Source organism: Clostridium sp. MB05 (assembly GCF_046581255.1).
Lineage (GTDB): Bacteria > Bacillota > Clostridia > Clostridiales > Clostridiaceae > Clostridium.
Genome location: NZ_CP174370.1, coordinates 3649088 through 3706758, shown reverse-complemented (window position 1 = coordinate 3706758; position 57671 = coordinate 3649088). Strand labels below are relative to the sequence as shown.

Annotated in this window: 57 protein-coding genes (2 of these 57 running past the window's edge); 52 read left to right on the top strand and 5 right to left on the bottom strand. The window is 28.2% G+C overall.

Annotated features, from left to right (window positions below):
• Window positions 1-55, bottom strand: partial view of a nicotinate phosphoribosyltransferase gene (locus tag ACH36K_RS17395; protein ID WP_411168852.1) — the start only. The gene continues 1412 nt to the left of window position 1, outside the view; 55 of the gene's 1467 nt are visible here — the first part of the coding sequence; it begins with the start codon at window positions 53-55; its stop codon lies off the left edge, out of view.
• A gap of 160 nt (window positions 56-215) precedes the next feature.
• On the opposite strand from ACH36K_RS17395, the gene ACH36K_RS17390 reads away from it, so the two are divergent.
• The 6 genes from ACH36K_RS17390 to ACH36K_RS17365 all read left to right on the top strand — a co-directional run bounded on the left by ACH36K_RS17390 (window position 216) and on the right by ACH36K_RS17365 (window position 8417).
• Window positions 216-2207: an ATP-dependent helicase gene (locus ACH36K_RS17390; RefSeq protein WP_411168851.1), complete on the top strand. Its 1992-nt coding sequence runs from the start codon at window positions 216-218 to the stop codon at window positions 2205-2207.
• A 63-nt stretch (window positions 2208-2270) separates the two neighbouring features.
• Window positions 2271-2429, top strand: a complete 159-nt coding sequence (locus tag ACH36K_RS17385) for a hypothetical protein (protein ID WP_411168850.1) — start codon at window positions 2271-2273, stop codon at window positions 2427-2429.
• Window positions 2430-2467: 38 nt separating this feature from the next.
• On the top strand, window positions 2468-4492 hold the full coding sequence (locus ACH36K_RS17380; protein WP_411168849.1) for a cell division protein FtsA: 2025 nt from the start codon (window positions 2468-2470) through the stop codon (window positions 4490-4492).
• 66 nt (window positions 4493-4558) lie between these two features.
• Window positions 4559-5749 carry a M20 metallopeptidase family protein gene (locus tag ACH36K_RS17375; RefSeq protein ID WP_411168848.1) on the top strand — a complete coding sequence of 397 codons (1191 nt, stop codon included), beginning with the start codon at window positions 4559-4561 and terminating at the stop codon, window positions 5747-5749.
• Between the two features lie 66 nt (window positions 5750-5815).
• Window positions 5816-6787, top strand: coding sequence for an RluA family pseudouridine synthase (locus ACH36K_RS17370; RefSeq protein ID WP_411168847.1), 972 nt, complete (start codon window positions 5816-5818; stop codon window positions 6785-6787).
• Window positions 6788-6800: 13 nt separating this feature from the next.
• Entirely contained in the window at window positions 6801-8417 is a 1617-nt protein-coding gene (locus tag ACH36K_RS17365; protein WP_411168846.1) for a polysaccharide biosynthesis C-terminal domain-containing protein, read from the top strand.
• A 114-nt stretch (window positions 8418-8531) separates the two neighbouring features.
• Here ACH36K_RS17365 and spoVB read toward each other — a convergent pair whose 3' ends face one another.
• A complete protein-coding gene (gene spoVB, locus ACH36K_RS17360) occupies window positions 8532-10031 on the bottom strand; it encodes a stage V sporulation protein B (RefSeq protein ID WP_411168845.1) in 1500 nt (499 codons plus the stop codon).
• Window positions 10032-10205: 174 nt separating this feature from the next.
• Here spoVB and ACH36K_RS17355 point away from each other — a divergent pair, with 174 nt between their 5' ends.
• From ACH36K_RS17355 to ACH36K_RS17245, 23 genes are all read left to right on the top strand, one after another.
• Window positions 10206-11498 (top strand): hypothetical protein, encoded by a 1293-nt coding sequence (locus ACH36K_RS17355; RefSeq protein WP_411168844.1) that lies wholly within the window; start codon window positions 10206-10208, stop codon window positions 11496-11498.
• Window positions 11499-11647: 149 nt separating this feature from the next.
• Window positions 11648-12142, top strand: a complete 495-nt coding sequence (locus ACH36K_RS17350) for a hypothetical protein (protein ID WP_411168843.1) — start codon at window positions 11648-11650, stop codon at window positions 12140-12142.
• 22 nt (window positions 12143-12164) lie between these two features.
• A complete protein-coding gene (locus tag ACH36K_RS17345; RefSeq protein ID WP_411168842.1) occupies window positions 12165-13835 on the top strand; it encodes a B12-binding domain-containing radical SAM protein in 1671 nt (556 codons plus the stop codon).
• 207 nt (window positions 13836-14042) lie between these two features.
• On the top strand, window positions 14043-14369 hold the full coding sequence (locus ACH36K_RS17340) for an ATPase (protein WP_411168841.1): 327 nt from the start codon (window positions 14043-14045) through the stop codon (window positions 14367-14369).
• The gene (locus ACH36K_RS17335; protein ID WP_411168840.1) at window positions 14356-16311 is read left to right on the top strand and encodes a V-type ATP synthase subunit I; all 1956 of its coding nucleotides are present in this window, start codon (window positions 14356-14358) and stop codon (window positions 16309-16311) included. The genes ACH36K_RS17340 and ACH36K_RS17335 overlap by 14 nt, the downstream gene beginning before the upstream one ends.
• A gap of 13 nt (window positions 16312-16324) precedes the next feature.
• Window positions 16325-16810, top strand: coding sequence for a V-type ATP synthase subunit K (locus ACH36K_RS17330; RefSeq protein ID WP_411168839.1), 486 nt, complete (start codon window positions 16325-16327; stop codon window positions 16808-16810).
• A gap of 18 nt (window positions 16811-16828) precedes the next feature.
• A complete protein-coding gene (locus ACH36K_RS17325) occupies window positions 16829-17419 on the top strand; it encodes a V-type ATP synthase subunit E (RefSeq protein ID WP_411168838.1) in 591 nt (196 codons plus the stop codon).
• Window positions 17420-17431: 12 nt separating this feature from the next.
• Entirely contained in the window at window positions 17432-18433 is a 1002-nt protein-coding gene (locus tag ACH36K_RS17320) for a V-type ATP synthase subunit C (RefSeq protein ID WP_411168837.1), read from the top strand.
• On the top strand, window positions 18426-18737 hold the full coding sequence (locus ACH36K_RS17315; protein ID WP_411168836.1) for a V-type ATP synthase subunit F: 312 nt from the start codon (window positions 18426-18428) through the stop codon (window positions 18735-18737). Before ACH36K_RS17320 ends, ACH36K_RS17315 begins: the two co-directional genes overlap by 8 nt.
• A 17-nt stretch (window positions 18738-18754) precedes the next feature.
• Window positions 18755-20533, top strand: coding sequence for a V-type ATP synthase subunit A (locus ACH36K_RS17310; RefSeq protein WP_411168835.1), 1779 nt, complete (start codon window positions 18755-18757; stop codon window positions 20531-20533).
• Window positions 20526-21908 carry a V-type ATP synthase subunit B gene (locus ACH36K_RS17305; RefSeq protein WP_411168834.1) on the top strand — a complete coding sequence of 461 codons (1383 nt, stop codon included), beginning with the start codon at window positions 20526-20528 and terminating at the stop codon, window positions 21906-21908. The genes ACH36K_RS17310 and ACH36K_RS17305 overlap by 8 nt, the downstream gene beginning before the upstream one ends.
• A gap of 2 nt (window positions 21909-21910) precedes the next feature.
• Entirely contained in the window at window positions 21911-22552 is a 642-nt protein-coding gene (locus ACH36K_RS17300; protein ID WP_411168833.1) for a V-type ATP synthase subunit D, read from the top strand.
• A 149-nt stretch (window positions 22553-22701) separates the two neighbouring features.
• The gene (locus tag ACH36K_RS17295; RefSeq protein ID WP_411168832.1) at window positions 22702-23655 is read left to right on the top strand and encodes an MraY family glycosyltransferase; all 954 of its coding nucleotides are present in this window, start codon (window positions 22702-22704) and stop codon (window positions 23653-23655) included.
• 180 nt (window positions 23656-23835) lie between these two features.
• A complete protein-coding gene (locus ACH36K_RS17290) occupies window positions 23836-24378 on the top strand; it encodes a GNAT family N-acetyltransferase (protein WP_411168831.1) in 543 nt (180 codons plus the stop codon).
• 252 nt (window positions 24379-24630) lie between these two features.
• Entirely contained in the window at window positions 24631-25107 is a 477-nt protein-coding gene (locus ACH36K_RS17285; RefSeq protein WP_411168830.1) for an NAD(P)H-dependent oxidoreductase subunit E, read from the top strand.
• Window position 25108: 1 nt separating this feature from the next.
• Window positions 25109-27013, top strand: a complete 1905-nt coding sequence (locus ACH36K_RS17280; RefSeq protein WP_411168829.1) for an NADH-ubiquinone oxidoreductase-F iron-sulfur binding region domain-containing protein — start codon at window positions 25109-25111, stop codon at window positions 27011-27013.
• Window positions 27009-28739 carry an NADH-dependent [FeFe] hydrogenase, group A6 gene (locus ACH36K_RS17275; protein WP_411170725.1) on the top strand — a complete coding sequence of 577 codons (1731 nt, stop codon included), beginning with the start codon at window positions 27009-27011 and terminating at the stop codon, window positions 28737-28739. The genes ACH36K_RS17280 and ACH36K_RS17275 overlap by 5 nt, the downstream gene beginning before the upstream one ends.
• A gap of 274 nt (window positions 28740-29013) precedes the next feature.
• On the top strand, window positions 29014-29574 hold the full coding sequence (locus ACH36K_RS17270) for a DUF5317 family protein (protein ID WP_411168828.1): 561 nt from the start codon (window positions 29014-29016) through the stop codon (window positions 29572-29574).
• 12 nt (window positions 29575-29586) lie between these two features.
• The gene (locus tag ACH36K_RS17265; RefSeq protein ID WP_411168827.1) at window positions 29587-30051 is read left to right on the top strand and encodes a hypothetical protein; all 465 of its coding nucleotides are present in this window, start codon (window positions 29587-29589) and stop codon (window positions 30049-30051) included.
• On the top strand, window positions 30048-30710 hold the full coding sequence (locus ACH36K_RS17260; RefSeq protein ID WP_411168826.1) for an accessory gene regulator ArgB-like protein: 663 nt from the start codon (window positions 30048-30050) through the stop codon (window positions 30708-30710). Before ACH36K_RS17265 ends, ACH36K_RS17260 begins: the two co-directional genes overlap by 4 nt.
• Complete coding sequence (locus ACH36K_RS17255; RefSeq protein WP_047000973.1) at window positions 30707-30841, top strand: cyclic lactone autoinducer peptide; 135 nt, start codon at window positions 30707-30709, stop codon at window positions 30839-30841. Before ACH36K_RS17260 ends, ACH36K_RS17255 begins: the two co-directional genes overlap by 4 nt.
• Window positions 30842-30897: 56 nt before the next feature.
• Window positions 30898-32595, top strand: coding sequence for a diguanylate cyclase (locus ACH36K_RS17250; protein ID WP_411168825.1), 1698 nt, complete (start codon window positions 30898-30900; stop codon window positions 32593-32595).
• A 132-nt stretch (window positions 32596-32727) separates the two neighbouring features.
• On the top strand, window positions 32728-33633 hold the full coding sequence (locus ACH36K_RS17245) for a Gfo/Idh/MocA family protein (protein WP_411168824.1): 906 nt from the start codon (window positions 32728-32730) through the stop codon (window positions 33631-33633).
• 27 nt (window positions 33634-33660) lie between these two features.
• Here the strand turns inward: ACH36K_RS17245 and ACH36K_RS17240 are convergent, their stop codons facing one another.
• The gene (locus tag ACH36K_RS17240) at window positions 33661-34800 is read right to left on the bottom strand and encodes an AI-2E family transporter (protein ID WP_411168823.1); all 1140 of its coding nucleotides are present in this window, start codon (window positions 34798-34800) and stop codon (window positions 33661-33663) included.
• A gap of 163 nt (window positions 34801-34963) precedes the next feature.
• Here ACH36K_RS17240 and ACH36K_RS17235 point away from each other — a divergent pair, with 163 nt between their 5' ends.
• The 17 genes from ACH36K_RS17235 (at window position 34964) to ACH36K_RS17155 (ending at window position 49640) form a co-directional block, all read left to right on the top strand.
• On the top strand, window positions 34964-35554 hold the full coding sequence (locus tag ACH36K_RS17235) for an NUDIX hydrolase (RefSeq protein WP_411168822.1): 591 nt from the start codon (window positions 34964-34966) through the stop codon (window positions 35552-35554).
• Between the two features lie 155 nt (window positions 35555-35709).
• Window positions 35710-36699: an alpha/beta fold hydrolase gene (locus ACH36K_RS17230; protein WP_411168821.1), complete on the top strand. Its 990-nt coding sequence runs from the start codon at window positions 35710-35712 to the stop codon at window positions 36697-36699.
• A gap of 137 nt (window positions 36700-36836) precedes the next feature.
• Entirely contained in the window at window positions 36837-37388 is a 552-nt protein-coding gene (locus tag ACH36K_RS17225; protein ID WP_411168820.1) for a GNAT family N-acetyltransferase, read from the top strand.
• 17 nt (window positions 37389-37405) lie between these two features.
• Window positions 37406-37843, top strand: coding sequence for a MarR family winged helix-turn-helix transcriptional regulator (locus ACH36K_RS17220; protein ID WP_411168819.1), 438 nt, complete (start codon window positions 37406-37408; stop codon window positions 37841-37843).
• A gap of 114 nt (window positions 37844-37957) precedes the next feature.
• Window positions 37958-38350, top strand: a complete 393-nt coding sequence (locus ACH36K_RS17215; RefSeq protein WP_411168818.1) for an HsmA family protein — start codon at window positions 37958-37960, stop codon at window positions 38348-38350.
• A 246-nt stretch (window positions 38351-38596) separates the two neighbouring features.
• A complete protein-coding gene (sufC, locus tag ACH36K_RS17210) occupies window positions 38597-39349 on the top strand; it encodes a Fe-S cluster assembly ATPase SufC (protein WP_411168817.1) in 753 nt (250 codons plus the stop codon).
• A 16-nt stretch (window positions 39350-39365) separates the two neighbouring features.
• On the top strand, window positions 39366-40775 hold the full coding sequence (gene sufB / locus ACH36K_RS17205) for a Fe-S cluster assembly protein SufB (RefSeq protein ID WP_411168816.1): 1410 nt from the start codon (window positions 39366-39368) through the stop codon (window positions 40773-40775).
• Window positions 40775-41881, top strand: a complete 1107-nt coding sequence (gene sufD / locus ACH36K_RS17200; RefSeq protein WP_411168815.1) for a Fe-S cluster assembly protein SufD — start codon at window positions 40775-40777, stop codon at window positions 41879-41881. Before sufB ends, sufD begins: the two co-directional genes overlap by 1 nt.
• Entirely contained in the window at window positions 41874-43103 is a 1230-nt protein-coding gene (locus ACH36K_RS17195; protein WP_411168814.1) for a cysteine desulfurase, read from the top strand. Before sufD ends, ACH36K_RS17195 begins: the two co-directional genes overlap by 8 nt.
• A 5-nt stretch (window positions 43104-43108) precedes the next feature.
• On the top strand, window positions 43109-43540 hold the full coding sequence (sufU, locus tag ACH36K_RS17190) for a Fe-S cluster assembly sulfur transfer protein SufU (RefSeq protein WP_411168813.1): 432 nt from the start codon (window positions 43109-43111) through the stop codon (window positions 43538-43540).
• Between the two features lie 219 nt (window positions 43541-43759).
• A complete protein-coding gene (locus tag ACH36K_RS17185; protein ID WP_411168812.1) occupies window positions 43760-45091 on the top strand; it encodes a hemolysin family protein in 1332 nt (443 codons plus the stop codon).
• A gap of 185 nt (window positions 45092-45276) precedes the next feature.
• A complete protein-coding gene (locus ACH36K_RS17180; RefSeq protein ID WP_322545524.1) occupies window positions 45277-45513 on the top strand; it encodes a DUF1292 domain-containing protein in 237 nt (78 codons plus the stop codon).
• 124 nt (window positions 45514-45637) lie between these two features.
• Window positions 45638-45868: a hypothetical protein gene (locus tag ACH36K_RS17175; protein ID WP_411168811.1), complete on the top strand. Its 231-nt coding sequence runs from the start codon at window positions 45638-45640 to the stop codon at window positions 45866-45868.
• Between the two features lie 91 nt (window positions 45869-45959).
• The gene (locus ACH36K_RS17170) at window positions 45960-46643 is read left to right on the top strand and encodes a hypothetical protein (RefSeq protein ID WP_411168810.1); all 684 of its coding nucleotides are present in this window, start codon (window positions 45960-45962) and stop codon (window positions 46641-46643) included.
• 113 nt (window positions 46644-46756) lie between these two features.
• Window positions 46757-47524 (top strand): TIGR02206 family membrane protein, encoded by a 768-nt coding sequence (locus ACH36K_RS17165; protein WP_411168809.1) that lies wholly within the window; start codon window positions 46757-46759, stop codon window positions 47522-47524.
• A gap of 58 nt (window positions 47525-47582) precedes the next feature.
• Entirely contained in the window at window positions 47583-48383 is an 801-nt protein-coding gene (gene zupT, locus ACH36K_RS17160; RefSeq protein ID WP_411168808.1) for a zinc transporter ZupT, read from the top strand.
• A 90-nt stretch (window positions 48384-48473) separates the two neighbouring features.
• Entirely contained in the window at window positions 48474-49640 is a 1167-nt protein-coding gene (locus tag ACH36K_RS17155; RefSeq protein ID WP_411168807.1) for an AI-2E family transporter, read from the top strand.
• Window positions 49641-49680: 40 nt separating this feature from the next.
• Here ACH36K_RS17155 and ACH36K_RS17150 read toward each other — a convergent pair whose 3' ends face one another.
• A complete protein-coding gene (locus ACH36K_RS17150; protein WP_411168806.1) occupies window positions 49681-50469 on the bottom strand; it encodes a TPM domain-containing protein in 789 nt (262 codons plus the stop codon).
• A 2-nt stretch (window positions 50470-50471) separates the two neighbouring features.
• Window positions 50472-51041, bottom strand: coding sequence for a LemA family protein (locus tag ACH36K_RS17145; RefSeq protein ID WP_411168805.1), 570 nt, complete (start codon window positions 51039-51041; stop codon window positions 50472-50474).
• A 243-nt stretch (window positions 51042-51284) separates the two neighbouring features.
• On the opposite strand from ACH36K_RS17145, the gene ACH36K_RS17140 reads away from it, so the two are divergent.
• The 6 genes from ACH36K_RS17140 to ACH36K_RS17115 all read left to right on the top strand — a co-directional run.
• On the top strand, window positions 51285-52334 hold the full coding sequence (locus tag ACH36K_RS17140; RefSeq protein WP_411168804.1) for a galactose ABC transporter substrate-binding protein: 1050 nt from the start codon (window positions 51285-51287) through the stop codon (window positions 52332-52334).
• A gap of 81 nt (window positions 52335-52415) precedes the next feature.
• A complete protein-coding gene (gene mglA / locus ACH36K_RS17135) occupies window positions 52416-53915 on the top strand; it encodes a galactose/methyl galactoside ABC transporter ATP-binding protein MglA (protein WP_411168803.1) in 1500 nt (499 codons plus the stop codon).
• 16 nt (window positions 53916-53931) lie between these two features.
• Window positions 53932-54954 carry a galactose/methyl galactoside ABC transporter permease MglC gene (gene mglC / locus ACH36K_RS17130; RefSeq protein ID WP_411168802.1) on the top strand — a complete coding sequence of 341 codons (1023 nt, stop codon included), beginning with the start codon at window positions 53932-53934 and terminating at the stop codon, window positions 54952-54954.
• Between the two features lie 21 nt (window positions 54955-54975).
• Complete coding sequence (locus tag ACH36K_RS17125; protein WP_411168801.1) at window positions 54976-55140, top strand: hypothetical protein; 165 nt, start codon at window positions 54976-54978, stop codon at window positions 55138-55140.
• A gap of 165 nt (window positions 55141-55305) precedes the next feature.
• Entirely contained in the window at window positions 55306-56892 is a 1587-nt protein-coding gene (locus tag ACH36K_RS17120) for a response regulator (RefSeq protein WP_411168800.1), read from the top strand.
• A gap of 10 nt (window positions 56893-56902) precedes the next feature.
• Window positions 56903-57671: the beginning of a sensor histidine kinase gene (locus ACH36K_RS17115; RefSeq protein WP_411168799.1), read on the top strand. 1022 nt of this gene lie beyond the right edge of the window; 769 of the gene's 1791 nt are visible here — the first part of the coding sequence; its start codon is at window positions 56903-56905; its stop codon lies beyond the right edge, outside the window.

The window sequence follows — 57671 nt, the reverse complement described above, 5'->3', positions numbered from 1 at the left end:
CTAACATAGTAAGATTACGTTCGTTAGTAACATCAAATCTAATTAAGTTTTCCATGTTTTTCTCCTCTTATAATAAATAACATTCAAAATAGTAAATTCATTAATTCATAGAGTACATTAATATATAAATATATTGTACATCTATACATAAATTATTACAATATAGTTATTTGTACTATAAAAAGGTTAATAATATAAGATAAAAAGGAGGCAGTATGAAGATTAGTTTAGATAAATATCAAGATGAAGCCGTATATATAAAAGATAAAAATGTATTAGTAGTTGCTGCACCAGGATCTGGAAAAACTACTGTTATAATTAACAGAGTAAATTATTTAGTAAATCAGTTAAGAGTAAAATTAGGAAATATAATAATAATAACTTTTACAAGAGCTGCAGCTGATAATATGAAAAATAGGTACAAGAACGTATTTAATAGAGAGATTGCACCTTTTTTTGGAACTTTTCATGGATTGTTCTATAAAATCCTTTTAAGGGAAGGTTTTAACATATCAATAGTTGAGGGAGGAGTTTCTCATAGAATAATTAAGTCTGTATTATCTAAGTATTCAGATGATGTAAGTGAAGATAAAATAAAAGAGGCTTTAAATAATATTTCATTTTTTAAAACATCATTAAAAAATATTGAAGACTTTACTCCAACTATGGCTAAAGATATTTTTATTGAATGTCTTAACAAGTATGAAGAATATAAGTCAAAGAATGGATTTTGGGATTTTGATGATTTATCTATAAAGGTTATAAATTTATTTGAAAATGATAATAGAGTACTAAATAAGTATATAAGCGTATTTAAATATATTTTAGTTGATGAATTTCAAGACTGTGATGAGTTACAAATGCGATTTTTAAAGCTTATAAACAAAGAAAACTCTCTATTTGCTGTTGGTGATGAGGATCAATGCATTTATAGTTTTAGAGGATCTAAACCTGAATATATGGTAAGCTTTGATAAAAATTTTCCAAGTGCTAAAAAAATATATTTATCTATTAATTATAGAAGTAATGAAAATATAGTTGAAGCTTCAAAGGAAATAATAAAGCATAATAAAAGTAGAAATAATAAGATTATACATTCGTATAAAAGCTCAATTGGAATAATAAAGTTTAATACTCCATATGATGAAAAAATGCAAGGGGAAGAGATAGGTAATATAATAGAGAAATCTATAGATGGTTTAAGTGAAAATGCAGTATTGTATAGAACTAATATGGAGGCTAGAAGCATGATAGATACATTTACTCGTAGAAAGATTCCATTTGTGCTTTTAGATAAAGGATATAATTTTTTTGATCACTTTATATGTAAAGATATGCTTTCATACTTAAAGCTTGCAATTAATATAAAAGATAAAGAAAATTTTTTAGCAGTAATAAATAAACCCTTTAGATATATTAGCAAATCAAATTTAGAATATATAAGAAGATCCTTTGAAGATAAATCACCATTTGATATTTTAATAGAAAAAAATGATACGCCGCCATATCAAGCCAAAAAACTTAACGAATTGAAGAGAGACATAAGTTATCTTAATAAGTTATCTTTATCTGGTGCAATACAGTATATTATTTCTGAATTAAATTATATAGATTACTTAAAAGATTATGGAGAAAGATATAAACAAAGTATAGAGGAATTAGAAGAAATATTAGAGGAATTTAAAAGTGCAGCAGATGGATTTAAAACAATAATGGAATTACTTGGACATGTAGAAAGAGTAAAAGAAAAAATAGAAGAAAGTAAGGAAGTAGAAGAAGGAGTAATTTTAAGTACAATTCATGGTGTTAAAGGTATGGAATTTAAAAATGTTTTTATAATTAATTCAAATGAAGAAACAATACCCCATAAATCATCTATGGAAGATAATATAGAAGAAGAAAGACGACTATTTTATGTTTCTGTAACCAGAGCTATAAATAATTTATATATATTCTCTCCTAAAACTCAAAGGGGAAGATTTAGAGATATATCTAGATTTGTTATTGAAGGTGGTTTTAAGGAGATAAATAAAAATGAGGATTATGGAATAAAGGTTAACGATATAATTCATCATAGAACTTACGGAGATGGTAAGGTTTTATCAATAGAAAAGGATGTAATTAAAATAGATTTTGGTGATTACTTAAGCAAAAGTTTCTCTTTAAAGGTGCTTATGGAAAATAATCTTATTATAATAATAAACTAAGTGTTCACTATTCTTTTTTTAGGATGTATAATCTTATTATGGTAATAAAAGGGGGATTTGTAAGTGGCTTATATTTTAATAGGAATATTATTATTTGTTGTACTTTATTTCGTTATAACATTTGCAGTAGAAAGTGGAGTTTATTATGCCCTACTTAAATTCGAGAAGGTTAGAAAAAAAGATGATATAGATAATTTTTTAAAAGATAATGATAACCTTTAATAGATAATATATGATAGTAAATTATGAGGTGATAGCAAATGAATAATGTAAGTTTAAAGGATATTAAATTTGCACTAGATGTAGGAACAAGATCTATTATTGGAAGTGTAGGAATAGTAGAAGAGAATAGATTTAATGTTATATGTGAAAAGTACTTAGAGCATGAAGAAAGAGCAATGGTAGATGGACAAATTCATGACATAGAATTAGTAGCTAAAGGTGTAAAAAAAATAGTAGATTATATAGAGGCAGAAATAGGAATCCAATTAGAAAATGTTTCTATTGCAGCAGCAGGTAGATTTTTAAAAACAATCAATTCTCAAGGAGAAATGGAATTGGATTCAGAAGAAGAAATAACAAAGGAAGATGTAAGAAAGTTAGAACTAATAGCTCTAAAGAAAGCTGAAAATGAAATAAATAAGACTACAGAAGGAAAGTTATATTGTGTTGGGTATTCTGTAAAAAACTATTATTTAAATGGATTTGTAATATCTAATTTAATTGGACATAAAGGTGAAAATGTTTCTGTAGAAGTAATAGCAACTTTTTTACCTAGATCAGTAGTTGATTCATTATATACAGTTATGAAAAAGGTTGGACTTAGAGTAAGTAATTTAACTTTAGAACCAATAGCTGCAATAGAAGCGGTTGTTCCTAAAAATTTAAGGCTATTAAATATAGCATTAGTTGATATAGGAGCTGGAACATCAGATATAGCTATAAGCTCTAAAGAAAGCATATCTTCTTATGGAATGGTTCCACAAGCTGGAGATGAAGTTACAGAAGCCATAGTTCAAGAGTACTTAGTTGATTTTAATACTGCTGAATACATAAAAAGAAGTTTAGAAAAAGAAGATGAAATAACATATATTGATATACTTGGTTTAGAAAATAAAATAAAATCAGAGGATATAAAGAAACTAATAAAGCCAACAGTTAGAAAAATTGCTGAGGGAATAGCTGCAAAGATAATAGAGTTAAATGTAAATAAATCACCAAGTGCTTTATTTTTAGTTGGTGGTGGAGCACATACTCCAGGAATAATTGATGAGCTTAGTGATAAATTAAATATGCCAATTCAAAGAATAGCTATAAAGGATAGAAAGTCTGTAGTTGAATGTATTAGTGATAATAATTTAGGCTCGGCAGGGGTTACAGTTTTAGGTATTGCATTAACAGCTTTAAAAAATGGTGAAAATGATTTTATAGATGTAATTCTAAATGGTAGTCCAGTAACTATGTTTAATTCACATAATCACACTATTATGGATGTTATAATTCAAGCAGGTATAAATCCAGTTATGCTTATAGGGAAAAATGGAAAGAATTTAAGATATAAGTTAAATGGTGTGAAAAGAATCGTATTTGGTGAAAAAGGAAGAAATCCAATTATAAAACTTAATGGCAAATTAGAAAGTATGGATAAGAGAGTTAAGGCTGGAGATGATATAGAAATATCTTATGCTATTACAGGAAAAGATGCAAAATCTAAAATAGTAGAACAAATAAAGGAGTTTAATAGTATAAGTATATATATAAATAATAATTTAGTTAGTCTAGAGCCTATAATATTTGCTAACGATAGTATAGTTAATTTAGATTACTTTATAAATGAGGATGATGATATTAAGATAATACTTCCAAAGTCAATTTCGGATATAAAAAACTATGTAATAAAAGAAGAGGTAGTTATAGAAAAGAATGGTATTAAATTATTAGAAGATTATGTTGTTAATGAAGGTGATAAGTTAACATTATATTATAATGATTCACTGAGTAATGAAGTTTCTGTTGAAGTAGATAAAACTTTAAGTACAAGTTATTCAAAAGAAAATGATAAAAAAACTAACGATGAAAATTATAATGAGATTAAAGTAACAGTTGATAATAAGTTAGTAACACTTAGTGGACAAAAAGATTATATATTTGTGGATATTTTTAACTATATAGATTTTGATTTAAAAGAAGCAAAGGGGATAATAAATTTATTCCTAAATGGAAATAAGGTTGGATATACAGAAAAGTTAAAATCAGGAGACCATATTGAAATATTATGGAGTTAGACTTTATTAAAAATCAAATATTATAGCTATAGGAGTGGTTGGGTGAAATAAATAGGGGGCAAAAACATGAATTTTAAAAATCAAGCAATAAGCCTAAAAGAGGAGCTAATAACCATAAGAAGAACACTTCACCAATACCCTGAATTAGGTATGGAGGAATTTGAAACATCTAAATTTATAAAAAACTTTTTGAAAAATGAAGGAATAGAATTTATAGAAGTTTCTAATACAGGTGTATGTGGGATAATAAATGGAACTAAAGAAAGTATTAAAATTCATAAAAAAACTATAGCTTTAAGAGGAGATATAGATGGATTACCAATTGCAGATAAAAAGCAGTGCAATTATTCATCAAAAATTATAGGAAAGATGCATGCATGTGGACATGATGCTCATACTACAATATTACTTGGAACAGCTAAAATATTAAATAAAAACAAACATTTATTTAGTGGAAATGTAAAATTATTATTTGAACCAGCAGAAGAAACTATAGGTGGAGCTAGGTTTATGATAGAAGAAGGTGTACTTGATAATCCTAAAGTTGATTGTATATGTGGGCTTCATGTTGAAGAAACATTAGAATGCGGAACAATAATGGTTAAACATGGAGTGGTTAATGCAGCATCTAATCCATTTACAATTAGGATAAAGGGCTCAGGTGGACATGGAGCTTATCCTCATACAACTGTTGATCCAATTGTTATAGCTAGTCATGTAGTATTAGGGATGCAAACAATAGTGAGTAGAGAAATTAATACAATGAATCCAACTGTTATAACAGTTGGTAGTATTCATGGTGGAACAGCAAAAAACATAATACCGGAGGAAGTAGAAATAAGTGGTATTATACGAACTATGAGTAAAGAAGATAGAGCTTTTGTTAAAAAGAGATTAGTTGAAATTGTTGAAGGAATATGTAAATCTTCAAGAGCGAGTGCAGAAATTCATATAGAAGAGTCATATCCAAATCTTTATAATAACGATAACATGGTCGACTTATTTAAGTTGGGAGCAGAGAAAATAATAGGAAAAGAAAATATATTACTTCAAAAAAATCCCAAAATGGGAGTAGAGAGTTTTGCTTATTTTGCAAATGAAATACCAGCAGTATTTTATTTTTTAGGTTCAGGAAACAAAAATAAAAATATAATTTATCCTGCACATAGTAGCTTATTTGATATAGATGAAGATTGCTTACCATTGGGGGTTGCAATGCAATGCCAAATAGTATTTGAATATTTGACAAGAAGCTAATTTAATATTAATCTATAACAATGGAGAAAATATAGTTAGAATACTAAAAAACTAGGAGTGATTAGTTTGAGAATAGAAATAGGCACAAATGAAGCAGGTCAAAGATTAGATAAATTTTTAAGAAAATTATTAAAGGATGTTCCTTTAAGCAAAATTTTTAAAGCTTTGAGAAAAGGCGATGTAAGGGTTAATGGTAAGAAGCAAAAAGAAAATTACTCTTTGCAAATAGATGATGTAGTAGAAATAAAATATATACAAAGTAATAAAGAAAAGCCGGAAGAAAAATTTATTAAAGTTAATGCTAGAGGAATGAAAATTACTTATGAAGATGCTAATATACTAATAGTTGAAAAGTGGCCTAATATTTTAGTTCATCCTGATGAAAAAGGAAAAGAACCAAGTTTAACTGATTATGTTTTATCGTATTTAAATGAAAAGGGAGATTACTTACCTGAAAATGAATTAACATTTACTCCTGCACCATGTAATAGATTAGATAGAAATACTTCAGGAATAGTTATATTCGGTAAAAACTTTGAAGCTTTAAGATCAATGAATGAAATGATAAGAGAAGGCAAAGTGGAAAAGTATTACAATACCTTAGTTAAAGGTAAAATAAAAGATGGATTATATAAAGGATATATTCATAAAAATGAAGAAGCTAATATATCAAAAATATATGATGAAAAAATATCAGATTCAAAAGAAATAGCAATGGAAGTTAAAACTATAAAAACAAATGGAGCATATTCATTTTTAGAAATAGATTTAATAACAGGAAGAAGTCATCAAATTAGAGCTCATTTATCACATTTAGGAACTCCTATAATTGGTGATAATAAATATGGAGATAGAAAATTAAATTCATTTTTTGCAAATAAGTTTGGACTTGATTGTCAATTCTTATACGCTTATAAATTGATTTTTAGAGATGCACCAGATAAATTAAGCTATTTAAACAACAAAACTATAATAGAAAGCTTACCACCAGTATTTAAGAAGATTAAAAATGATGTGTTTAAATTCACAATAAAATAAAAGGTGATTAGGTATGGAACAAAAATCAGCCGGACGTGGCTTTTTAATATTATCAATTGCAGGTATTGCTGGTAAATTATTATCAGCAATATACGTTCCTTTACTAACAGGTGTATTAGGAGGGACTGGTTACGGAATATACACAGGAGGATATGATATATTCGTTTTCTTAATTGCGATAACTAGTTTAGGAGCACAACCTGCAGTAACTAAAGTGGTTACTGAGCTTAGAACAATGGGAAATCATAAGGATGCACTAAGAGCACTCAAGTTAGCTAGAAGGTATTTGACTATTATTGGAGTAGTAATAGCAGGAATATTTGCGATTATAGCTTTTCCATTGGCACGAATAATAGAAAGAGAAGAATCAGGGCTAACGTTAGTATTTTTAGCTCCTGCAATAGTTTTCGCTGCAATTTTAGCTGCGTATAGAGGTTATATGCAGGGTATAGAAGAAATGGAATCATTAGCCATATCTCAAGTTTTAGAACAACTAGTTAACGTTGTCATAAGTCTTGTTTTTGCAGGTGCTTTAATTTATATTACTGGAAGTGAAAAATGGGGAAGTGCAGGTGGAACTGTAGGTACATCCATTGGAGCCATAGTGGCAATAACTTATATAATATACATATATAAAAAGAAGAACTATAGAGAAGAGGCTGAAAGAAATCATGATCCTAGTAGAAGGAGAGTTTCAGATAAAAGGATAGTAAAAAAGCTATTTATGTATGCAATTCCTATAAGCTTGGTGGCAGGAGTTCAAAACTTTGCTGGAGTTATAGATACTTTAACATTAGGAATAGGGTTAAAATCTGCGGGGCTAGGTGACCAAGTATATAGTTTATCAGCTACATTATCTTATTATAAAACTCTTGTGTATGTTCCATTAGCTATAGTTACAGCACTTGGAACATCAATATTTCCAAAGGTAATTCAAGCTTTTGTAAATAAGAATAAAAAAGAACTAAGACAACAAACAAGTTATGCATTTAGGATAACATATATAATAGTAATACCGGCAACCTTTGGACTAGCAATTTTAAGTAAAGAAATATATAAATTCCTATTTAATAACACTTCTACAGGATATACATTACTTATGTATGGATCATCTTTGCTTATATTTATGTCCATAACAACTATACAAAATGTTATTCTTCAAGGAATAAATAAATTGTACTTAATAATAGTATCTGCAAGTGTAGGATTAATAGCAAAAATAGCTATAAATCTTATATTAATTCCAATTCCAAGTATAAATATAATGGGAGCAGTAATAGCAACCTTTGTGTCATTTGTTATACCTGCATTAATAAATCACAGGAAGATAGAAATGTTTTTTAAGGTTAAGATACCAATAATAAAGCAAGCAATTGTACCAACAATTTGTTCTATATTAATGGCTATTGTAATATTCTTAGTAAAATTCCCAATTATTAAAGTTGCAGATATGATTGGTGGAGGAAAGGTAGCAATAGCTATAGCAACATTAATTTTAATAGGTATAGGTGGCATAGTTTATTTATATACAATGGTTTACTTTGGAGGAATAAGAAAAAAAGATTTAGATTTAATTTCACCAAAACTTTTTAGATTCTTACCAAGAAGAATAAGAAAAGAATTAATTTAAGTATAAAATAATAAGAAATTAAAATATAATTAAATTAAGTTAAAAAATAAAGGATGGAAATAAGTTTAATTTCTATCCTTTATTTTTATAAATTTAAAAGAAGATTTATATTAGCTATTGTTCTTCAATTCCAAAGAAACTTAAAAATGTAAATATAATAAATGTTAGGCTAATTATTATTAAGTTTTTAGCTATAAACATATTACTAAGGAAATTGTTTGTAAATACTTTTAGTATCATAAATATTAATATTGATAATAGTAAAAATATACTTATATTACTTTTAGATAAATCTAAGTATATATGCTTTTGAACTTCTCTAAGATTTATAAATAAGCTTACACTAGAGGTTATAAATATACTTATGGCATAGCCCATTATATTTACTCCAGGTATTCCAACAAATATAAATAAGCATATAATTTCTAGTAATGAAACTATTAAGGAATTTTTTAATATTACACCTTGTTTATTTAATCCATTTAGTATTCCAAACATTGTGCTTGCAGTAAAGAATATAGGGGCACTTAATGAGGCAACTTTTATATATTCTCCTAAGTCATCTCTTCCATAAAACATTTCTCCTAGAGAGTGAGGAATAATATTACAAATTATAGTTGTAGCAAGTCCAAGTAAAAATGCTATTTTCATTACCTTTTTAATTCTTATAGTGGCATTATAGTAGTCACCTCTGCTTAAGGTTTCTGACAAATCAGGAACTATAAGAGAGTTTATAGACATAATAACTATCATTGGGAAGGTAACTATTGTTAAAGCCATTCCAGTAAATTTACCTATCATGCCTAAAGCTGTTACAGAATCAAATCCAGCAGCAGCTAACCTTCTTGGTACTAATAATGTTGAAGCTGTACCAAACAAATTACCTAGAAATCCATTAACACACAAAGGAAGTGCAATTACTAATACATTAAATAATAATTGTGAAGCTCTCTCTGGTTTTTTAACTGATGGAGTTACTTTTCTAGAGAGATTTTTATAGTAAATGTACAATAAAATTAAGCTTTGAAGCTCTCCAATTGCTAGAGACAAATAAGCTAAAGTTACTAAAGAAGTAATTGAAGTAGCCTTAAACATATAAATTAATAGTGCAATAGTAATAATACGCATTGCTTTTTCTAAAATATCTATAAATGAAGGAACTACTATTTTAGAAACCCCATAAAAGTAACCTTTTAATATGTTAGATAAAGCTATAAAGACCATAGCTGGACAAGTTATTCTAATAGCATTAACAGTTCTCATGTCATGTATTCCATATTTACTTATGTAAGGAGACAAAAAGAATACCATAATACCTATAGCAATTGCCCATATTACATTAAAGCTAGCAACTGTTTTTATAGTTTTACTTATATTATTATATTGACCTTTAGATTTGTATATTGCAGATACTTGTGATATTGCAGCTATAATTCCAGCAGTCATTAAACAAATGAAAAGGTTGTATATAGGCATTACTAATCCATATAGTCCCATTCCTACAGGACCTATAAGTTTTGATAAGTAAATTGAAAATATAAATCCTAAAACTCCAGTAGTTATATTAGATGCAGTAAGAAGAAAAGAATTTCTTACAAAACTATCTTTTTCCAAAGTCTATCACCCCCAAATTAGTACATTTATATGTATTCTAAAATAAAAAGAAATATACCATTAGTAACCATTAAGAAAATAAATGGAATAGAAAAAAATTAAGTAATTCTAAAAGTAATAATTTATATATTTCAAAATATAAATTAAACATAAATAAAAAATTAGGGGGAGCTCATGAAAAGGTTTATTAAATTTTTACTTATTTCAATTATAGTAGTGACTATAGCCTTTGGGATTTTCAAGGTTACAAATAAATATAATTTAGATATTTTAAATAAAAATATAGATTGGTCAATAAGCCTTAAAGGATGTGAAGGAGCTAAAAGTTTTGATTTTGATGAAGAGGGTAATTTGTATCTAGCATTTGATGATACAATTAGAATAGTAAATAAGGATGGTAACGATGGGGTTATAATAAGAGAAAGTAAGTTCAACATTTTAGATATAATATATAATGATAAAAAGTTATACATATCTACAGATAACAGGATACTGGAGTATGATATAGATAAAAAATCATATAAAGAGCTTGTAAGTGAAATACCCAATAATGGTATAAATAAAAAAATAAATTTATTACTTTATGAAAATAAGCTATATTTCTCAGTTGGAAGTAATACAAATGCTGGAATAGTTAATGAAAAAGGAGAAGCCTTTGACATAGCAACAGGTGAATGGATATTGTCTGGGAATAATTATGGAGAAAATAAAACAGGAGCTTTTTCACAATATGCAGTGACTACAGAAGTTGGAGAAAAAGCGCAATCTCAAAAGTTAGGGAATGCAGCTATATTATCTTATGATTTAAATAATGGAGAAATAAACTTATTTGCTCATGGAATTAGAAATATAAAGGGATGGGACATAGATGATAAGGGAGAAATAAAGGGAATAGTAGGGGGAATGGAAGATTTACCTCCAAGAAACATAAAGGATGACAAAGATTATATATATAATCTACAAAAGGAAGATTGGTATGGATGGCCAGATTATAGTGGGGGAGATCCTATAACATCACCCAGATTTACAGATTTAATAAAACAAGAATACCTAATAAAAAATCATCCAGATAAAAATCCAAGTAGTCCTATATATCAAGATAATGATGTTTCATCACTACAAGGGCTAGCTATAGATAAATATGGAAAATGCTTTGATAAAAATACTATGATATTTGGAAATAATAAAAAAGGGTTTATATATGCATTAAATGAAAATGGTATAGTAAAAGATTTAGTTGATTTAGGTGATAAGAGTAGGATAGAAAAAATATTATTTTACAAGGATAGCTTCTACGTATTAGATAGTAGTGCTGGATGCTTATATAGCCTTAAATCAAATGAATCGATAGGAATTTTTAAGTTACCTAAGATATTCTGGATTTTTTCTATAGTATTTGTAATAGTAATAATAATATGTGTATTAATTAAAAATAAAGAACATAAGATAAGTAGTGCTAATAAATAGATAAAAGGAGAAGAGTTGAGCTCTTCTTTTTTTATTTATAGGAAAGGATAAAAGCTTAAAGATTTAAAAATTTAACAAAAAGTATTAATAAATTTTGAGATTAATAAATATAAATATAATATAACTTATGTAATTGGAGGTAAAGTGAGATGGGTAAAACAATAGTACTTAATTTATCAGATGTAAAATTGAATGGAGATATACTAGATGTTGGAGAAAGTTTTGGAGTTATATATAATATATCAAAGGATGTAATGGATGAAATTTCAGTAGATTATGTGGGAGCAGAAAATTCAAACAGGCTTAAGGAAGAAGATTATGATACTTGCACAATGTTTTTTCATTTAAGTAAACTATGGAATAATTCCTCTAGATTAAAATTAATTGAAGAAGTAACTAAATATATTAGGGTTGGAGGATCAATATATATATGGGACATAAATAAAGAAATTAAGAGTATAGTAAATAACAAGATAATGGCTGTACTACCATCAGGTAAGGTAAGGGAATTTGAATTTAAAAATTTAAATCCTTTAATAAAGTCAGATATGGAAGAAAATAAAAAATTTCTTGAAAAATACTATGAAATAGAAGAAACTAAGTTATGGGAGGATATACATTTTATAAAGGGTATAAAACTTTAATTTTGAAAGGAAGAAGATACTTATGAAAATTTTACTTACAGCTATAAATTCTAAATTTGTCCACAGCAATTTAGCTGTTAGATACTTAAGAGCTTTTACAAAAGATATGAATTATGATTGTAAAATTAGAGAGTTTTCTATAAATGATAGAGAAGAAAAAATATTAGAAGAAATAATAAAAGAAAAACCTAATGTAGTAGCTTTCTCTACTTATATTTGGAATATAGAAATGATAAAAAAATTATCAAATCTTATAAAACTTGTAGATGAAAATATAGAGATATTATATGGAGGTCCAGAAGTATCTTATGACAGTCAAAACATACTAAGAGAGCTAAATGGAGAATATATTATTGAGGGAGAAGGAGAGAAAACATATAGAGAATTTATAGATTATAAGTTAGGGGAAAGAGATATAAATTCAATAAGAGGTTTTTACTACAAAAAGAATGGTGACATAATATCAAATGGAAAAAGACCTCTAATGAATATGAATGAGCTAGTTTTTCCTTATGAAGAAGATGAAATCTTAGATAATAAAATAGTATATTATGAAGCCTCAAGAGGATGTCCTTTTAATTGCAAATATTGTTTATCATCTACAACTCATGGAGTTAGGTTTTTAGATATCGATAGGGTAAAGAAAGAATTAAAATATTTTATTGATAAGGAAGTAAGGCTTGTTAAGTTTGTAGATAGAACTTTTAATTGTAATAATAAATTTACAATGGCTATCTGGGAATTCCTTATAAATAAAGATACAAAAACACAATTTCACTTTGAAATATCTGCAGATATATTAAAAAAATCAGAACTAGATCTTTTAAGAAAAGCACCAAAGGATAGATTCCAATTTGAAGTTGGAGTTCAAACAACAAATGATGATGTACTAAATAGAATAAATAGATTTGTTAACTTTAGTGATATTAAGGAAAAGGTTGAAGAACTTCTTCAAATTAGAAACATAAAACAGCACCTAGATTTAATTGCAGGCTTGCCAGGAGAAGATTATAATTCATTTAAGAAATCATTTAATGATGTTTATAGTATAGAGCCAGAAGAAATTCAATTAGGGTTTTTAAAGCTTTTAAGGGGTTCATCTATGAGAGAAGAAGCAGAGGAATATGGAATGAAGTATTCTCCATATCCACCATATGAAATATTGAAAACTAATAATATAAGTTATGATGAATTAATAAGGCTTAAGAAAGTGGAGGAAATGGTCGATAAATATTATAACTCTCAAAAGTTTAGTAACATAATAAAATATTTAGTAGAGAAGTTTGATAATCCTTTTGATTTTTATTATAAATTGGGTTCTTATTTTGACTCTAAGGGATATTTCAATAGAAATATAGGAAATAGTGAGTATTATAAAGTATTTTTAGATTTTAATATGGAGATATTAAAAGAAGACAATTTTATATTAAATCAAATTTTAAAATTTGATTATTTAAGATTTAATAAAAAAAGGGGAATACCAGAGTTTATAGAAAAAAATTTAGATAAAGAAGAAGAAAAAAATATAAAAGAACAATTAAGAGACTTATATTCTTTTAAGGATTATCATTTAGAAGTCTTTAGTATAAATATACATAAATTTATGCAAGATTCTATTATAATTATGGAAAAAGATTACTACTTATTTGGACATGGAGGTGATGTTATAAACGTAACTGATAAATTAAAATAAATTCAAAAAAATTTTAAAATTTAAGTCAAATAAATAAAGAAAACAATTACAATACTTGAAAAATTGTTCTTATTTAACTAAATGAAGAATAAAAATGTTGAAAAAAATATTAAATCATGTATAATGGATAATAATAAAGAGTAATTAATACTATATAAAGTATTAATTGCTATATTATTATTTTACAATAATAAAGGTGGTGAGATTTTGGCATTAGAAGCAATAAGTGAAATTAAAAGAGCTGAAGAAGAGGCAGAGAAGCTAATTCAAGAAGCTACAATAAGTTCAAAGGAAATATTAAAGAATGCAAATATTAAAGCTGAGGAAGAATATAATAAAATTTTAAATGAAGCAAATTTAAATAAAAGTAAAATAATTTCTGAAGCTGAAGAAACAGGAAAATTAGAATCAGAACCTATATTAAGAAAAGGTGAAGAAGAAGTATTAAGCATTAAAGGTATTTCTGATGAAAAGAAAAATAATGCTATTAATTTAATCGTTGAGAGGATAGTGAAGATTCATGGCAATAGTTAAGATGAACAAATTCACTTTGCTTACCTTTGAATCTAAAAAACAAGATATCTTAAAGAAAATACAAGGGTTATCTAATGTAGAATTTATTAATTTACAGGACGAGGAATTCCTTGAAAAATATGATGAGTTGAAAGGCTTATCTAATGATGATATAGATTTAGAGTGTTCAAAGTATGAAGAAAATTTATCAAAGGCTAAATTTGCCCTAGAATTTCTCGCAAGATATGTTCCTAAAAAATCAGGAATAAAGGCATTAAAGGAGGAAAAGCTAACGTTAACCTTAGAAGAATTAGATAATAAGGTTAAAAGCTCAAATTGGAATAAAGGCTATGAAAAGGCAAAGGAAAGAGAGTCGCAGTTAGCAAGTCTAGATTCAAAGGTTACAAAATTACAAACAGAAATAGATACATTAACTCCTTGGCAAGATTTAGATGTAGCTTTTAATGAACTAATACAATTAAAAAATACATCTTATTTTTTAGGTACTATAGCAAAATCTTATGAAGATTCATTAATGGAACAATTATCAAATGTATATGTTGAAATAATATCAAGAAATAACAATGATATTAATCTTTTAATTTTATCTAATAAAGAAGATGGAGAAAATGTAGCAGAAATTCTTAGAGGTTTTGGATTTAGCAGTTTTAAAACAGAACATAAAGATGTTCCTATGAAGCTTATTTTAGATTTTAAGCATCAAATAGAAGAGTTGCAAACAAAAAAATTCTTTGTTCAAGAAGAAATTGCAAATTTAGAAGAAGATTTAAGAAATTTAGAAATAGCTTATGACTATTTTGTGAGTAAAGTTGAAAGAATTAAAGTTTCAACAAATTTCTTAAAAACAAAAAATATATGTGCAATTCAAGGTTGGATAGCACAAGAAGATATTGAAAAACTAAAATCTATATGTAGCGAAATTCTTAAAGATGATTACTACATAGAATTTGAAGAAGTAAAAGAAGAAGAAATAGATGATGTACCAATAAAACTTAAAAATGGTGAACTTGTATCAGCTTTTGAAAGTGTAACAGGAATGTACAGTTATCCAAAGTATAATGAAATTGATCCAACTCCATTACTTGCACCATTCTATTTAATATTCTTTGGAATGATGGTAGCAGATGCTGGTTATGGATTAATAGTTTTAATAGGATCTGGATTAGCACTTAAGTTTTTAAATCTTGATGATAGCAAAAAAGATTTTGCTAAGTTTTTCTTCTACTTAAGTATTCCAACAATATTTTTTGGGCTAATTTATGGATCAGCATTTGGAGATGCTATAAAACTGCCAACACAAATTATAGATACTAACAAAGATGTAAATACAATATTAATTTTATCTTTAGCATTAGGTATAATACAAATATTCTTTGGATTATTTATAAAAGTATATAATCTAACAAAACTTGGTAAAGCTAAAGATGCATTTTATGATGCAGGTTCATGGATAATTACATTAATATCAATAGGTGGATTAGCAGCAGTTAAATTTTTAAACTTACCAGCTATTTTAGGGACTATATTTACAATAACTATGGTATTTGGAATGATTGTTATAGTTTTAACAGGTGGTAGAGACGAAGAAACTAAAGGGGCACAAATAGGTCAAGGTTTATATGCCTTATATGGTATAACAGGATATGTAGGTGACTTAGTATCATATACAAGACTTATGGCTTTAGGTTTAGCAGGTGGATCTATTGCAGGAGCGTTAAATTTATTAATACACACTCTTCCAGGGGTGGCTGCAATAGTAATAGGACCTGTATTGTTTGTACTATTCCATATATTTAACTTAGGATTATCATTACTTGGAGCTTATGTTCATACAGCAAGACTTCAATATGTTGAATATTTCTCAAAGTTTTATGATGGTGGTGGAAAACCGTTTAAAGCATTTAAAGGTTCAGAAAAATATATAAAGATCAAAAGAAATTAGGAGGAATTATAAAATGGAAATGTCATGGATTCAATTTTTTGTAGAAAATAATGGTGGATTAATATTTGCAGCTATGGGAATAGCTTTAGCTGTTGGATTATCTGGTATAGGTTCAGCTAAAGGTGTTGGAATAGTTGGTGAAGCTGCAACAGGATTAGTTACAGAAGAACCAGAGAAGTTTGGTAAGGCATTAGTTCTTCAACTATTACCAGGTACACAAGGTTTATATGGTTTCGTTATAGGATTCTTAGTATTTACTAAAATGGCTTCAGGTATGCCACTAGCTCAAGGTTTATACTTATTAGGTGCTTGCTTACCAATAGCATTTGCAGGACTTTGGTCAGGTATAGCTCAAGGTAAAGTTGGAGCAGCAGCTATTCAAATATTAGCTAAAAACCCAGAACACAATACAAAAGGTATTATATTAGCTGCAATGGTTGAAACATACGCATTATTAGGATTCGTTATTTCATTCATGTTAGTAAGCAAAGGATTCTAGGATTGGAGAGAATAGGCTATGGCAAGTGTAAATAATCTAACTTCAAAAATACTTAGGGATGCTGAAGAAAGAAAGGAAAGTATTTTAGCTTATGCTGAAGAAGAACAAAGTAAGATTCTTTCTAAAAGAATAGCTAAGTCCAAGGAGCTTGAAAAAGAAATTATACAAAAGGCTGAGCTTGAAGCTAAAACAAAAAAAGAAAGAATTTTATCTTCTGCTTCTCTTAAGGTTAGAAATGATAAATTATCAGCGAAGCAAGAAGTTATAGAGGAAGTTTTTCAAAAAAGCATAGATGCTCTATTATCTATATCAGGAGAGGATTTCTTAAGATTTATAAGAAATTCAATTCTTTCTCTTGGAGTAATAGGAGAACAAAAATTAATTCTAAACAAAGATGGAATGGAATTAGTAGATATTACTTTTATATATGAATTAAATCAGGCACTAGGAGAAAAAGGAAATATAAAATTAAGCTCAAAAGAGGGTAATTTTAAAGGTGGATTTATCCTTGAAAGTAATGGTATAGAAATTAATAACACATATGAAGCTTTAGTAAGTTCATTAAGAGATGAATTGGAGTTTGAAGTAGCAAGAGTGTTGTTTAGTTAAGGAGGGTAAGAGATGGATGTAATGAAATTTACCCAAGCTGTATCAAGAATATGGGTTTTAGAAACAAGACTCCTTGATAAAGCCAAGATAGACAGAATGATAGAAGCTCCATCAGCAAATGAAGTATTAAGAATACTAAATGAAACAGAATATTCAAATGCTTCAGCTAATGTAAAAAGGTCTGAAGATTATGAAGAGATTTTAACAGCAGAACTTAAAAGGATATATGATTTAGTTTATGAAATAAGTCCAGTTAAAGAAGTTGTTAAACTAATGAGTCTTAAATATGACTATCATAATATCAAAGTACTTTTAAAAGGAAATGTATTAGGAAAAGATTTATCTTCAATGCTTATACAATTAGGTAATTTAGACTTACAAGAAGTTAAACATAAAATAGATGGAGATAATTTTAAAAGCTTAAATGGAAACCTTGGAAAAGGAGTTCAAGAAGCAATGAAAGTTTTTGAGGAAACAAAAGATCCTCAAAAAATAGATATAATAATAGATAAATATATGTTTAAAGAATTAGTAGAAATAAAAAATCAATTAAACTATAAATTCATAGATAATTTAGTTAAAGCAATGATAGATTCTACTAATATAAGAACTTTACTTAGAATAAAGAAACAAAATAAAGGAAGAGACTTTGCACAAGAAGTAATAGTTGATGGTGGAGCAATAGATAGTAGTAGAATTATTTCACTACTTAATGAATCACCAGAAAATATAATGGCTAAGCTTCAAAGTACTATTTATTCAGATTTAATAAAAGAAGGTTTTGAAGGATACATAGCCACTGAATCTGCAAGTCTTTTAGAGAAATTAAGTGATAACTATATAATGGAATTAATGAAAGGTTCTAAGTTAGTTACATTTGGACCAGAAAAAATATTATCTTATATCTATGCAAAAGAAACAGAAATAAAGGTAATAAGAATTATAATGGTTGGCAAGCTTAATAATATTGCTGAGGAAGTAATAAGGGAAAGGCTGCGTGATATATATGTATAAGAAAATTGGAGTCGTTGGAGATAAAGATTCAGTTTTAGCATTTAAAGCTTTAGGAATAGATGTATTCCCTGTTATAGAAGCGGATGAAGCTAGAAGAGCAATTGATAGATGTGCGATGAATGATTACGCAGTAATATTTGTAACTGAGCAAGTAGCTCAGAATATAGAAGAAACTATAGCTCATTACAATGAACAAATGCTTCCTGCAGTAATATTAATTCCAAGTAATCAAGGGTCATTAAATATAGGGCTAAAGAGAATTAGTGATAGTGTGGAAAAAGCTGTTGGCGTTAATATTTTATAGGAAGGTAGGTTAGTAAGTTGAAGACCGGAAAGATAATTAAGGTTGCAGGTCCTTTAGTTGTTGCTGAAGGAATGGAAGAAGCAAATATATATGATATGGTTAAGGTTGGAGATAATGGACTTATTGGCGAGATTATAGAAATGAGAGCTGATAAGGCATCAATCCAAGTTTATGAAGAAACTACAGGAATCGGTCCTGGGGATCCAGTTGTTACAACAGGAGAACCTTTAAGTATAGAATTAGGACCAGGTCTTATAGAGTCAATGTTTGATGGGATTCAAAGACCGCTTGATGCAATAGAAAAGGCTGCAAATTCACCATTCTTAAAGAAGGGTGTATCAGTTAAGTCATTAAATAGAGAAAAGAAATGGGAATTCAAACCAACTGCTAATGTAGGAGATGTTGTAGAAGCTGGAGATATAATTGGTACAGTTCAAGAAACTACAGTTGTTCTACATAAAATAATGGTTCCAGTAGGAATAGAAGGAACTATTAAAGAAATTAAAGCGGGTGAATTCACAATAGAGGAAACAGTTTGTATCATAGATACAGTGGCTGGACCAAAGGAAGTAATGATGATGCAAAAATGGCCTGCAAGAAAAGGTAGACCATTTGCAAGAAAAATGAAACCAGAACAACCAATGACAACAGGACAAAGAGTTATAGATACATTCTTCCCAGTAGCTAAAGGTGGAGCTGCTGCAGTACCAGGACCATTTGGAGCTGGTAAAACAGTTGTTCAACATCAGGTTGCTAAGTGGGGAGATACTGAAATAGTTGTTTATGTTGGATGCGGAGAGCGTGGTAACGAAATGACAGACGTTCTTAATGAGTTTCCAGAACTTAAGGATCCAAAAACTGGTCAAAGCTTAATGAAGAGAACAGTTCTTATAGCTAATACTTCTAATATGCCAGTTGCCGCTAGAGAAGCCTGCATATATACAGGAATTACTATAGCTGAATATTTCAGAGATATGGGATACTCAGTTTCAATAATGGCTGACTCAACATCAAGATGGGCAGAAGCATTAAGAGAAATGTCTGGTAGACTTGAAGAAATGCCTGGTGACGAAGGATATCCAGCTTATCTAGGATCAAGACTTGCCGATTATTATGAAAGAGCAGGCAAGGTTGTATGTTTAGGTAAAGATGGTAGAGAAGGTGCTGTAACAGCTATCGGAGCAGTTTCACCTCCAGGAGGAGACCTTTCAGAACCAGTTACACAAGCAACACTTAGAATAGTTAAAGTATTCTGGGGACTTGATGCACAACTTGCATATAAGAGACACTTCCCATCAATTAACTGGTTAAATTCTTATTCATTATATGCAGATACTATTGATACATGGATGAATAATGAAGTTGCTTCAGATTGGGGAAGCTTAAGACAAGAAGCTATGACTATATTACAAGAAGAATCAGGACTTCAAGAAATCGTGAGCCTTGTTGGTATAGATGCATTAAGTGAAAAGGATAGATTAAAGTTAGAAGTTGCTAAATCATTAAGAGAAGATTACTTGCAACAAAATGCTTTCCATGAAATTGACACATATGCTTCATTAGATAAACAATATAAAATGCTTAAGCTAATACTTTTATTTAAAAATGAAGCTGAAAGAGCTTTACAAGCTGGAGTTTACTTAAATAAAATATTAGGATTAGATGAAGTTAGAGATAAAATTGCTAGAAGTAAATACATTCCAGAAGATCAAATAAATAGAATGGATGATATTGCTTTAGAATTAAAGGCTATTATAGATACATTAATCAACGAAGGAGGGGTTCTAGATGCTTAAGGAATACAGAACAGTAACGGAAGTTGTTGGACCTTTAATGGTAGTTGAAGGTGTAGAAGGTGTTAAATATGATGAACTAGTTGAAGTGGAACTTCAAACTGGTGAGCATAGAAGAGGTAAAGTTCTTGAAATAAACGGATCAAAAGCAATGGTACAGCTTTTTGAAGGTTCTTCAGGAATTAACTTAAGAGGAACTAAGGCTAAGTTCTTAGGAAGACCTCTTGAACTTGGTGTATCAGAAGATATGTTAGGTAGAATCTTTGATGGTATGGGTAAGCCAATTGATAATGGACCTAATATAATACCAGAACAAAGAGTAGATATAAATGGAGAAGCTATAAATCCAGTATCTAGAGATTTCCCATCAGAGTTTATCCAAACAGGTATCTCTGCAATTGATGGATTAAACACTCTAGTTAGAGGACAAAAGTTACCTGTTTTCTCAGGTTCAGGGCTTCCACACAAAGAATTAGCTGCTCAAATAGCAAGACAAGCGAGAGTTTTAAATTCAGACTCTAACTTCGCAGTTGTATTTGCAGCTATAGGTATTACATTCGAAGAGTCACAATTCTTCGTTGATGAATTCCAAAAAACTGGTGCTATAGATAATGCAGTATTATTTATGAACTTAGCATCTGATCCAGCTATCGAAAGAATAGCTACACCAAGAATGGCATTAACAACAGCTGAATTCTTGGCTTATGAAAAAGGAATGCAAGTTCTTGTTATAATGACAGATATCACAAACTATGCAGAAGCATTAAGAGAAGTATCTGCAGCTAGAAAAGAAGTTCCAGGAAGAAGAGGATATCCAGGATACCTATATACTGACCTTTCTACATTATATGAAAGAGCAGGAAGAATTAGAGGTAAAGAGGGTTCAATAACTCAAATTCCTATATTAACAATGCCAGAAGATGATAAGACTCATCCAATTCCTGACTTAACTGGATATATTACAGAAGGACAAATAATTCTTTCAAGAGAATTATACAAGAAGGGGATTATGCCTCCAATAGATGTTCTTCCGTCATTATCAAGACTTAAGGATAAAGGTATTGGTAAAAATAAAACAAGAGAAGATCATGCTGATACAATGAACCAATTATTCTCAGCTTATGCTCAAGGTAAGCAAGCAAAAGAATTATCAGCAATATTAGGAGAATCAGCTTTATCAGATATAGATAAGCAATATGCTAAATTTGCAGAAGCTTTTGAGGAGCAATATGTTTCACAAGGCTTTACAGCAAATAGAAGTATAGAAGAAACATTACAATTAGGATGGAAACTTTTAAAGATACTTCCAAGAACAGAGCTTAAGAGAATAAGAGACGAGTATCTTGAAAAGTATATGCCAAAGGGAGATGAAGAATAGCCATGGCAAGATTAAATGTCAATCCTACTAGAATGGAGATGTCTAAGCTAAAAAAGAGATTAGTAACAGCTACAAGAGGACATAAACTTTTAAAGGATAAGCAAGATGAGCTTATGAGACAATTCGTTAATCTTGTTAAATACAATAATGAATTAAGAAAATCTGTAGAAGCAGAGCTTCAAGGGTCTCTTAAGGACTTTGTTATGGCTAGAGCTGTTATGAGCTCAGAATTTCTAGAAGAAGCAGTGTCTTATCCAAAGGAAAGTATATCTGTTGAAGTAGGAACTAAAAATATAATGAGTGTTAATGTTCCGGAAATGAATTTCCATAGACAACTTGAGGGAGATGAAGGAAGTATATTTCCGTATGGATTTGCAAGCACATCATCTGAACTAGATGATTCAATAGCGAAACTTTATGGAATATTACCAAAGCTATTAGAATTAGCAGAAGTAGAAAAATCAACTCAACTTATGGCTGATGAAATAGAAAAGACTAGAAGAAGAGTTAATGCTCTTGAATATATGACTATTCCTTCATTACAAGAAACTATAAAGTATATAAGAATGAAGCTTGATGAAAATGAAAGAGGAGCTTTAACTAGATTAATGAAAGTTAAAGATATGATACAAGCAAGAAATTAAAAGCGTCCCCTAGAAATAGGGGCGTTTTTTATTTAGTATGATAAACGTAACTGTTTTGTAATTGATAATCCAAGCTATTAATAGTATAATAAGATAATGATTTAATTAACATAATAAATAAGTAGCATTTGAGAGTTAAGGAGTAAATTATGCAATATATACTATCTTTTATATTAGCGTTTTTAATAGTTTATTTAATAACACCATTTTTAATTAAACTATCTTTTAGATATAGTTTTACAGATAAACCAACTAAAAGGAAAAAACATAGGGGCGAAACTCCACTTTGTGGTGGGTTATCTATGTTTATAGGTTTTTTTATAGTATATTTTACAGTTAATAATTATACACCATTAAGAGAAAAAATTTGGATATTAATAGGATCATCATTAATTTTATTAATAGGATTAATAGACGATAGTTTTAAAACCAGAGGAAAAGAGTTTCCTATATATCCAAGATTAATAGTTCAATTATTAGCAGCATTTATTATATTTAAAGCTGGAATAGTTTTTAGGGGGTTTGCAAATCCATTTACAGGAGTGTACGTAGAATTATCAGGAGCTATACAATTTTTGCTTACAATTACATGGATATTTGGAGTAACAACAGTTATAAACTGGTCTGATGGTATGGATGGATTAGCTGGTGGGCTATCATTAATTTCATCTATAACTTTTGTTGGAGCTGCTATAATATTAAATCAAAGTGAATCTATTAGTATGTCATTAATAGTATCTGGAGTAACTTTAGGATTTTTACTATATAATAAGTATCCAGCAAAGATATTTATGGGTGACTCAGGTGCAAATTTCTTAGGATTTATTTTAAGTATAATAGCACTAGATGGAGCCTTTAAACAGGCAACACTAGCGAGTTTATTTATACCTGTTTTAGCATTAGCAATACCTATTTTTGATAATCTTTTTGTTATAGTTAAAAGATTTTTAGATGGAAAGCCTGTATATCAAGCAGATAGAAGTCAAATACACTATAGATTAGAGGCAAAGGGATTTACTCCAAAACAAGTAGTAACATATATTAATATGGTTAGTTTAGCCTTTAGCGCCATATCAATAATATTATTATTGATAAAAAGGTAATAGAACTTAAAAATAAATATAACATGGAGCTCCATAGGAGTTCTTTTTTTATATAGAAATTTAAAATATAAATTATAAATAGATTTAAATTAGAAGTTAATAGAGAAAGTTATAAATACGTTGACTCGCAAATATTTAAATGATATTATATTTAGAAATATCTAAAAGGGGGCGGAATATATGTATAGAGGTAAAATGGTTAAATTAAGGGCTTATAAGGAAGAAGATATAGAAAGAGCAACACAATTTATAAATGATGAAGAAGTTAAAAAGCTTTTGGATTCTAATGTTCCTTTTCCAATTACTAAGTGGCAAGAAGAGGAATGGATAAAAAGTAGAAAAGCAGGAGGAGACTTCACTTATGATTTTGCAATTGAAGATATAAAAAGTGGTAAATATATAGGTGGGTGTAGTATTAATGAGTTGGATATAAAAAATAGAAATTGTGTAATAGGTATAATGATTGGCGATAAAGAGTATTGGAGCAAGGGATATGGAAGTGATGCTTTAAGAACTCTGCTGAAATTTATATTCGAAGAAATAAATATGAATAAAGTAAAGTTAAAAGTATTTTCTTTTAATGATAGGGCTATAGCATGTTATAAGAAGATTGGATTTAAGGAAGAGGGCATATTAAAGAAAGAGCTATATAGAAATGGAAGCTATCATGATGAAGTACTTATGGCTATCTTTAAAGAAGAGTTTTTAAAAACAGTAAATTAATAATAAAACATTTTAATATACATTCAAATAAATAAATTTTAAAGCTGTGTCTTAGGCAAATTGTCATTAAGATATAGCTTTTTTATTTTTTAAAAGGAGAATAAAATAGATATAAAAGAATATAAATTTTTAGTGTGATATAAATAACAATATCTAATCTTATATATTTAAAAATAATAAAAAATATGTTAATATTTAATTAGTTGAAATATTTAGAAAATTTATAAAATTAAGAAAAATGGGGGAGATAATTTGAAAGATATATGTGGCAAATTTAAAGATTTAGAATTATTTATCCAAGAAGGAAACAACGATGAAAGCTCATTAATCGCTGTATTGCATCACGCACAAGGCTTATATGGATATCTTGGAAGAGAGGTACAGGAATATATAGCGGAGAGGTTAAAGATACCTGTATCAAAGGTCTATGGTGTAATAACATTTTATTCTTATTTCTCCACAGAACCAAAAGGAAAATATGTAATAAGTATTTGTACTGGAACTGCATGCTTCGTAAGAGGTGCTTGTGACATCTTAGAAGACTTTAAAAAAATATTAGGAATAAAAGAAGGAGAAACAACATCAGATGGACTATTTACATTAGATACATTAAGATGTGTTGGATCATGTGCAATTGCACCTGTAGTTCTTGTAAATGATAAGGTATATGGATACTTTACTAAGCCTCAAGTAAATGAATTAATAAATAATTTAAGGGAGCAAGGTTAGTATGGAAAGAGTAGTTAATTATAGTGATTTATTAGAAAAGGTTGAGAAATGTAAAAAAAATATAGAGGTTAGACAAAATCCTGATAAATTTAATAAAGGTAATATAAAAGAAAGGCATATACTTATTTGTGGTGGACCTGGCTGTAAAGCATCAAATGCAGATAATATTTTAAGAGCATTTAATGAAGAAATATCTAGATTAAATCTAGAAAATGATATAAAAGTAATAATGACAGGATGTTTTGGATTTTGTGCAAAAGGGCCAGTAATAGAAATTATGCCTGATAGAGTATTTTATATAAAAGTAACAGAGGAAGATGTTAAAGAAATAATAGAAAGCCACATATTAGAAGGTAGAGTTGTTGATAGGTTACTTTACGAGAATGAGGAAACGAAAGAAAGAATAAAAATAAAAGAAGAAATCCCATTTTATAGGAAGCAAGTGAAAATAGCATTAAAAAATTGTGGAGTTATAGATCCTGAAAATATGGAAGATGCATTAGCAGTTGGAGCTTACACAGCATTAGGAAAAGTTCTTACCACTATGACTCCAGAAGAAGTTGTAAAAGAGATAAGTGAATCAGGTCTTAGAGGAAGAGGGGGCGGTGGATTCCCAACAGGTAGAAAGTGGGAAACTGCTAGACGAGCTATTGGAGATATAAAATACGTAATTTGTAATGCTGATGAAGGAGATCCAGGAGCTTTTATGGATAGAGCTATTTTGGAAGGAGATCCTAACTTAGTTCTTGAGGCAATGGCTATTTGTGGTTACGCTACTGGATCAAATAATGGATATATATATATAAGAGCAGAATATCCCTTAGCTGTTCATAGATTAAAAATAGCAATAGATCAAGCAAGGAAGCTTGGATTATTGGGGAATAATATATTAGATACAGGCTTTAATTTTGATATTCAAATCAAATATGGAGCAGGTGCTTTTGTATGTGGAGAAGCAACTGCATTAATACATTCAATTGAAGGATTAAGAGGAGAGCCTACCATGAAACCACCAAGAACATCAGAAAAAGGACTGTGGCAAAGACCTACATGCGTTAATAATGTAGAAACTTTTGCAAATGTTAGTCAAATAATTAACAATGGGGCAAAGTGGTATAGCTCAATAGGAGCTGAAAAATCAACTGGAACAAAGGTATTTGCCTTAGCAGGTAATATTAATAATGTTGGTCTTGTAGAAATCCCAATGGGAATGCCTTTAAGAGACATAGTATACGAAATTGGTGGAGGAATATTAGGAGATAAAGAGCTAAAAGCCATACAAACTGGTGGACCGTCAGGTGGATGTATTCCAAAAGAATATCTAGATTTGCCTATAGAATATGATACTTTAACATCAATTGGTTCAATGATGGGATCTGGTGGAATGATAGTAATGGATGAAGATAACTGCATGGTTGATATAGCAAAATTTTATTTAGAGTTTAGTGTAGATGAATCCTGTGGTAAGTGTACCCCTTGTAGAATAGGAAATAAGAGAATATTAGAATTATTAAAGAAAATCACAGAGGGAAATGCTGTGGAAGAGGATTTAGAAAAACTTAAAGAACTATGTGAAGTAGTTAAGGAATCATCACTTTGTGGATTAGGAGAAGCAGCACCAAATCCAGTTTTAAGTACCTTAAGGTTTTTTGGTGAAGAATATAAAGATCATGTAGTAGAAAAGACTTGTATAGCAGGGGTTTGTAAAGGATTAGTTAAATATGAAGTTGCAGATAACTGTATAGGATGTACAAAATGTTTAAGAGCATGTCCTGTATTAGCTATTAAAGGAAAGATTAGAGAAAAGCATGTAATTGATGTTAAGAAGTGTATAAAGTGTGGTTTATGTTATGAAGCATGTCCGACTAAAGCCATAATAAAAACAAGCTTAGGAGGTGAAAATTAAAATGGTAAGTATAAAGGTTAATGGTATAGATTTAGAAGTTGAAAAAGGGACAAGTATGTTAGATGCAGCAAAAAAATTAAATATAAATATTCCAACATTATGTAATATGTATATGGCAGATGGAAACACAAGAAATTGTAAGGGAACTTGCAGAGTATGTTTAGTTGAAGTAGAAGGCTGGAAAAGATTAGCTCCTTCTTGTGCAACAGAAGTAAAAAGTGGTATGTCAATTAAGACTAATTCTATTAAAGCAATTAAAGCAAGGAGAACTATTACAGAATTATTGTTATCAAATCATTCAAAGGACTGTCTAAATTGTGACAGAAATACAAATTGTGAACTACAAAAATTAGCAGCAGATTTAGGTATTAATGATGATAGGTATGAAGGTGAACGTGTAAATTTTGATTTGGACATTTCAGATGGATTTATAAGAGATAGAGATAAATGTATATTATGTAGAAGATGTGTAACCACCTGTAATGAAGTACAAAAAGTACATGCTATAACAGTTGCTGATAGAGGATTTGGAACTAATATTTCAACATTTTCAAATGATCCTATAAAAGATACGAATTGTACTTATTGTGGACAATGTGTAGCAGTATGTCCAACTGGTGCACTAAGAGAAAAGAGTGATTATAAGGATATTTGGAGAGTTCTAGATGATTCTAATAAATATGTTGTTGCTCAAATTGCACCAGCTGTAAGATCAGCTCTTGCAGAAGAATTTGGACTACAATCAGGGGAGTTGTCTACTGGTAAAATTGTAAGTGCATTAAAAATGTTATCGTTTGATGAAGTATTTGATACTAATTTTGCAGCTGATTTAACAATAATGGAGGAGGCAAATGAATTTATAGAGAGGTTTACATTAGGAGAAAATTTACCACTTATAACTAGTTGTTGTCCAGCATGGGTGAATTATGCTGAAAATAATTATTCAGACAATATGAATTTTGTGTCAAGTTGCAAATCACCTCAACAAATGTTTGGGGCTATAGCTAAAAATTATCTTCCACAAGAGCTTTCAATAAAAAGAGATGATTTATTTGTAGTATCAATCATGCCTTGTATAGCCAAGAAGTTTGAAGCAAATAGACAGGAAATGATTAGTAATGAAGGCATAAAGGATGTAGATTTAGTTATAACTACAAGAGAACTTGCTAAGATAATAAAAGAAGGTGGAATAGATATAAAAAGTTTACCGGATGCAGAATTTGATAATCCATTAGGAGTGTCAAGTGGAGCAGGAAGTTTATTTGGAACTAGTGGAGGTGTTATGGAAGCTGCCCTTAGAACATCTTATGAATGGATAACAGGAAAAACATTAGAAAAAATAGATTTTGAAAATGTTAGAGGGTTAGAGGGACTTAAAGAGGCTACAATAAGCTTAAATGGCAGAGATATTAATGTAGCTGTTGTCAGCTCCCTTGGAAATGCTAAAAAAATAATGGACGAAATAAAAAATGGAAAATCAAAATATCATTTTATAGAAGTTATGGCTTGCCCAGGTGGATGTATTGATGGTGGAGGACAACCGTTTATAAAATCTGATAGAGAGATATTAAAAAGAAGGATGAATGCTATATATAATGAAGATAAAAATAAGAAAATAAGAAAAGCGCATGAAAATCCTATGATAGATAAGTTGTATAAAGAATATTTACAAAAGCCAAATAGTTATATAGCGCATCATATATTACATGTAAATTATAAAAAATAAGATATTATTAAATATAGTGAAAGGGTAGAAAGGAAAAAAATAATAATGCTTAAATAAAAAGGAAACTATAGGTTTCCTTTTTTATTACAATAAAATCAGTAAAAAATAAAATATGAGTAAAAATATGAAAAAAAGCGGGTTAGTCGAAAAAAAAGTATGGAAGAGAATAACAATTGATAGTATAATTGTTATAGTTAAAAGAATATAGTATTATAACTAATTAAGAATAATTTACAATAAAACTTTATAATTATACATATGGAAAGGGTAAGATATGATAGAAACTATATTAATTTCATTCATATTTTGTAAAATAAAAGGTTTTAAATTAAAACCTTTATTTAAGAATTGGTCCATATATCCAGTGATGGTAATGGAGTTAATTTATTTAATTGTACAAATTAATATTTTTAGGGAAAATTATGTTGTAATAAACTATGTTGGCATATTAAAAACTCTATATTTATGTTCTTACTTACCACTAATATTTACATATAAACAGTATATATCAGCTATACTAGGATCAGTATTTGTTATGATTGGAGGAATATTAAATGATGTAGCAATTTGGGCTAATAATGGATATATGCCGGTATTTCCTACACTTTCATATTTTACTGGATATGCAAAGCCAGACGCCTTTAATAAAGTAAACGATATACATATATTTGGAGACTCTACAACAAAATTAAAACCTTTAACAGATATATTTGATATAGGATATAGTGTACTTAGTATTGGAGATATATTTATTAGGTTATATGTTTTCATAATAATATATAATGTAGTAAAATTATTAAATAAATCAAAAGAAGAAAAAATAAGTGTTTTGTAAAGGAGACAAAAGATGCTAAGATTATATCCAATAGAATTTTTTTTAAGAGCGATACCAGAAAGTTTTATAGTTATATTTGCAGTTTATATTTTCTCGAAAACAGAAATAAATAAGAAAAAATATTTAATAACGAGTATAATGTTTTCGCTAATTATTTATACTGCTAGAATGTTACCAATAAGCTATGGAGTACATATGATTTTATCTGTCTTAATTTTATTATTTATAATAATTTCTTATAATAAGATAGATGTTATTAGTGCGATAAAAAGTATTATATTTACATATTTAGTTCAACTAATATCTGAAGCAATAAATGTTTTAATACTTAATCTTATGGAACTTGATTTAGAAACTTTATTTAAAGATCCAATTAATAAAACTTTATTAGGAATACCATCATTGACAATTACAGCAATTATAATATCAATTTTTTATATTATAAATAAAAAAAGAAGGAAGCTTAAAAAAATATGAATTTAGAATTAATATGTAAAAATATATCAAATAATTTAAAAAATCAATTAAATCTAGATGAAGATAAGACTAGTATTATAGAGTATGGATTATTTGCATTTTTTCATATGAGTATATCAATATTATTAGTTGCAATAATAGGAACAATTTTTAATGTAATGATTGAAGCTTTAATAATTTCCTTTGTTGTAGCTATTTTAAGAAAATTTTCAGGCGGAGCACATGCAAGTACAGCTTTTAATTGTGCAGTAGTTGGAGTATTAGTATCAGTAATCCCAGCTTATATAACTAAAAATATAAGTTTCAATAATAATTATATAATTTTTATAGGAATTATTTTATATGTTATTTCACTAATAATTATTTATAAGTTAGCACCTGTGGATAGCCCTAATAAGCCAATAAGAAAAGAAGAAAAAATAAAAAGTTTAAAAAAAGGATCTATTATAATATTATCTACTTACATGATTATTGTGGCGTTTAATGTAATTGTATATTACATAGGTAAAAATGAAATTTTCTTGTTATATTCAGCTTGTATATACATAGGATTATTATGGCAAGTATTTACATTAACCAAATATGGGCATATTTTAGTTAATATAATAGATTCTGTATTTATAAAAATCTTTTATATGATAAGGGGGGAAAAGAAATGAAAAGATTAAATAATAAAGTATTAATGGCAGTAGCTGCTTTTGCTACAGTAATCGCATCTGTAGTATCTACATCAGCATGCTTCTGGGCTATGTATCAACCAGAAGAACCAAAGGCTTTAAGAGATGAGTAATTAAATAAAGGTCGGATTTTTCCGATCTTTATTCAAATGATTATGAGGTGAACAATTTGAATAAAATAGATAAAGACAAAAGAAAGCAAATAAATGATATAGTTTCAATAGTAAAATTAGCATCATTAATGTTCACAGCTATTATATTTTTTCAATATTTTTTTAATGATAATGAGTTCTTAGATAATTTAGTGTACCAACAAATTATGTTTATGGCATTAGGGGTTGTGATGCTATTATTATTAGCAATATATGTGTTATGGTCATTTTCATTAAATGATAAGATAAATAAAAAGAAATACAGAAAAATTATCTTTATAGAAAATTTAGTTTTTATTGCGATATTCTTTGGAGCAGTAATCTTTTCAGGAGGTTATCAAAGTGAATATAAGTATATATTTTTATTTATAATAACTAGTTCAACTATACAGTTAGGATTAAGGAATGGATTAATTGTTGCTTCAATATCATCATTTTTAATTTTGGGAATTGATATTTATTATGGCTCTTACTCATCTGTTAATAAGAGTTTTCAAAATGATTTGATATTATCAGGAATATTTTTCCTCACAGCATGGCCTTTGGGCTTTTATGTTAAAATTGAAGGGGAACATATAAGTAAATTAGAAGAGCTTGTAAATAAAGATGGATTAACAGGAGTATTTAATCATAGGTATTTCCATGATGCATTGAAAGAGAAAATAACATTATCAGAGAAATTAAAAGAAAAAGTTTCTATGATATTTGTTGATATAGATTATTTTAAACATTACAATGACCTATACGGACATCAAAAAGGCGATGAAGTTTTAAGATGTATAGGAAATATATTAAAAGAAAATATGAGAGAGCATGATATTGCAGCTAGATATGGAGGAGAAGAATTTGCAATAATATTACCTAATACTACTGAGGAAGAGGCAATATTATTTGCAGATAATATAAGGCATATTATAGAAACTACTAAGTTTTATGGAGAGGAAAATCAGCCAAGAGGATCATTAACAGCTTCTATGGGAGTTTCTGTTTATCCAGATAAAGCTAAAAATGATGTAGATCTTATAAAAAGTGCTGATGATGCTCTATATAGAGCTAAATTTTTTAATAAAAATAGAGTTGAAACGTATACATCGATATTGGATGAATTAAAAAATGATATTGATGAAAAAGACATAGAGTTAGTTACATCAATTAAAACACTTATAAGCGTTATTAATGCTAAGGATAAATTTACATATGGTCACTCGGAGAGAGTAGTATTATACAGTAGATTATTAGCAGAAAAATTAAATCTAAACAAAATAGATAAGGATACACTAATATATGGAGCATATATGCATGATATAGGTAAAATAAATATATCTCAAGAAATACTAATGAAAAAGATGCCACTAACATCTGAAGAGTGGGAGATAATAAAGCAACATTCAGAAAATGGTGTTGAAATTATTAGACCAGTTAAATCATTAGAAAAGATGATACCAATTATACTACATCATCATGAAAAGTATAATGGTATGGGGTATCCAAGAGGGCTAAAAGGTGAAGAGATACCTTATTTAGCAAGAGTACTTACAGTAGTAGATAGTTTTGATGCAATGACATCAAATAGACCTTATAATAAGAGAAAAACTTATGATGAAGCTATTATAGAATTAAGAAAGTGTAGTGGAAGTCAATTTGACTCAATTATTGCAGAAAAGTTTATAGAAGTAATACAAGAAAATAAAGATAAATTAGATAGTTTAATTTAAGTGGGAGGAAAAATGCTTCTCACTTTTATTTTATATAATTTAGAAATAGAAAATATATAAGATACTTAATTATAGGATTTATTAATATATGCTAAAATATAATAAAAATATATTTTAAGAGAGGTAAGGCTAATGAAAATAGGGATAATTGGTTTGGGAAACATATGTGAAAAAGCTTATCTTCCTGTTATTACGGCTATAGAAGGAATAGAAATAGTTTTTTGCACTCGTAATAAGGAAAAGTTAAATAGTTTATCAAAGAAATATAGAGTAAGTGAAGCGGTATCCACAGTAGATGAATTAATTAGTAGGAATATTGATGCTGCTTTTGTTCATACATCAACAGAAAGCCATGTTGATATAATAGAAACGCTTTTAAAAAATAATATTCATGTTTATGTTGATAAACCTATAAGTTACAGTTATGAAGACAGTATAAGAGTTTCTAAATTAGCAGAAGATGCAAATAAAATATTAATGGTAGGATTTAATAGAAGATTTGCACCTATGTACTCAAATCTAAAAAACTATGTTAATCCTTCAGTTATTAAACTAGAGAAAAACAGAGTAAATAGTCCGAAGGATCCAATAGTATTTGTTTTAGATGATTTTATTCATGTTATAGACACACTAAGGTTTTTATCAGGTGATGATATAGAAACAATAAATGTAAATGGATCGAAAAAAGATGGATTAATTTATAATTTAGTTGTTACAATGACTACTAAAAATACAACATGTATAGCTATGATGAATAGGGATAGTGGGGCTAATGAAGAAGAACTGGAATATACTTCGTCAGGGAAGAAGGTAATAGTTAAAAATTTAATGGACTCAAAGATATTGATAAATAATGTAGAAGAGAATATAAGATTTAAAGATTGGGATACTATCTTATATAGAAGAGGTTTTGAAAGTATAATAAATGAATTTATAAGGGCTGTAGAATCAGGGATACAGCCAAATCCAACAATAGAAGATGCTTTGGAAACTCATAAAATATGTGATGAAATTTTAAAGAAAATAGATGAAATTTAATAAGGAAGTGAGATTTCTCTCACTTCCTTATTGAATTTCTATGTGATTATTTTTTAACCTTTTATTTGTATGTTCTTTCATAAGTTGATAAGCAACACTAAAGGTTGGAATTCCAATCAGCATACCAACTAATCCTAAAGTACTTCCGCCAACTAACATGGCAAGCATAACCCAAATTGCAGATAATCCAACAGAATTACCAACTACTCTAGGGTATATTACATTACCTTCAAATTGTTGTAAACATAATATAAATACGATGAACCAAAGTGCTTGTATAGGATTAATTATAAGAATTAAGAATACAGCAGGAATTGTTCCTATAAATGCACCAAAAACAGGAATTAATGCAGTAACTCCAATAAGTACACTAATTAATAAAGCATAAGGCATAGATAAAATATTCATACCTATAAAGCAAAGACCTCCTAATATAAAGGCTTCAATGCATTGTCCAGTTATAAATTTGGAAAAGGTTATATTTGAAAGCCTACCTATGTTTATTATCTTATCAGCCAAAGGTTTTTTTGTAAAAGCATATAAAAGTTTTTTGAAATTATATATTAAAGTTTCTTTACTAGCCAGCATATAGATTGTTAATACTATAGAAAGAACAAAATTTATAACTCCGCTAGTTATACTTACAGTAGTATTTAATATTCCTGTAAGAGATGTTGTTAGCAATTGTCCAAAAACCTTAAGTAATTCCCTCCAAGTGCTGACTAAAGTATTATATACATTTTCAAGTATTTCAGTTGATGAAGCATATTGATTAATTAAAGCTTCAAATGATTTTATATAGTCAGGAACAGTTTCAAGTAAAGTTGATATACTGGAAACAAGCTGAGGAATAACGAATAAAGCTAAAGCTATTATTAGGCCTATAACAGTAATAAATGTTGCTAAAATAGATAGAGGTCTTTTTAAGCATTTAACAAAACTAGATTTTTGGTTATCTAAAAAATAGAATACTTTATTCTCAAATAACTTCATTGGTAAATTAAGAACAAATGCCATTGCAAAAGCAATTATAAATGGCTTTATAATTCCTAAAATATTTCCGAATGTAGATGATATATACTTTATATTTAAAAGTATAAAGTAAAGAATAATTAAATATGTTCCGAGTAAAATATTTTGTTTAAGTTTATTATTTACTTCCTTCAAATTTACACATCCTTCAATTGTTTGTTAAGAAATATTATACAGATAATATAATTTTAAAACAATAATGTTTTTGACATTAGATATAGATACTAAATCATTTGTAAAATAAAAATATTATATATATAATATTTTATAGAGCATTAAAAATAATGGAGTTGGTATTATGAGTAAAGTAAGAGTAAATAAATTAACAACACTAGCAGATACAAAATATTTAAAGTTATATAATGCAGAATACATAAACAAAAGTGGTACTTTAAGAAATTGGAGCATAGCATCAAGAAAGAATTTAGAAACAATAAATAATAAATTTTTTAATGGTGGAAATGAAACAATAGACGCTGTAGTAATAATTGCAAAGCATATTAAAGAAGAAAAGCTAGTTATAATAAGACAATTTAGAGTACCTATAAATGATTACGTTATAGAATTGCCAGCAGGTCTTATTGATGGAAAAGAAAGCTTTGAGGAAGCGGTAAAAAGAGAGCTAAAGGAAGAAACAGGATTAGATTTAATAGAAATAGATTATACAAAGACAAAAGAAAAAGTATATGTTTCAGTAGGTATGACTGACGAATCAGTTGCACTTGTAAATTGTCTTTGTGATGGTATTATGTCAACTGAAAATTTAGAAGAAGATGAAGATATAGAAGTTATGATGCTATCAAAGAATGAAGCAAGGGAACTTTTAAATTCTAATGAAAATATAGATGTAAAAGCATTACTAGCAATACAAAATTTCATAATTAGTTAAAGCTGAAGTTTGGGTGTTTATTACACCCTTTTTATTTTATATAAATTTATAGCCTTTAAAAATGTTCTTAATTATAAGGATATAGGACTTTTCTGGAATAGAATCTAGAAAAAGAGACAAAATATTAAGGATTATTGTATATAGAGGTGCTGGATATGAAAGCTAAAGATATAAACAATAAAAGAGAATATTTCTATAATTTTGGAATGGATGAAGATATAGTTGAAAATGTAAAAAGTCATCTTAAATATATAAGAGAAAAGGGACATTTTAAAGGAGAAAATAACTTAAAAATATATTATGAAAAATTTAAAGTGAAAAATGAAATGGGCAAAATTATTATTTCTCATGGATTTACAGAGTGCATAGAAAAGTACACAGAAATAATATATTACTTTATAAAAGAAGGATATTCTGTTTTTATAATGGAGCATAGGGGACATGGTAGATCAGGAAACTTAGGTAAAAGACATGAAACTCAAGTTAACGTTGAAGATTTTAATTATTATGTTGATGACTTGAAAAAATTTATAGATAATGTAGTGAAAAAAAGTAATAATATATATTTATATTCTCACTCTATGGGGGGAGCTATAGGTGCAATGTTTTTAGAAAAATACCCAGATTATTTTAAAAAAGCCGTATTGTCTTCTCCAATGCTAGAAATATCAATAGGTAGAATACCTAATTTCTTGGCAAGAATAATTAGTAAAATAGTTATTTTACTAGGTAAGGGAGATGAGTTTATATTTGGGAATATGCCCTTTGAAAGTACTTATGATTTTTTATTTTCACATACATCTAATGAGAACAGGTATAGGAGTTACTATCAAGAAGTAATATGTAATTCAAATATTCAAAGAGGTGGAGGCTCTTTCGTATGGTTATATGAATCACTTAAAGCAATTAAATCTATATTTAAAAAAGAAAATATATCTAAAATAAATATACCAGTTTTAATTTTTCAGGCAGGGAAAGATTCACTAGTTGGCAAAAAGGGAGAGAATAAATTTTCTAAGAAGTGTAAATCCTGTGAATTAGTTAGATTTGAGAATGGAAAACATGAACTTTATTTAGAAAATGACGATATACTAATTCCATATATAGAAAAAATATTTGATTTTTTTAAAGATAAAACTTATTAATATATGAAATTAGTAAAATAATAATGCAGTTATCTAAATGAAACAGGATATATAAAGAAATATTCCTGTTTTTATTATAAAAAGTATTATTACTATTAAAATATGATATTATATAATTTGTAAGGAGGTATACTACAATGGATAATATACTAATGTTAAAAAATAAAAGTGGAAGTACAGTAAAAGCAAGTTACAAAGTGCTTGATTTAAGTTATATAGAAGAAATAATGAAATTACAAGACATAATAATGGAAGACCTAGAAGATAAGCAATTATATGCTCCAACTGATAAAGAAGAATTTATAGAGTATTTTGAAAAGGGAGCAAAAGTAATAGGATATTTAGATGAAAAAGATGATTTAATTGCAATGGCAGTTTATATAAAAAAAGGATATGAAAAAGGAAACTATGGTTATGATTTAGACTTAGAAGGTGAAAGTTTGCTTGATGTAGGACAAGTTGAATCAACTGTAGTTAGAAGTGATTATAGAGGTAATGGGCTTCAAAAAATACTTTGTGGGAAGGTTGAAGATATAGCAAAAAATGAAAAAGTTAAGCTATTAACGTCAACAGCATCACCATATAATAAATATAGTGTAAATACATTTAAAAATTTGGGATATGAAATTAAAAGAGATAAAATTAAATATGGTGGACTAAGAAGATATGTATTAGTAAAAGAATTATAGATAATATGGAGGAGAATATGAAGAGTAAATTTGATTCCTTTGAAATGGCCATGTTAATAAAAGAGATATATGCAAATACAATGAATATAATAAGTAGTAGCCTAAAAGATAGTGGATTAACCCATCAGCAGATAATGGTTATAAAAATAATTGGACATAACAAGGAAGTTACAATTTCACAACTTTGTGAAGAAATGTCTTTAGCAAAAGGAACAGTCTCAGGAATTGTACAGAGGTTAGAGTTAATGGGATATGTTGAGAAAATAAAACATGAAGGAGATAAAAGAAATACTTATGTTAGATTTTCTAGTAAAGGATTAGAATTTGCTAAAGAATTTAGAAGTAAAATAAACGAAAGCTTTGATAAGGTGTTTGATAGTTTTACTGATGAAGAAGGGCAAAGAGTAATGGAGGAGTTAAGAAGGATAAAAAATAAAATAAAAAATATTCAATAAGATAAATTAGTAGTTAACTAATTTATCTTATTGACATATTTCTATTTAAAGATTATAATAGTTTGCATACAAACTAAATAGTTTGTGTGCAAACTAAAGTTGGAGGGATGAAAAATGGATTCAAAATTAATTTTGGCTATAGTAACAATAACATTAGCTCTAGTATTTTATACAATAGGAGTATTTGGAGAAAGGAAAGCAAAAAGCTTAGAAAAAAAGCATGTCATGATTTTTTGGCTAGGTCTAATTTTTGATACATTAGGAACATTAACAATGAGTAAAATAGCACAAGAAGGAATAAAAGAGGCATCTAATATTTCTCAAACAATACATGGTATTACTGGAGCATTAGCTATAGTATTGATGTTATTTCATGCTGGATGGGCAACATGGGTTTTATATAAAAATGATGAAAAGAAAAAAGCTACATTTCATAAATTTAGTATTACAGTTTGGTTAGTTTGGTTAGTACCTTATGTAGTTGGTATGATAATAGGAATGATGTAAAAGTAAGGCTTATTCGTTTGAATAAGCCTTTATTTTATAAGAAAATAAAAAGTAGAAAAATTAAGATAATAAAAGTTATTAAATAATAATTAGGAATTATAAGTCAAATTAAAAAAAATATTAGTTGATTAAATCTGAGCAGTTTAGTATGATATAATTAATTCAGAGTGAACTAATAAGAATTAAATAAACTTAAATAAACTTAAATATAAATAAACTTAAATATAAAATTAAGGAGATGTAAATATGAGTGATGTTTTATTAAATATAGATGGGTTAAAGACAGCGGTAGAAGGAAAGGAAATATTAAAGGGGTTAAATTTAAAAATAAAAAAAGGTGAAATACATGTAATTATGGGACCAAATGGTGCTGGAAAGTCAACACTAGCAAATACATTAATGGCTCATCCAAAATACAAGCAAGTTGAGGGCGAAGTTACATTTGAAGGTGAGGATATTACAGAACTTAAAACTGATGAAAGAGCGAAAAAAGGATTATTTTTATCATTCCAACATCCAGAAGAAGTTCCAGGAATAACTGTTGAAAACTTTATAAGAAGTGCTAAAACAGCAAAGGACGGACAATTACTTAAATTCTTAAAGTTTGATAAAGACTTAAAGAATAATATGAAAGAGTTAAAAATGGATAATGAATATGCAAAAAGATACCTGAATGTAGGTTTCTCAGGTGGAGAAAAGAAGAAGAATGAAATTTTACAAATGCTTATGCTAAATCCTAAGCTTGCAATATTAGATGAAACAGATTCAGGATTAGACGTTGATGCTATAAGAATAGTTTCACAAGGGATAAAGATGTTTGCAAATGAAGAAAATGGAGTTTTAATAATAACACATAATACTAAGATACTTGAAAATTTAAAAGCTGATTACGTTCATGTTTTAGTTAATGGAAAAATAGTTAAAACAGGAGATGCAACATTAGCTAAAGAAATTGAACAAAATGGATATGAAGCTTTTAAATCAGAAGCAGCAATGTAGTGTGGAGGTGAGCACTTTGGAAATAAAGAAAAAGACTTATGTAGATGATATGGATAGAGGTGTCTACGATGTAAAAAATGAAGACAGATTTGACTTTAAAGCTGATAAAGGATTAACAAAAGAAATCGTAGAAACTATATCCAAAGAAAAAGATGAGCCAGAATGGATGAGAGAATTTAGATTAAAATCTCTTGATATATATAATAAAATTAAGCTTCCAACTTGGGGACCATCATTAGATGAGTTAGATATGAATAATATAGTTACTTATGTTAGACCAAAATCAAAGCTTAATGAAAACTGGGAAGAGGTTCCAGAAGATATTAAGAAGACTTTTGATCTTTTAGGAATACCAGAAGCAGAAAAAAAATCATTAGCTGGAGTTGGAGCACAATATGATTCAGAGGTTGTTTATCACAGTATAAGAGAAGATCTTGTTAAGCAAGGTGTAATCTATACAGATATGGAAACTGCAGTTAAAGAATACGAAGATATAGTTAAAGAGTACTTTATGAAATGTGTTGCACCAAGTGATCATAAGTTTGCTGCACTTCATGGAGCAGTATGGTCAGGTGGATCATTTGTATATGTACCAAAAGGTGTTAATGTGGATATACCACTGCAATCTTATTTTAGATTAAATTCACCAGGTGCAGGACAATTTGAACATACTTTAATAATAGTTGAAGAAGGAGCTACTCTTCACTTCATAGAAGGATGCTCAGCACCTAAATATAATATGACTAACCTTCATGCTGGATGTGTTGAGTTATTTGTAAAAGAAGGAGCTACTCTTAGATATAGTACAATTGAAAACTGGTCAAAGAATATGCTTAATTTAAATACAAAGAGAGCAATAGTTGAAAAGAACGGAAGAATAGAATGGGTATCAGGATCATTTGGATCAAAGATATCAATGCTTTATCCTATGAGTATTTTAAGAGGTGAAGGAGCAAGAGCCGAATTTACAGGAGTATCTTTTGCTGGTAAAGGACAAAACTTGGACACTGGAGCTAAGATAATTCATGCAGCACCAAATACTTCTTCAACAATAAACTCAAAATCTATTTCTAAAAATGGTGGAGAAGCTACTTATAGAGGAGTTGTAAAAGTAAATGCAAATGCTTATAACTCTAAGTCTGTAGTATCATGTGAATCATTAATGTTAGATAATTTATCTAAATCAGATACTATACCAGTTATAGATTTAATGAACGATGATGTTGAAATAGGACATGAAGCTAAAATAGGTAAAATAAGTGATGAAGCTATATTCTATCTAATGAGCAGGGGAATAAGCGAAGAAGAAGCTAAATCAATGATAGTAAGAGGATTCGTAGAGCCTATATCAAAAGAATTACCGCTAGAATATGCAGTAGAAATGAATAATTTAATTAAGCTTGAATTAGAAGGGAGCATTGGATAATGGTTAATGATTTAAAATTTAATAACTTAAATAAGACTCCTGTAAGAACAAAAAGCTGGTTAAATGTTAATGATGTAACATTAAGAGATTATAAAGCTCCTGAAATAGGAAACTTTAATAATGTTAAAATAACTGGTGAATATTTAGAGGGAGTAACAATAGAAAAGCTAAATAAGGAAAATGTATTTCCATTAAATAAGAAGTTTATCTATGGAGTTTCAGATGAAATAGTAAGCCAAGGTGAAATGGAATTTAACCAAGGCTATATAATAAATATAGATAAAAAGGCAAAAATAGAAGAGCCAATAATAATAGAATTTAATATGGATAAAGATAACAATACATTAGTTGATAACATATTACTAGTTGCAGAAGAAGAATCATCTGCAAAAATAATAGTAAAATACAATTCTTTAGATGATAGTGAAGGATACCATAACGGAGTATGTAAGATTTTTAGCAAGAATAATAGCAATATTCAAGTTGTTAAAGTTAATTTATTAAATAACAATACTATGAATTTAGATTCAAATCTTTCTGATGTTGGATACAATGGTAAAGTTGATTTTGTTTCAATAGATTTAGGTGGAAGAAACAGTATTACAAACTATCATGGTGATTTACTTGAAGATAGTTCAGAGTCATCACTTAGCTCAATTTACCTAGGTGGAGATAAGAAGATTATAGATATGAATTATGTTATGACTCATAAAGGAAGAAGAAGTAAATCAGAAATAACAACTAAGGGAGCATTAAAAGGAGAAGCAAATAAAATATTCAGAGGAACTCTTGATTTTAAAAGAGGAGCTTCAAGAAGTGTTGGAGTTGAAGATGAATATTGTATGATATTATCTCCAAAGGTAAAGGGAAAAGCACTTCCATTACTACTTTGTGAAGAAGATGATGTATCTGGAGAACACGCAGCAGCTTCAGGTAAAATAGATGAAGGAAAACTATTCTACTTAATGAGTAGGGGATTTAGCTATAATGATGCTAGAAGAGTTATTATAGAAGGAGCATTTAACCCTATAATAGATAAAATAGAAAATGAAAAAACAAGAGAAGAAATTCTTGCTTCTATAAAGGAATGTTTAGATAATGAATAATAAAGATTTTTTTAAAGATTTTCCTACTCTAAATATAGAGAAAAATGGAAAAAGAATAGTTTATTTAGATAGTGCTGCAACTACACAAAAGCCAAAGGAAGTAATAGAGGCTATAAAAGAATATTACGAAAAATTTAATGCGAATCCACATAGAGGAGCATATGATTTAAGTGTTGCTGCTACAGAAGCTTATGATGAAGCAAGGGAAAAGGTTAAGAAATTTATAAACTCAAAATATAGAGAAGAAATAATCTTTACTAAAAATGCTACAGAAGCATTCAATCTTTTAGCAATGTCATATGGAATGAACTTTATAAATGAAGGTGATGAGATAGTAATTTCAATTGCAGAACATCACTCTAATTTGATTCCATGGCAACAAGTAGCAAAAGCTAAAGGTGCAATTCTAAAATATATGTACACTGATGAAAATGGTGAACTTACAGAAGAAGAAGTAAAAAGCAAAATTACTGATAAAACTAAATTAGTAAGTATAACACATGTATCTAATGCTTTAGGTACAATTAATCCAGTAAAAGAAATCGCAGAATATGCACATTCAAAAGGAGCTGTAGTTATAGTTGATGGAGCGCAAAGTGTTCCACATATGAAAGTAGACGTAAGAGATATAAATGCAGACTTTTTAGTGATTGCAGGACATAAGTTATTAGCTCCTATGGGTATAGGAGTATTATATGGTAAAAAAGAATTACTAGAAAAAATGCCACCTTTAATGTTTGGTGGAGATATGGTAGAGTATGTATATGAACAAGAAACTACATTTAATGTATTACCATATAAATTTGAAGCAGGAACTCAAAATGTTGAAGGTGCAGTAGGATTATCAAAAGCAATAGATTACTTAAATAATATAGGTATGGAAAAGATAGAAAAGATAGAAAAAGAATTAATGTCTTATGCTTTAGAAGAAATGAATAAGCTACCATATGTAAAAGTTTATGGACCAAGAGAAGTTGAAAAAAGAGGTGGAGTTTTATCCTTTGAAATAGAAGGAGTTCATCCTCATGATGTAGCATCAATATTTGATACTTTTGGTGTTTGTATAAGGGCTGGTAATCACTGTGCACAACCTCTGATGAGATATATTGGAATAAATGCAACATCTAGAGCAAGTATATACTTTTATAATACAAAAGAAGATGTTGATAGATTAATAGAAGCAGTAAAGCAAGCATATGATATGTTTGCAAAATGGAGGTAATATTAATGGATTTAAATGCTATATATACAGAACTTATAATGGAACATAGCACTTCAAGACATAATAGAAGAAAGCTAGAGAATCCAGACCTATGTGAAAAAGGCCATAATCCAAGTTGCGGTGATGAAATAACTTTAGAGCTAAAATTAAATGGAGATATTATAGAAGATTTAGCATTTACTGGTCAAGGGTGTGCAATATCTCAAGCATCAACATCAATGATGATAGATTTAATAAAAGGAAAAAATAAGGAAGAAGCATTGAGCATTGTAGAGACATTTATTGGAATGATAAAAAGAGAAATAAATGATGAAGATGAGCTTGAAGCTTTAGAAGATGCTATAGTTCTTAAAAATATATCAAATATGCCAGCTAGAGTAAAATGTGCAGTACTTGCTTGGCATACACTAAAGGAAGCTTTTGGAGAAGAAAGCTAATAAAAGGTTAGGAAACTTTTGATTTCCTAACCTTTTATTATAGACATGTGGAATAATCATTAGTTTTAGAAGATATAGATTAATATATATAAGTATTTTATAATAATTTAAAAAATTAAGACTATTTAATCTGTAGTGTTAAAAATACGTATTTGAAAGAGCAAGCTTTTATATGATAGAATTATCTTACTATATTTTAAATTTAAGGAGAATGAATAAATGGAAGGAAGTCCCGGGAGTAGTTTTATTTTAATTTTGATATTAGTAATTATTAATGCATTTTTTGCATCAGCAGAAATGGCAATAGTATCATTAAATAAAACCAAAATAAACATATTAGCAGAGGAAGGAAATAAGAAGGCAGGATTATTAAGAAACATACTAAAAGAGCCGAATAATTTCTTATCTACAATACAGGTTGGAATAACATTTGCAGGTTTCTTTGCATCTGCATCGGCTGCAACATCAATTTCAGTTGGATTTGCAAACATATTAAAGGAAGTTAATATTCCTTATAGTGAAAGTATTGCATTAGTTATAACAACAGTAGTTATTTCATATATAACACTAGTTCTTGGGGAATTAGTACCTAAGAGAATAGCACTTCAAAATTCAGAAAAGGTTGCAATGTTTTCTATAAAAACAATAATTTTAATATCAAAAATAACTAAACCATTTATATGGTTTTTATCATTTTCAACTAACCTTATTCTTAAGATTTTTGGATTTAAAACAGAAGGAATTGAAGAACGAATATCTAGAGAAGAGATTAGAAGCTTAATAGAAATTGGTGAAGAAAATGGTGCTATAAATCAAGTTGAAAGAGAAATGATAGATGGAATAATCGAATTTGATGATACTACAGCTAAAAAAATAATGACACCAAGAACAGAAACGTTTTTATTAGATGTAGATGATGATATTAGAGATTGTATTAAAACTATCTTAGATGAAAACTTCTCAAGAATACCTGTATATGAAGAAGAAATAGATAATATTATAGGTATATTGCACATGAAGGATTTATTTGCAAGTATCGTTGAAAAAGGTATAGATAATGTAAAAATAAGAGATCTAATAAAAGAGCCATGTTTCTTTATTGAAACAAAGAGCATAGATGACGTATTTAAAGAATTAAAAGATAAAAAGGCTTATATAGCTATTTTAATAGATGAGTATGGTGGATTTTCAGGTATAGTAACAATGGAAGATATCATAGAAGAAGTAATGGGAGAAATACTAGATGAGTATGATGATAATCTAGATGTTGAAAAAATAGATGATAAAAATTATATTATTAGTGGTCTAATGACTTTATCAGATATTAATAATTATTTAGATATAGAATTAGAGTCAGAAGTTGCTGATACAATAGGAGGATTCTTTATCGAAAAACTTGGAGAGATTCCAACTACAACTAAAAATTGTGAGGTAATGGAAGGCGATATATCATTAAAATTATTAAAATTGGATGAGAGAAGAATAGATAAGGTTCATTTAATTATAAATAATAAAGACAAAAGTAGAGATAGAAGCGAAATTAAGGAATAAATAATGTTCTTTTAATGTATAATACTTCTTAGTATTATAAAAAATACTATAAATGAGAGTAATATTACGCAAAAATATTTAGTTCAGATGCATTAAAGTTATATATTTTAAATTCAATTAAATGTGCATAAATTTATTTTATTAAAGCAAAATAAACTTAGTAAAGTAAAGGAGTGTATTTAATTATGAATGAAAAAATAATGTCTTTTAACGATGAGAATGGGAAAAAGATAGATTATGCAATATTAGAGCAAAGGTTAATATGTGGTAACGAGTATGTGGCAATGGCTCCAGTTAAAGACAGATCACATATTGAAATATATAAGATAAAATTTGATAAAGATTGGAATGAAAGCTTAAGTGAGGTAGAATCTCAAAGTGAGATAAATATGTTTAAGCAAGCTTCAAAATTAAAGTTTTAGTATAAAAAATAAGTCAGTGTATTCTAGTAATACATTGACTTATTTTTTTATATAAAGAAAGGTAACAAATAAAATTATTTATGAATAACATAAATTAAAACAATAATTGTAGGAGTAATAAATAATGAATGCTTATAACTTAATAATGAAGATTCAAGGAAGAATGCAAGATCCTGTATTTGCAGAAAGATTTAACAAAATAGTATCTGACTTCAATGGTATTCCTGGGGTTCAGCAAGAAGTAATGAGAATAGCTCAAATAGAAGATGAAAAGAAGAGAGAAAAAGCTATTTCAAAGCTTCCAGATAGAGCTAAGAAATTAGTTAGAGAATTGAACTCATTATTAAACGAATAAATATATTAATATATATTATAAAAATTATTAACAAAAGAATGAAGATCTTCATATTATGTATTATAAATCATATAACAAGGAGATAAAAAAGATGGAAGCGAATTATGAAAATTTAGAAGAACTAATAAAGAAAATGCAAGAATATGATGACGAAAAATACTTTGACGAAGAAAATGATTATGAAGAAGATAACGATAAAGAAAATAAATACTATGAATATGATGACTATTATGAAAAAGATAACTATTATGACTATAATCATAAAGATGAAGATGATGAAAAATGCGAGCATCATAAGAAGCATGAAAGATGTAAAAAGCATGAACATCATGAGGAATGTGAACATCATGAACATCATGAGGAATGCGAACATCATGAGCATAATGAGAATAGGTGTAGTAAAGGAAATTGCAGAGAATGCTTCGAAAAAGGATTTAGAGAAGGATTTAAAAAAGGATTCAAATGTGGATTCATTAAAGGTAAAGAAGAAGGATTTGAAAAAGGATTTAAAAAAGGCTGCAAAGAAGGATTTGAAAAAGGATTTAGAGAAGGATTTAGAAAAGGCTTTAAAGAAGGATTTGAAAAAGGATTTAAAAAAGGCTGCAAAGAAGGTTTTGAAAAAGGATTTAGAGTTGGATTTAAAAAGGGTCGTGAAGATGCAATTAGAGATATAATAAAGTGCATAAAAAAGATAAGTGAAAAAGATAAAGATAAAGATTGTGATAGAAATAAAAATAGCGATAGGCATAGAAATTCTTGTTGGAGAGAATGCTAAAGTAAAAAATATAGCCTAAATATTACAGGCCAGTATAACTTTTGTTATACTGGCCTATTTTTAGAATTATTTTAATATTTACTTCATATTCATGAATTAGAGGTGAGAAATTTATGAAAGAATTTTTTATATTACAAAGACCAAGTAAATACTATGATATGAACAATTTCGAACAATTTGTACCTATTATAATAACGATAATAATACTACTAAGTTTAATTATATATAAAAATAAAATAAGAAATAATAGTAAAATTGAGAAGCTAATAAGGTATTCTTTAACCATTATATCTTTAGCTATTTTTATGCTATATTATTTAATAATATGGACAATAATAGGTATAAAATTAGATAACTTACCCTTACATCTATGCTATATATGCAATATATTATGTGTTATTTTAGGATTTACTAAGAATAAAAAAATATTTAATTTTGTCATTATATTAGGAGTAATGGGGGGGATAGGAAGTTTAGTCTCAATGGATACTTCATTATCTAGTATGTATTTTAAATATTATCAATTTATGATATCTCATATTTCAATAATAATAATTCCTATATATTTCCTTTTAATACATAAATATTATTTATATAAAAGAGAGGTTATAGAAGTATTTATAGTATTAGAAATTTTAGGTATATCTATGGGGTTTTTCAATTTTATATTTGAAACAAATTATTTTTTTGTAAGTTTTAATTCAAATCTAGCTGCGAAGGGAACTATATTAGAAGGGGTAGGAGAAGGGTATAATTATTTTATAAATTTAGAATTAATAGCTATAGTATATATGGGTTTCTGTTATTTATTTGTAAAGATACTTGAAGAAAAAAATAATAGAAAGTCAAAAGTTTTAGATAATAAACACGATTATAATTGAAGGGATATAGTATTTAGTGTAATATAAGTATATAAAACAAAATATGGAGGATAAAAATATGAGCAATGTAGCAGTAGCTTTTTTAATAACTTTATTTGCTGGACTTGCAACAGGTATAGGTAGCTTAATTGCTTTCTTAGCAAAGAACACAAATAAGAAATTTTTATCCATAAGTTTAGGTTTCTCAGCTGGAGTTATGATATATGTATCAATGATAGAGATATTTAGTAAAGCTAAAGCTTCATTAGTGCTAGCTTTAGGAGAAAAGGGTGGAAATTACGTAACAGTAATTTCATTTTTTGCAGGTATGTTTTTAATTGCAATAATAGACAAGTTTGTGCCTAGTGGAGAAAATCCCCATGAAGTTAAAGCACTACCATCAGAAGGTAAAGATGAAAAAAATACAGATGCTCTTTTGAGAACAGGAATATTTACTGCATTAGCAATAGGGATTCATAATTTCCCAGAAGGATTAGCTACTTTTGTATCAGCTTTAGGTGATATGAAAATCGCAATACCAATAGCAGTTGCAATTGCAATTCACAATATTCCAGAAGGAATATCAGTGTCAGTACCAATTTACTATGCGACAGGTGATAAGAAAAAAGCATTTATATATTCTTTTTTATCAGGTATGTCAGAACCAATTGGTGCAATTGTAGGATATGTATTTTTAAGAAATTATTTTAATGATTTAACATTTGGAATAATATTTGCTATGGTAGCAGGTATAATGGTATTTATCTCATTAGATGAATTATTACCAGCAGCTAAGGAATACGGTGAGCATCACCTATCTATATATGGACTAATTTTAGGAATGATAGTAATGGCAGTAAGCCTTTTATTATTTATTTAAAAAATAAGATTGTCAAAATATTTGTTATTTGGACGATCTTTTTTACTCTATAGGAAATCATAAATAATACATAGTAAAGAGAGGAAGAAAATGAAAGTAAATTGGAATAGTAAGTACACAACAATAGCAATTTATTCATTTATAGTTGCAATTTCAGTTATAGTATTTTATTTAGCCATATCACAGGTATCTATTTTTACAGATAAACTTGATTCTATATTAATAATTATGCAGCCTTTTATTATAGGTTTTTCTATTGCATATATAGTTAATTTTTTATTAGACTTCTATGAAAAAAAAGTTTTTCAATTAAAGTACATAAAAAAATTGAAAATAAAATCAACAAGAGGTTTGGCTATATTATTTTCTTATATAACAGCATTTTTTATAATTGGTATGTTTATTAAGTTTTTATTACCACAGCTTATCGATAGTGTAGTAGGATTGGTAAATGATATACCTACCTACATAATAAATTCTAGAAAATTTTTTAATGAAGTAATAATAGAACTAGATTTACACGAAGAGAATTCTCAAATATTAATAGATAGCTTTAATAACTTAGTTAACTATGTAATAAGATTTGCAACTAATTTAATACCAGCTTTAGGAGGATTTGTTGCTCGAATTCTTTCAAGTATATGGAATGTAATTTTAGGGATAGTAATATCAGTATATTTATTAATAGATAAAGATAATCTTTGTGCATTAAGTAAAAAGGTTACATTTGGATTATTTCCAGAATCCTATGCAAATGAATTAGTAAAGCTAGTACATAAAAGTAACTATACTTTTGGAAGATTTTTAGTAGGAAAGATTATAGATTCAATGATTATAGGAGTATTAACATTTATAATATTAACAATATTTAAAATGCCATATACACTTCTAATATCGGTTATAGTTGGAATAACTAATATTATACCTTTCTTTGGACCATTTATAGGTGCTATACCATCCTTTATAATAATATTATTTGTATCACCAGTTCAAGCACTATGGTTTTTATTGATAATATTCCTTATACAACAATTAGATGGAAATATAATAGGACCAAAGATTTTAGGAGATACAATAGGAATATCAGCATTCTGGATATTATTCTCTATATTAGTAGCAGGAAAATTATTGGGAGTAGTTGGGATGATAATAGGAGTTCCATTATTTGTAATAATATATTCAATAGTTAAAGAATTTATAGAAAATAAATTAAGAAAAAAAGGATTAAAGATAGAAACTAAAGATTATATGAAATAAAAAAAGCTACTGATATATAAAAATATCGGTAGCTTTTCTGTTACCAACCACCAGAGGAACCACCACCACCAGAAGAACCACCGCCAAAGCCGCCAAAGCCACCACCTCCGCCAGAAGAACCACCAGGGCCGCCTCTTCTTCCAATATTACTCCAAAATATAATTTTTAGAAGTGTGGAGGATATTCTGGCACCATTAAAAAACATGTCTATTGCAAATAAAACTATTAAAATTCCAATTAAAATGCCTCCTGAAAAATTACTAGAGGATTCATTTCCTCCATTTGGAATTTTTATATCTAGTGATTTGTCTAAAGTAACATCATATTCTTTTGCAATTAAATCAGTAAAAGCACTATAACTTTTAATAATTCCAGAACCATAGTTCCCATTCTTAAAATCATCCTTTGCTAAAGACTCCATAACTCTATTACTTAGTGCATCTGGTATAGCTCCTTCTAAGCCTCTTCCAACTTCAACTCTCCAATGTCTATCATTTATCGCAACTAAGATTAATAAGCCATTATCTTTAGACTTTTGACCTATTCCCCAATTGCGAAATAAGTCTATGGCATAATCCTCAATAGGAACATCATTTGTAGAATCTATAATTACTACAACCCCTTGAGCTCCAGTTTTATCTTCAAGCTCTTTTCCTAATGATATAATAGTTTCTATTTCTTTAGAACCTAATATACCTACATAATCATTTACATATTTATAATTTGTAGGTAAAGGATAGTTAACACTAGCTAAAGCAATTGAAGAAAAGCAAAATATTATTAAAAGAGAAGATAATGATATTTTTTTTAGTTTATTCAATGTATTCATAGCTATCTAGAAAAATCTACTGAAGGCACTTCACTAGCACTATCACTTGCTTTATAAAGAGGTTTTTCTTGAAAACCAAATATTGAAGAAATTATATTAGTAGGGAATCTTCTCCTCGTAGTATTATAATTAGTTACAGCTGTATTATAATCTTGTCTTGCAACAGCAATTCTATTCTCAGTTCCTTCCAACTGAATACTTAAGTCCTTAAAGTTTTCATTGGACTTTAAATCTGGATACTGTTCAACTATAACTAATAATCTAGAAAGAGCATTAGATAATTGAGTATCTGCATTTGCTTGTTCTGATATACTTGATGCTCCAGATAATTTACTTCTTGCATTAGCTATATCAGTAAATATATCTTTTTCCTGAGAAGCATATCCTTTAACTGTACTAACCAAATTAGGTATTAAGTCAGATCTTCTTTGCAATTGCGTATCTATATTAGACTGGGCGGTATTTACTAGTTGTTCTAAAGATACTAATTTATTGTAGCTAAATATTATAGGTAAAACTAATACAAGAATAACTATAATTACAGTTATTAGCGATTTAGATACATTTTTCATAAAACAATACATCTCCTTTCTACATATAAATTATTATATGTAGAAAGGAGATGTATTATTAATATTCATACTATATAAGGAGAATATATTAGATATATTGAATTTATATAAATTTATTATCTAAGAATTTCGATAGAAGTGTGAAGTTTTTCGTATGGAAATTAATGGGCTTGAAAATTATAATTATAAATGTAAACGAAATCAAATGGGTATTAAGTATTTTATAAAAGATGGAGGGTTAATATGAAAAAAGTTAAAAGATTACTTACAATGGTAATGGCTACCGTTATGGTTACAGCTTCATTAGTTGGATGTGGAGGAAATAAGGCTACTACTGAAGGTGGTGGAACTTCAAAGGGAGATAAAGTTAAGGTTGGAGTATGTTTATACAAATTCGATGATACTTATATTTCAACAGTTCGTCAAAATCTAGAAAAGATTCAAAAGGAAAATTCAGATAAAGTTGAATTTACTTTTTATGATGGAAAAGGTGACCAAGCTACTCAAAATGATAGTATAGACACATTACTTCAAAAAGATGTAGATCTTTTATTAGTTAATTTAGTTGATACAGGCGCTGCACCAACAGTAATAGATAAAATTAAAACTGCTAAAAAGCCTGTAGTACTATTCAATAGAGAGCCATCAGCAGATGCAATAAAAGCATATGACAAGGCTATATTTGTAGGAACAAATGCAAAAGAAGCTGGAGTTATGCAAGGAGATATACTTTCAAAGGTATGGGAAAAAGATACAAAAGCTGTAGATAAAAATGGAGATGGAGTACTACAATACGTTATGTTACAAGGTGAGCCAGATAATCCAGAAGCAGTTGCAAGAACTAAATATTCAGTTTCTACTTTAAATGATAAAGGAATAAAAACTGAAGAGTTAGCAAAACAAGTTTGTAACTGGGACCAAGCTTTAGCTCAAAATGCTACTGAAGCATGGTTCTCAAAATTTAGTAATAAGATTGAAGCTGTAATAGCTAACAACGATGGTATGGCTCAAGGCGCTATAGCTGCATTACAAGCTCAAGGATATAATAATGGTGATGCTGCAAAGACTATTCCTGTTTTAGGTGTTGATGCTACAGCAGCAGCTCAAGATTTAATAGCTAAAGGCTTTATGTTAGGATCAGTTCTTCAAGATGCAGAAGGAATGGCTAAAGCTTTATATGAAACTGGAATGAATTTAGCAGCAGGTAAGAGTGCTATAGAAGGAACTTCATATAAGTTTGATGATACAGGTGTTGCTGTACGTATTCCATATCAAGAATATATTAAAAAATAATATATTATATAGAATTAAAAAACTGCATAGTATTTGTTACTATGCAGTTTAATAAATAATAGAAAAGTGGTGAAGTAATTTATGGCAGATACAAAATACGTTCTTGAAATGATAGATATATGCAAGGAATTTCCAGGGGTTAAAGCCTTAGATAAAGTTCAATTAAAAGTAAGACCAGGAACTGTACATGCTTTGATGGGTGAAAATGGAGCAGGTAAATCTACTTTAATGAAATGTTTATTCGGGGTTTATATTGAAGATGGTGGAGAAATTTTAATAGACGGTGAAAAAAGCAAATTTTCTAACCCAAAGCAAGCCATGGATAATGGAGTTGCTATGGTTCACCAAGAATTAAATCAAGTTTTACAAAGAAACGTTATGGATAATATATGGCTTGGAAGATATCCAGGAAATGCTGGAATTGTAAGCGAGAAAATAATGTATGAAGAAACTAAAAAAATATTAGATGAACTAGAAATAGAGGTTAATCCTAAAGTTAAGATGGCAAAATTGTCTGTTTCTCAAAGACAAATGGTTGAAATTGCTAAAGCAGTTTCTTATAATGCTAAAATTCTTGTTTTGGATGAGCCAACATCATCATTAACTACAGAAGAAGTTAATCATCTATTTAGAATAATAAATAAATTAAAATCTAAGGGCTGCGGTATTATATATATTTCTCATAAAATGGAGGAAATACTAGAAATTTCTGATGATGTTACAATAATGCGTGATGGTAAATGGATAGATACAATTCCTTCTAAGGATCTTACTACAGATAAAATTATTAAATTAATGGTTGGTCGTGATTTAACAAATAGATTTCCACCAAAGACAAATAAACCAGGAGAATTAATATTAGAAGTTAAAAATCTAACAGGTACATATCAACCTTCAGTACAAAACGTATCCTTTGAACTTAAGAAAGGGGAAATTTTAGGGGTTGCAGGACTTGTTGGATCAAAAAGAACGGAGCTTTTAGAAACTATATTTGGAATTGCTGGGCACAGTGAAGGTGAGATAATATTACATGGTAAAAAGGTAGAAAATACAGATTCAAGAAGAGCAATAAAAAATGGGTTTGCATTATTAACAGAAGAGCGTAGATCTACAGGAATATTTGGACAACTTGATATAAAATTTAATACAATAATTGCTAATATAGATGGATATAGCAAGTTTGGTATATTAGATAATAAAAAGATGACAGAAGATACTAAATGGACAATAGATAGTATGAAGGTAAAAACTCCAAGTCAAAAAACGGCTATTAGAAGTTTATCAGGAGGAAACCAACAAAAAGTAATAATAGGAAGATGGCTCTTAACTAATCCAGAAATACTTCTATTAGATGAGCCAACAAGAGGAATAGACGTTGGAGCTAAATATGAAATTTATCAGCTTATTATAGATTTGGCTAATAAGGGCAAAGGGGTTATAGTTGTATCCTCCGAAATGCCAGAATTATTGGGAATTTGTGACAGAATACTTGTAATGTCAAATGGAAAAGTTGCTGGTGTTGGAGAACCGGACAAGCTATCACAAGAAGATATTATGACTATGGCTGCAAAATATATTTAGAATAGAGGTGTAACTTATGAATAAAGTTAAATTTAATAAAGAGTCTTTACAAAATTTCCTACTAAATTATGCATTATATATAGTACTATTTATGATGATAGTATTCTTTGTTATAAAGGAACCAGGTTTCCTTTCACTAAAGAATTTTACTAATATTTTAAGCCAAGCATCAACACGTGGAATACTTGCCTTAGGAGTTGCAGGATTAATAGTACTGCAAGGTACAGACCTTTCTGCAGGGCGTATATTAGGATTTACAGCTATAATATCTGCATCATTGCTACAATCAACAACTTATGCAGCTAGAATGTATCCAAATTTAAAAGCATTACCATTAATAGTACCAATGTTTATAGCAATAATAATAGGTGGTATATTTGGGGCCATTAATGGATTTGGAGTTGCAAAACTTAAGGTGCATGCTTTCATAATTACATTAGGCACACAACTTATAGCGTATGGTGCATCCTGTTTATATATAGATAGACCGCCATTAGGAGCTCAACCAGTAGCTAACTTAGATGAAAGATACACAAACTTTGTTAATGGTTCTTTAAAATTAGGAAGTATTGAAATACCATATTTAGTTTTTTATCTTGCAATTGTTGCAGCTATTATGTGGTTTGTATGGAATAAAACTAAATTAGGTAAAAATATGTTTGCTATCGGAGGAAATCCAGAAGCAGCAGCAGTTTCAGGTGTTAACTTAGTAAAAAATATAATGATTATATTTATAATTTCAGGTGTGCTTTACGGACTAGCTGGGTTCTTAGAGGCAGCAAGAGCAGGATCTACTACAACAAGTACAGGTTTTAACTATGAACTAGATGCAATATCAGCCTGTGTTGTTGGGGGAGTATCCTTTACTGGAGGTATTGGAACAATACCAGGAGTTTTAATAGGTACAGTTTTACTTCAAGTTATAAATTATGGATTAAACTTTATTGGAGTTAATGCTTACTGGCAATATATAATAAGAGGTTTAATAATAATAGTAGCTGTTTCATTAGATGTAAGAAAATATATAGCTAAAAAATAATTAAAAAGGAAATGATGATAAATGGAAAAAGAGGCTATAAAGGAAAATGAAAGTAGCTTATCTAAAAAGACAATGAGAGATACTATATATGGAAATTTAGATGTATCGGTTAAAACAATGGATAGATTTATTGCAGTAGTATTGATATTATTAACATTTTCAATTGTAATAGGTGTATTAGTATAAAAAAATAAAATTATTCATAGAAATAGGATGAGATTTAAAATATTCATCCTATTTTTATTTTTTGATAATATCCACATAAAAATATGATATAATTAATTTTGAAGATTTGGAATATTTTATGAGCTAGTATATATTTATTTTAATATTGTTTACTGGAGGTTATTTATGGGGTTATACAAGTTGATGATTGTAGATGATGAAGAGGAAATCAGGCTTGGAGTTATTAAGAAAATTAATTGGGAAGAGCATGGATTCATAGTCGTAGGAGATGCAGAAAATGGACAAGAAGCCTTAGAAATGGCAGAAAAACTGCATCCAGATGTTATAATGACAGATATAAAAATGCCTTTTATGGATGGATTAGAACTAGGTAAAAAAGTTACGGAAATAATGCCTTCTACTAAAATAATAATATTTTCAGGATCAGATGACTTAGATTATGCACATGAAGCTATTAAAATTAATGTTGTTGAGTATGTATTAAAACCAATTAATTCTATGGAACTTATAGAAGTTTTAAAAAGGCTAAAAGAGAAATTGGACAAAGAGTATAATGAAAAAAGAAATATGGAAACTCTACAAAAGCATTATATAGAAAGTATTCCTGTAATAAGAGAACAGTTTTTAATTGGAGCTTTAGAAGGTAGAATTACTAATGAGGAATGGAAAGAAAATGAAAAACAATTAGGATTAGATTTTATGAATCAGTACTTATGTGTGGCATTGATAAATATTGATGGTCTGCCTAAAGAACAAGATAGTTCGTTAGTTTCTATATCAATTAAGAATATAGTAGATGAGACTATGCAGAATTATTGTAAATTTATAAGCTTTCCTTATTTAGACAAAATAGTAACTTTGTTATCTCTTGATGAAAAGGTTAACATTATGAAGATTATAAAGATGTTAAATGAAGTCTGCAAGATTTTTGAATGTGTCTTCGGAAGCACAGTGTCTATAGGAATAGGTAGAATATATAATAATATTAATGAAATAAGATTTTCCTATAGAACGGCGCAAAGTGCTTTAGGATATAGACTAATATTAGGAAATGGCAAAACAATATATATAGATGATGTAGAACCAGATAACTCAATACAGCTTCAATTTGACGAGCAAGATGAAATAAAATTTCTAAATGCTATAAAGTTATCATCACAAGATGAAATAAAAGAAATCGTAGAAAGTATTTTTAAAAAAGTAGAGGAACATTTTATATCATTAGATAAATATAGAGTTTATATAATGGAAATAATGACAGCATTACTTAAATTAACACAAGCTTATAATATAGATATAAGAGATATATTTGGAGAAGACTTTAATTGTTATTCATATTTAGATAAATTAGATTCAATTAAAGAAATAAAAGAATGGTTTATAGAGAAGGCAATAAAATTAAATGAATTTATAAAAAAAGAGCGCGTCAATTCTTCAAAGTTATTAGTGGAAAAGGCTAAGGACTACATAAAGAATAATTATAGTGATTATGAAATATCAGTAGAAAAGCTTTGTTCAAAACTACATGTGAGTCCTACATATTTTTCTACTATATTTAAAAAAGAAACTAATATGAGCTTTGTAAATTATCTCACAGATATTCGTTTAGAAGAAGCTATAAAGTTGTTAAATACAACAGATGATAAAACTTATATAATTGCTTCAAAGGTTGGATACCAAGAAGCAAATTATTTTAGCTATGTATTTAAGAAAAAATTTGGTATATCACCATCAAGATACAGAAAGAATTGAGTGAAATAAAATGCTAAATTCTGTTAGAAGTAAAATAATAAAATATTATAAAAAAGCTAGTATACAATATATAATATCAATATCATTTACAATAGTAGCAGTTGTTGGAATGATAGTAGTTGGTGGAGCTCTTTATTTAAGATTTACAAATTCAACAGAAGAGATGGTATCAAAAAATAATAAATCCATACTAGAGCAAGTAAACTTAAACTTAGATACTTATTTGCGAAAAATGATGAAAATATCAGATACTATATATTATAGAGGAATAAAGAAAAAAGATTTATCCTTTGAAGATATAAATAAGGAAATGGATTTGATTTATGAGGCCAATAAAGACTATCTTATAAGTATAAGTTTATTTTCGGATTATGGTGAAATAATAGCGTCTTATCCATTACAGCAATTAAAAAATAATGTTTATGCAATGGAGAGTGAATGGTTTCAAAGTGCAATAAACAAAAGAGAAAATTTACATTTTTCAACTCCACATGTACAAAATTTGTTTTATGATCCTAATTATAAATATACTTGGGTTGTATCCTTAAGTAGAGCTGTTGAATTAACTGAAAGTGGTAAAACAAATGGTGGAGTTCTTTTAGTAGATATGAATTTTAGTGGTATTGAGCAAATATGTAAAAATGTTGATATGGGGAAGAATGGATATGTTTATTTAATAGACAGTACTGGTGAAATAATATATCATCCAAGGCAACAATTAATATATTCAGATTTAGTAAAAGAAAATAATTATGATGCAGCAAATTATGAAGATGGAA

Excerpts from the sequence above, each read along its gene's own strand:
- ACH36K_RS17390 (WP_411168851.1), top strand. The coding sequence starts at position 216 with ATGAAGATTAGTTTAGATAAATATCAAGATGAAGCCGTATATATAAAA.
- ACH36K_RS17380 (WP_411168849.1), top strand. The coding sequence starts at position 2,468 with ATGAATAATGTAAGTTTAAAGGATATTAAATTTGCACTAGATGTAGGA.
- ACH36K_RS17375 (WP_411168848.1), top strand. The coding sequence starts at position 4,559 with ATGAATTTTAAAAATCAAGCAATAAGCCTAAAAGAGGAGCTAATAACC.
- ACH36K_RS17365 (WP_411168846.1), top strand. The coding sequence starts at position 6,801 with ATGGAACAAAAATCAGCCGGACGTGGCTTTTTAATATTATCAATTGCA.
- ACH36K_RS17355 (WP_411168844.1), top strand. The coding sequence starts at position 10,206 with ATGAAAAGGTTTATTAAATTTTTACTTATTTCAATTATAGTAGTGACT.
- ACH36K_RS17350 (WP_411168843.1), top strand. The coding sequence starts at position 11,648 with ATGGGTAAAACAATAGTACTTAATTTATCAGATGTAAAATTGAATGGA.
- ACH36K_RS17345 (WP_411168842.1), top strand. The coding sequence starts at position 12,165 with ATGAAAATTTTACTTACAGCTATAAATTCTAAATTTGTCCACAGCAAT.
- ACH36K_RS17335 (WP_411168840.1), top strand. The coding sequence starts at position 14,356 with ATGGCAATAGTTAAGATGAACAAATTCACTTTGCTTACCTTTGAATCT.
- ACH36K_RS17330 (WP_411168839.1), top strand. The coding sequence starts at position 16,325 with ATGGAAATGTCATGGATTCAATTTTTTGTAGAAAATAATGGTGGATTA.
- ACH36K_RS17325 (WP_411168838.1), top strand. The coding sequence starts at position 16,829 with ATGGCAAGTGTAAATAATCTAACTTCAAAAATACTTAGGGATGCTGAA.
- ACH36K_RS17320 (WP_411168837.1), top strand. The coding sequence starts at position 17,432 with ATGGATGTAATGAAATTTACCCAAGCTGTATCAAGAATATGGGTTTTA.
- ACH36K_RS17315 (WP_411168836.1), top strand. The coding sequence starts at position 18,426 with ATGTATAAGAAAATTGGAGTCGTTGGAGATAAAGATTCAGTTTTAGCA.
- ACH36K_RS17305 (WP_411168834.1), top strand. The coding sequence starts at position 20,526 with ATGCTTAAGGAATACAGAACAGTAACGGAAGTTGTTGGACCTTTAATG.
- ACH36K_RS17300 (WP_411168833.1), top strand. The coding sequence starts at position 21,911 with ATGGCAAGATTAAATGTCAATCCTACTAGAATGGAGATGTCTAAGCTA.
- ACH36K_RS17295 (WP_411168832.1), top strand. The coding sequence starts at position 22,702 with ATGCAATATATACTATCTTTTATATTAGCGTTTTTAATAGTTTATTTA.
- ACH36K_RS17290 (WP_411168831.1), top strand. The coding sequence starts at position 23,836 with ATGTATAGAGGTAAAATGGTTAAATTAAGGGCTTATAAGGAAGAAGAT.
- ACH36K_RS17280 (WP_411168829.1), top strand. The coding sequence starts at position 25,109 with ATGGAAAGAGTAGTTAATTATAGTGATTTATTAGAAAAGGTTGAGAAA.
- ACH36K_RS17270 (WP_411168828.1), top strand. The coding sequence starts at position 29,014 with ATGATAGAAACTATATTAATTTCATTCATATTTTGTAAAATAAAAGGT.
- ACH36K_RS17265 (WP_411168827.1), top strand. The coding sequence starts at position 29,587 with ATGCTAAGATTATATCCAATAGAATTTTTTTTAAGAGCGATACCAGAA.
- ACH36K_RS17260 (WP_411168826.1), top strand. The coding sequence starts at position 30,048 with ATGAATTTAGAATTAATATGTAAAAATATATCAAATAATTTAAAAAAT.
- ACH36K_RS17255 (WP_047000973.1), top strand. The coding sequence starts at position 30,707 with ATGAAAAGATTAAATAATAAAGTATTAATGGCAGTAGCTGCTTTTGCT.
- ACH36K_RS17245 (WP_411168824.1), top strand. The coding sequence starts at position 32,728 with ATGAAAATAGGGATAATTGGTTTGGGAAACATATGTGAAAAAGCTTAT.
- ACH36K_RS17235 (WP_411168822.1), top strand. The coding sequence starts at position 34,964 with ATGAGTAAAGTAAGAGTAAATAAATTAACAACACTAGCAGATACAAAA.
- ACH36K_RS17230 (WP_411168821.1), top strand. The coding sequence starts at position 35,710 with ATGAAAGCTAAAGATATAAACAATAAAAGAGAATATTTCTATAATTTT.
- ACH36K_RS17225 (WP_411168820.1), top strand. The coding sequence starts at position 36,837 with ATGGATAATATACTAATGTTAAAAAATAAAAGTGGAAGTACAGTAAAA.
- ACH36K_RS17220 (WP_411168819.1), top strand. The coding sequence starts at position 37,406 with ATGAAGAGTAAATTTGATTCCTTTGAAATGGCCATGTTAATAAAAGAG.
- ACH36K_RS17215 (WP_411168818.1), top strand. The coding sequence starts at position 37,958 with ATGGATTCAAAATTAATTTTGGCTATAGTAACAATAACATTAGCTCTA.
- sufC (WP_411168817.1), top strand. The coding sequence starts at position 38,597 with ATGAGTGATGTTTTATTAAATATAGATGGGTTAAAGACAGCGGTAGAA.
- sufD (WP_411168815.1), top strand. The coding sequence starts at position 40,775 with ATGGTTAATGATTTAAAATTTAATAACTTAAATAAGACTCCTGTAAGA.
- ACH36K_RS17195 (WP_411168814.1), top strand. The coding sequence starts at position 41,874 with ATGAATAATAAAGATTTTTTTAAAGATTTTCCTACTCTAAATATAGAG.
- sufU (WP_411168813.1), top strand. The coding sequence starts at position 43,109 with ATGGATTTAAATGCTATATATACAGAACTTATAATGGAACATAGCACT.
- ACH36K_RS17185 (WP_411168812.1), top strand. The coding sequence starts at position 43,760 with ATGGAAGGAAGTCCCGGGAGTAGTTTTATTTTAATTTTGATATTAGTA.
- ACH36K_RS17180 (WP_322545524.1), top strand. The coding sequence starts at position 45,277 with ATGAATGAAAAAATAATGTCTTTTAACGATGAGAATGGGAAAAAGATA.
- ACH36K_RS17175 (WP_411168811.1), top strand. The coding sequence starts at position 45,638 with ATGAATGCTTATAACTTAATAATGAAGATTCAAGGAAGAATGCAAGAT.
- ACH36K_RS17170 (WP_411168810.1), top strand. The coding sequence starts at position 45,960 with ATGGAAGCGAATTATGAAAATTTAGAAGAACTAATAAAGAAAATGCAA.
- ACH36K_RS17165 (WP_411168809.1), top strand. The coding sequence starts at position 46,757 with ATGAAAGAATTTTTTATATTACAAAGACCAAGTAAATACTATGATATG.
- zupT (WP_411168808.1), top strand. The coding sequence starts at position 47,583 with ATGAGCAATGTAGCAGTAGCTTTTTTAATAACTTTATTTGCTGGACTT.
- ACH36K_RS17155 (WP_411168807.1), top strand. The coding sequence starts at position 48,474 with ATGAAAGTAAATTGGAATAGTAAGTACACAACAATAGCAATTTATTCA.
- ACH36K_RS17150 (WP_411168806.1), bottom strand. The coding sequence starts at position 50,469 with ATGAATACATTGAATAAACTAAAAAAAATATCATTATCTTCTCTTTTA.
- ACH36K_RS17145 (WP_411168805.1), bottom strand. The coding sequence starts at position 51,041 with ATGAAAAATGTATCTAAATCGCTAATAACTGTAATTATAGTTATTCTT.
- ACH36K_RS17140 (WP_411168804.1), top strand. The coding sequence starts at position 51,285 with ATGAAAAAAGTTAAAAGATTACTTACAATGGTAATGGCTACCGTTATG.
- mglA (WP_411168803.1), top strand. The coding sequence starts at position 52,416 with ATGGCAGATACAAAATACGTTCTTGAAATGATAGATATATGCAAGGAA.
- mglC (WP_411168802.1), top strand. The coding sequence starts at position 53,932 with ATGAATAAAGTTAAATTTAATAAAGAGTCTTTACAAAATTTCCTACTA.
- ACH36K_RS17125 (WP_411168801.1), top strand. The coding sequence starts at position 54,976 with ATGGAAAAAGAGGCTATAAAGGAAAATGAAAGTAGCTTATCTAAAAAG.
- ACH36K_RS17120 (WP_411168800.1), top strand. The coding sequence starts at position 55,306 with ATGGGGTTATACAAGTTGATGATTGTAGATGATGAAGAGGAAATCAGG.